The sequence below is a fragment of the Streptomyces sp. NPDC020898 genome (genome assembly GCF_044333925.1).
GTDB lineage: Bacteria > Actinomycetota > Actinomycetes > Streptomycetales > Streptomycetaceae > Streptomyces.
This window is the reverse complement of the sequence record NZ_JBIRRV010000018.1, coordinates 110,521-166,520: the sequence shown is the minus strand read 5'-3', so window position 1 is coordinate 166,520 and position 56,000 is coordinate 110,521. Positions and strand designations below refer to the sequence as shown.

Sequence of the window (56,000 nt, the reverse complement as noted above, 5' to 3'; positions counted from 1 at the left end):
CTGCTGAACTACTCCGGCGGGCTGGCGTCAGACGGTGAAATATTCCCGATGCTGGCCGACCATCAGGCGACAGTCGTTCTCTGCTATGTCGAAGGCGAGAACTCTCGGGACGTGAGCGCCAAGGGCATCGACCAAGACCCCATCCCCAGGATGCTTGACTACTTTGAGAAACGCGTGGATCACGCTCGCTCCGTCGGGGTCGATCGCATTGTCATCGACCCTGGAATCGGCTTCTCTCACGAAAGATCTATAGCCGCCAATATTCGAACTCAATATCAGGGGCGGGCCCTCCTGAATACATTCCGGCTTCGCCGAATAGGGCTTCCCATCTGCCACGCCCTGCCTCACGCCTTCGGTCTGTTCGAAGATGAGTTCCGCACCGCCGAAGGCTTCTTTACGGTTTTGGCACATCTCGGAGGAACAGGGGTCTACCGCACTCACGAAGTGCCACAGATCAGGGCGATATTGGCGGCTCTCCGGGCACTCGGCCCTCAAGCCTTCGGTCTGGACAAGGCCGAGCCGACCGCCCGCTGAACTCCGTCGGACTCCTCACCCCGTCTCGGAGAGTCGGCACTTGCCCTCGTTCTCCACTGAGTTGAGCTGATACTCCTGTCGGGCCGGGCACGGGATGGGCCCTGTGCCGCGTGACAGGGGCAGGCCGGGGGCCCGGGACCGGCGCGGCGGGTGCGGGCGCCCGGGCACGGTCATCGGGTCGACCGGATCGTTGGAGGCGGCCCTGGGACGATGCCACTGGTGTCCGGAGCCTCGGTCAGGACTTCCGCACGTACTCTCCCGGTTCCGCGTCCACGGCCATGCTGAACAGCAGCAGATGGCCGTCGCGGGCGGCAGTCAGGGAGACCGCGTCGGGCTGGCGGCAGTCCTTGCCCGAGGCCGCGGTGTATGCCGCCGGGCTGAGCGCCAGGACCGGGGACACCGCGCCGATGACGTAGGTGCTGTCGCAGTACTGCTCCGTGCCGTCTTCGATGGCCGCGGTGACCGACATCCGCACCAGGCGGCCACCGACCGGGCCCTGGGTGATCCGGATCAGCTCCTTCTCTCGATAGGTCTCGTTGGCCGGCACCCACACGCCGACGTACTGATCCGGCACCGCGTTCCGTCCGCCGGTCGACCGATGGAAATCGGCCGTCAGGCCGCCGGACTTCCACCCCAGTACGTCCTGCGACCGTATCTTGAGGGTCTGCGGGGAGAGCGGCGTGCAGCGTCCCTGCGGCACCTCCGCGGTCACCTGGCCCTTGCCGACGACCAGTGTGTCGGCGTCGGCGGAGACCAGCTTGCTGCGCCCTGTGCACTGCAGATCGCCGCCGGTGTCGATGTACGCGGCGACTTTGTCACCCGGCCTGCCTTGTGAGATTTCCAGCCGCAGTACCCGTTTCGGCAGTTCGGGATCGCCCTCGAGTACGCCTTCCCAGGCGCCGACGAACTCGTCCGGGATGCCCGGCTCGGCGCTCGGCGACGCCGATGGAGAGGCCGACGCGTTCGCCGAGGGTGCGCCGCCCGTGGCGAGGTCCCTTTCACCGTCGTCACGCAGCGCCAGTGCCGTGCCCGTGGCCGCCGCGGCAAGCGCGACCACTCCGGCGAAAACCGGCCGCCACCGCCGCTTGGACCGCGTCGGCACCGGCGAGCCCTGCGGCGGTGTCTCCACGGTGAGCATCCGGGCGGCGAGCCGCCCGAGTTCGGCCAGCAGCTCTGCGGGCAGCCAAGGGCCGTCCGCCTCGGCGGGGGTGTGGACGCAGAGTTGCTCGGCTGTGGGCCGCCGCTGCGGCTCCTTGGCGAGGCAGGCGGTGACCAGACCGGTCAGCGACTGCGGCACCCCCGTGAGGTCCGGCTCCTCCTCGGCGATACGGAACATCAACGCGTGCAGCCCCAGCTCGGCGGAGCCGAACGGCAGCCGCCCCGTCGCCGCGTACACCAGCACGGAACCGAGGCTGAACATGTCCGCGGCAAGCGTCACCCGCTCTCCGCGCACCTGCTCCGGCGACATGAAACCGGGCGAGCCGAGCACGACCCCGGTGGAGGTACGCAGACTGCCCGCCACGGTGTCGAGCGCCCGGGCGATGCCGAAGTCGATGACGCGCGGGCCGTCGACGGTCAGCAGGATGTTCGACGGTTTGATGTCGCGGTGCACCAGGCCCGCGCCGTGGATGGCGCGCAGCGCACGGGCGAGCCGCCCGGCCAGGGAATGCAGCGTGGCCTCGGGCAGCGGCCCATAGCCCGACTCGACGACCTGGTGCAGTGAAGGCCCGGGGACGTACTCGGTGGCCACCCAGGGTGCCGCGACCTCGGTGTCGGCGCCCAGCACCGGCGCCGTCCACTCACCGCCCACCCGGTGCAGCGCGGCGACCTCCTGGCGGAACCTGGCCCGGAACTCGGGGTCTTCGGCCAGCTCCGCCCTGACCACCTTCACCGCCGCCGCCCGCCCGCCCGCGGAACGTCCCAGGAAGACCTGACCCATACCGCCGGCACCCAGCCTGCCGATCAGCGTGAAGTCCCCCATCCGCCGCGGATCCCCCGGCTCCAGGACGTGCATCCGTGCCCCGCTCTCCCCGTGTGCGTCAACTCGCTCTGCGCGGCGGCGACATTACCGGTTCGAACAGAAACCGGCCCGTTGCGATAGGGACTCGGCGCACGGCCTGATTCCCGGCTACTGGGTTTTGTGACGGTGGTCGCGTGGGGTGATTCCGTACAGCGTCTTGAATGCGCGGCTGAAAGACGTCGGCTCCGGGAATCCCCAGCGTGCGGCGATCGAGCTGATGGAGCGGGCGTTGAGGTGGGGGTCGGCCAGGTCGCGGTGGATGCGCTGCAGTCTGCTGCGGCGTATGCCGTTGGCGATCGTGGTCCCCTGGCCCTGGTAGAGCCGGTGGAGGTAGCGGACGGAGATGTGATGGGCGGCGGCGACCGCGGTCGGCGACAACTGCGGATCGCCCAGGTTGCGTTCGATGAAGGAGTGGATGGCGACCATCAAGGCCTGCTGACGGCATTCCGGGGGGACGGTGTCGGCTGCGTCCACGTGCTGTGCCAGGAACGCGATGACCAGGTCAAGGGTGACCGCGCCCAGGCGGACGGCGTCCTGCGGACCCATGGCAGCAAACTCGGCGGCCAGGTTGGTGAGGAACTGGGACAGCAACGCCCCCATGCCCACGTCTCCCGGCAGCGGTGTCGCCAGGAGACGGTCGACCTTCTCCGCGGGAAGAGGCACCGCCGCACGGGGCACGTTCACGATGATCCCCTCGACCACACCCTCGTGCTCGGGGAGCACCTGAGCATCGGTCGGATGGGAACTGTCGTACAGCAGCAGGTCTCCAGCCCCCACCGACGCGTCACGACCGCCTTGAGAGATGCTCTGTCCGCCTCTGAGCGTCAGGAACAGGTGGTACAGCTCCGGGTCGGACCGACGCACCAACGCCGGTGTGCGACGCGAACGCAACGACGGGTAGGACAGCACCGACGCCTGCGTGACCCCGAGATCCAGCAGGCGGAGGCTGGCCCGGAAATCATCGGCGTGTTCGCTGGTGATCACCGTGGGCGTGAGCGTCCGCGAGGTCAGATCCCGCCACCATTCGAACCGATCACCGACCGGTAACTCATCGCTGCGGAACGCTGTTTCGATCACCTGACACCCCTCATATCGTCATGACCCCGTTCCTCCTGGATGCCGACGGTGTGATGATTCGCGCCGGCTCCGGGAGCTCTCGAGTGCCGTGCGCTTTCCGCCCGTTCGTGATTCGTCCCTTCCCCGTGGGGACGAATCAGGGTGGACCGCGCCGTCCGGCTTGCACCACAGAGATTGCTGGTCGATCCGGAGCTGGGCCAGTGAGGCCGACCCCGTTGGGACACCGTGGGACGTCCCACGCGTTGACCTGCCGATATGCCCGGAGTGATGCGGCATCGCTGGGACGCCCGTCCCTCGCGGGGCCATCACTGAGGGCATGGTTGTGGAGCGTCGGCCTGGCCCTGGAGCCCGCGCGAGGTGTACTAACAGGGCAGGGGGCGGGAGCCCTGGGGGGTCTGATGCGTATTGGGGTGGGGCGTGTCGCGTTGGAAGGAACTGCCGGATTCTCTCGACCAGAGAGTCCGTCAACTTGTTGTGCAGTTGCGGAGGTTGAAGGACCGCAGCGGGCTGAGCCTGGACGTGCTCGCGAGCAAGACCGGCTACAGCCGCTCGTCGTGGGATCGCTACCTCAACGGGAAGGCACTGCCGCCGCGGCACGCGGTGGAGGAGCTGGCGCGGGTCGCGGGGGCGGATCCGGTCCGGCTGCTGGTGCTGCACGAGGTGGCCGAGGAGGCGTGGCCGCAGCGGACCGCGTCGTCCTCGCCGGCCGGTGCCGAGGACGGCGACGAGCAGGGAGCAGAGGGCGAGGCGGCTGCCGGGCCTGCCGGTGCGGCCGAGGACTCTGCGGCGTCGGCGGAGGGACCCGGGGCTCCGGAGCAGGAGCCCACGGTGTGGGGGAAGGGGCCCACGGTGTCGGGGGCCGGGCAGCCGCCGGGGGTGCGCAGACCCGTCGTCCTCGCTGCCGTGGTGGCCGCCGCGCTCGTGGGAATGGCCGCCGGAATGCTGATCGCCGCGCCCTGGGGCGATGACGACGGCGGAGGCACCAAGGTGCAGACGGCGCAGGACGGCCCACTGCCGAGCAGCAGTACCACCAGTACCGGTGCCGCTACTGGCACTGGCACTGGCACTGGTAGCGGCATCAACAGCAACAACACCTCTACCGAGGGGCTGGGTTGGTACGTCTTCGAGCCCAGCAAGTCGTACTCCTGCAAGGTCCGCCGGACCGGCGCGGCAGGCGGGGAGCTGTTCGCCGGTTTCAGCGCGACACGCACCGCCGTCCTTGCCGGCCCGGGCTGGGACGTGGTGGAGGCCCAGTGCCTGCTGGGCCATCACCGGATGGAGCCGGGCATCGTCGACGGGGTCTACGGGCAGCAGACCATCGCGGCCGTGATGCGGCTGCAGAAGAAGGCGGGGCTGCCTGCGGACGGCGTCGTGGGCCCGCACACCTGGCAGGTGCTGCGCGGATGACAGGCCCCGCACCGGAGTGCGTGGCACTGGCCGAAGGGCTCCGCGAGATGAGGGCGCGGACGGGCCTGAGCCTGGCGGCGCTGGCCGAGCGCACCCCGTACAGCAAGTCGTCCTGGGAGCGCTATCTCAACGGGAAGAAGCCGGTGCCCCGGCAGGCCGTGGAGACGCTGTGCGCGATGGCCGGGGAGTCCGCCGGGCGGCTGCTCGCGCTGTGGGAACTGGCGGACACCGAGTGGAGCGGGCGCGCCCGGCACACCCGCCCCCCGGCCGCGTCGACCGCCCCACCCCCGCCCGAGCCCGCCTCCCCGCCCGCGTCCGCCCTGGTCCCCGCAGGTGCCGTGGGGACCAGGGCGGACGCGGGCGTCCACAGGAGGGCTCGGCGTCAGGGGCTGTTCGTCGCCGGAGCGGGTGCGGCCGCAGTGGCGATCTTGGCCGCGCTGTCTCTGCGGAGCCCCGGCACCGCCGCCGGAAGCCCGGCGAGCCTGGCCTCCCCGACACTGGATCCCGTCCCCGGATGCCAGGGGAAGGCGTGCGACGGGAAGGATCCCAAACCGATGGCCTGCGGACTGCCCGGCCGGGTGGACTCGCTCGGTCCGCCGCACCGCACCAGCACCGGTACGAGCGTGGAGCTCCGGTACAGCAGAGTGTGCGCCGCCGCGTGGGGCCGGATCTGGCATTCGAAGGTCGGGGACATGATCGAGGTCTCGGCCTCCGGCACCACTCCGCGTCGAGTCGTCGTCAGAAACACCGCGGATACCGCCGTCTACCGCTTCACTCCGATGATCGGCGGCCCGAACCGGACCGACCTACAGCTGTGCTTCACACCGGCGGGCACCACGGGCCGGGAGTGCTTCGACTCCTGACAGCCCGAGGGTACGTGCGTGCCTCCTGGCGGAGCCCTGGCACAAGGTCGCCGGCCCGGACCCCCGCCTCACCCCGAGGCGGCGGTCCGGGCCACGGCCGTACCCGCCCGCACCGCCCTGCCGCCCTGACCGCCTTCACCCAGGCCAGACGATCGCCTGCACCTCGCTGTACGCATGCAGCGCGTACGACCCCACATCGCGCCCCACCCCGCTCCGCTTGAACCCGCCGAACGGCGCCTCCATGTTCCGCCCGACGGTGTTCACGCCCACTCCGCCCGCCCGCAGCCGCCGCGCGACCCTGAACGCACGGGCCACATCCCCCGACCAGACGTAGTCGATGAGCCCGTACTCGCTGTCGTTCGCGAGCGCGACCCCCTCCTCCTCGTCGTCGAAGGGGATGACGGTCACCACCGGTCCGAAGATCTCCTCCCGGGTCACCCGCATGTCGTTCGTGCAGTCGGCCAGGAGAGTCGGGGCGACATAGAACCCCCGGTCGTACGACGGCCGTTCGCCGCCCGCGACGACCACCGCGCCCTCCTTCCGGCCCAGTTCGACGTACGCCTCGACCCGGTCCCGGTGCGCCGCCGAGATCACGGGACCGACCACCGTGCCCTCCGCGCGCGGGTCACCGACCCTCACGTGACCGGCATACGCGGCGAGTTGCTCCACGACCCGCTCGTACACGCCCCGTTGCGCCAGTACCCTCGTCGGCGCCGTGCAGATCTGCCCGCTGTAGAACGAGAACGTCGTACCGATGCCCGAGACGGCGGACCGGACATCCGCGTCGTCGAAGACGAGCGCGGCGCCCTTCCCGCCCAGTTCCATCAACTGGCGTTTCATGCCACGCCCGCACACCTCGGCGATGCGCTGCCCGACCGCCGTGGACCCGGTGAAGCTGACCATGTCGACGTCCGGCGAGTCGACGACCGCCTCGCCGACCCCGGCGCCCAGCCCGCTCACCACGTTCACGACCCCCGGCGGCGCGCCCGCCGCCTCCAGTGCCTCCGCCATCCGGTAGACCGACAGGGGGTCCTGCGGAGCGGGCTTCACGACCACCGTGTTGCCCATCGCGAGGGCGGGCGCGATCTTGCCGGCCGGGTTGGCCCAGGGGTTGTTGTACGAGGTGATGCAGGCGACCACGCCGACCGGCTGGCGTACCGCCAACGCGCCCATCACCGCGGCCTTTCCGAACGGGCCGGCCTCGTTGATCTGCGGGGGGATCGCCCACTCGGCCGTTTCGACCTTCGCGTACCGGCGGAAGCGGGCCGCGCCCACGCCCACCTGCATCCCGCGTGCCGTCCCCGTCGTGGCGCCGGTCTCCGCCTGGGCGAGCGTGGCGTACGGAACCAGGTGGCTCTGGATGATGTCCGCCGCCCTTCCCAGTACCGCCGCCCGTTCCGCCGCCGGCAGCCGTGACCACGGTCCGAAGGCCTCGCGGGCCGCCGCGGCGGCGGCGTGCGCCTGATCCCGCGAGGCCTCCGGCGCCCACCCGACGACGTCCTCCGTCGCCGGGTCGATCACCTCGTAGTGCCCGCCGGCCGGTTCCACCCACGAACCGCCGACGAACAGCCGCTGCCCGTCCGTCACTTGGTACTCACCGTGGCCGTGTCCCGGCCCGAGCGGAGCACCTTGCCCGGCACCGCACCCGTCACCGTGTCCTCCCTGATGGCCTCAACTCCGTTGACCCACACCGCGGTCACCCCGATCGCCTTCGAGTCGAGACGCGGACTGTCGCCCGGCAGGTCGTGCACCAGGGTGGCCTTGTCGGCGGCGATCCGCTCCGGGTCGAAGAGGACCAGGTCCGCATGGAAGCCCTCCTGGACACGTCCCCTCTCCCGCAGGCCGAACAGCTGCGCCGGGTCGTCCGTCAGCATCTGCACCGCCCGCTCCAGCGACACCAGTTGGCGCCCCCGCAGACAGTCGCCGAGGAAGCGGGTCGTGTACGGGGCTCCGCACATGCGGTCCAGGTGCGCGCCGGCGTCGGAGCCGCCGAGGAGCACGTCCTCGTGCCGCCAGGTCTCGGCGCGCAATGCCCAGGACGCGGGGTCGTTGTCCGTCGGCATGGGCCACAGGACCGTACGCAGTTCGTCGGCCGTGCAGATGTCGACGAGGCAGCTGAAGGGGTCCTGGCCGCGCTCGTCGGCGATGTCCTGCACCACCCGCCCGGTCAGGCCCTCGTTCGCCGCGCTGTAGGTGTCCCCGATGACGTACCGCCCGAAGTCCGTCAGCCGCCGGAAGACCCCCGCCTCCTCGCTCCGCCCGGCGCGGACCATCTCCGCCCGTACCTCGGGGTCGGCGAGCCGGGTGATCCGCTCCGGGACCGGGAGGCCCAGGATCGGCCCCCAGCCGGGTATCAGGTTCAGCGCGCAGAAGGTCCCGAGGGACATGTTCATCGGCGTGAGGATGGGCATCGTCAGCGCCACGACCCGGCCACCCGCCTTGCGGGCGCGCTCACTTGCCTCCAACTGCCGGGGGACACGGGCGGGTACGGAGGCGTCGATCGTCAGCACGTTCCAGTTCAGGGGGCGCCCGGCCGCGGCGCTCATCTCGACGAACAGATCGATCTCGTCGTCACTGAACTGGTCGAGGCACCCTGCGACGATCGCCTCGATCTGCGTACCCTCGTGCTCGCCGACCGCCCGGGAGAGGGCGATGAGTTCGGCGGGCAGCGCGTGCCGGGACGCGACCGGTTTGCCGTCCCCGTCGGAGTGCGAGGACGACTGCGTGGTGGAGAATCCCCAGGCGCCGGCGTCCATCGCCTCGTGGAACAGCCGCAGCATGTCGGCGAGTTGAGCCTCCGTCGGCTGTCCGCCCACCGCGTCCGGGCCCATGACGTACCGCCGAAGCGCGCAATGCCCCACCATGAAACCGGCGTTGACCGCGATCCGCCCCTCCAGCGCGTCCAGATACTCCCCGAACGAGCTCCAGCTCCAGGGCGCCCCCTCCTCCAGCGCGACCAGCGACATCCCCTCGACCTTGGACATCATCCGGCGCGTGTAGTCGGCGTCGTCGGGCCGGTCAGGGTTCAACGGGGCCAGCGTGAAACCGCAGTTACCGGCGGCGACCGTCGTGACCCCGTGATTGAGAGAGGGGGTCGCATACGGATCCCAGAAGAGCTGGGCGTCGTAATGCGTATGCGGATCGACGAACCCGGGCGCGAGGACCAGCCCGGACGCGTCCTCGGTAGTCCGGGCCTCCTCGGTCACAGCGGCACCAATGACGGCGATACGCCCGTCCCGGAGGCCCACGTCGGCGACGTACGCGGGCGCGCCGGTCCCGTCAACGACGGAAGCACCCTTGATCAGATGGTCAAGCAAGACGGCACCTCATTCCCAACGTCCGCGCAGACGAGCCCCGACAGGGGCGCGGGGAACTGCGCGAGAAACCACAACGAACCCGCACCCGCCGACGCACCCCTCAAGCCACCCCCCGGAACCGCGAAGTCCGATGCACCGGATCCGTATCGATCTTCGGAATCACGTGCTCCCCGACCAACCTGATCGTCTGCAGCGTGTCCTCCTTCGAGATCCCGATAGGCATCCCAAAACTCAACTGGTCGGCGCCGGCCTGCTCCCACCGCTTGCACTGCGTCAGCACCTCGTCCGGATCCCCGCAGATCAACAGCTCCTCAGCGATGAGCAGTTCGATGATCTCCTCGTTGAACTCCGGCAGCGTCTCCGGCCACACAGGGAACCCCTCAGGACGCGGAAACGTGTCGTGGTACCGGAAGAGCAGCGACTGCAAGTAGTGCAGGCCACCCCCCGCCGCGATCCGCACCGCCTCCGCGTGCGTAGGCGCGCACACCGCCGTCGACGTCACCATCACGTTGTCGTTGACGAAATCCCCGACGGGCTCCGCGTCCACGATCGCCGTCTTGTACTGCTCAAGCACCCACTCCATGTCGGAGACCTTCTGCACGCTGAAGCCGAGAACGCCCAGCCCCTTGCGGGCGGCCATGCCGTACGAGGGCGGCGACCCGGCGGCGTACCACATCGCGGGGTGCGAGGGCCCGTACGGCTTGGGGAGGATCTTGCGCGGCGGCAGGGCCCAGTGCTTGCCCTGGAAGCCGACGTACTCGTCCTGCATCCACATCTTGGGGAACTCGGCGATCGTCTCCTCCCACAGCTCCTTCGTGTGGTTCATGTCCGTGATGCCGGGCATGAAGCCGAGGATCTCGTGGGAGCCGGCGCCCCTGCCGGTGCCGAACTCGAAGCGGTTGCCGGTGAGATGGTCGAGCATGGCGACCTTCTCGGCCACCTTCACCGGGTGGTTGACCGGGGCGAGCGGGTTGAAGATGCCGGAGCCGAGGTGGATGCGCTCGGTGGCGTGGGCGAGGTAGCCGAGGTAGACGTCGCTGGCGGAGAGGTGCGAGTACTCCTCCAGGAAGTGGTGCTCGGTCACCCAGGCGTACTTGAAGTTCGACTTGTCCGCCTCGATGACGTACTCGGTCTCCTCCATCAGCGCCTTGTGCTCCGCGAGCGGATCGGTCTCGGCCCGCTTGCCCACGTATCCCTGTACAAAGAGCCCGAATTCCAAGGAGGTTCACCGTCCCCAGTCCCAGTCAGGGTTTCTGACGATCCGTCAGATCCATAGTCGACTGTTCCACCGGCCCCATGGAGCGTCAATAGCTGACGCCCAGTCAGAAGCCACGACACGTCAGACGACACTCACGCCTGCGAGCCAGCCCCCGTCGATCACGAACGGCTGCCCGGTGATGTACGAGGAGTCCTCCGAGGTGAGGAACAGCGCGAGCCGCGCCACCTCCTCCGGCCGCCCGATCCGGCCCAGCGGCACGAGCTTGCGGTACATCCTGTCCAGGCCCCGCGCGGCACCATCGACGTCCGAACCCGGGTCCAGTACGGCCGGGTTGGACATCGCCGTGTCGATGGCGCCGGGGCACACCGCGTTGACCCGTATCCTCCGGCGCGCCAGTTCCAGCGCGGCGACCCGGGTGAGCCCGACGATGGCGTGCTTGCTGGCCGCGTACGCCCCGACCGCCGCCATTCCGGTCACCCCGGTGTACGAGGCGGTGTTGACGATCGTCCCGCCGCCCGCGTCGGCGATGTGCGGCGCGACCGTCTTGATGCCGAGGAAGCAGCCGACCTGGTTGACCTGTACGACCTGCATGAACTCGTCGAGGGGCGTGTCGAGGAGGGCGTTGAAGCGCAGGATGCCGGCGTTGTTGACCAGCCCGTCGATCCGCCCGTACGCCTTCCCGGCGGCGGCGACGGCCGCCTGCCAGCCCTCCTCCTCGCGCACGTCGAGATGGACGTACAGCGCCCCCAACTCCTTGGCGAGCGCCTCCCCCTGGTCGTCGAGCACATCCGCTACGACCACCCGCGCGCCCTCCGCCACGAAGAGCCGCGCCTCCTGCTCCCCCTGACCGCGTGCCGCGCCGGTGACGATGACGACCCGTCCGTCGAGCTTGCCCATGCGGAACCCCTTCGCAGCGTTCACATCGCTCGGATCGATGGAGGCCAGCATCGTACCGCCGTGCCTGACGATGCGTCAGATACCGCGTGGTGTGTGCGCGAGCACACACCAAGTAACCGGTGAGTAGGGATATTTGACCCTGTCGCCGACCTCCCGCCGACACCAATAATTCTTCACGAACAGGTAAAGCCAACACCAAGGAATCCCAGGGACGGAGCGGCATGGCCAAGAGGCGTCTGAAGAACAAGAAGGTCCGACTCGTGGCGGTCGGGTCGGCGCTGGCGACCGGCGGCGCGATCATCGCCCTCCTTCCGTCGGCGAACGCGGCCGAGGAGGAGAAGACTCCCGAACAGATCATCAGGATGTGCGAACGGTCGTCGGTGCTCAACGGAAAACAGCAGTCCGTTCGGGATTTCGGGGGCGCCTTCGCGGATGGTTTCGAAGCCTCCAACTGTGACTACGTCGAGACGAATTTCCAGTCGTTCGACGGCCCCACGGAGAAGGCCTCCATCGACTTCCCGAACTGCGAACCGAACGCCACCGAACCGGCGAAGGTGTCGATCACCTGGAAGGCCACGGTGGGCCAGGGATCGGGCAAGTACACCGCGACCCAACAGGGCGCCGGCGGCGGACTCTTCGGCTTTCTGAGCGGGGCCTGGCTCAAGCACAAGGGAACCACCGACATGACCGTCAAGTCGGTGACCGCCGGCGACACGGAGAACCGGGAGGTTCCGGTCGGCAAGGTCCTGCACATGGAGTTCACGCCGAAGATGCAGCGTATGACCGGCGAATGGCGGGTGAGGCAGGACGCATTCCCCGGAAGCTTCGCCGTGAACCCCTCCCCGGAGAAGAACTTCGTCGCGTCGGAACTCGTCGAGGGACCCGTCATCCTGCCGGGCGCCGCCGGAGCCGCAGGCATCGCGGACGGGGCGGTCAAGCCGATCCTGACCGACTGCTGACGACGCCCTCCCATGTCCCGCGCTTTTCCCCCACACACGCCACACACACCACACACACCTCGTCCCACCTGGCCGAATGCCCTCAACTCCCCCCTTTCCCCGCAAGGAGACGCACCATGACCCGCACCAGCCGCAAGGGACATCACCGGAGCAAGAAGAAGCGCGTCGTCATCGCCATGGCGCCGGTGGTGGCCATCGCGGTGGCCGTTCCGCTGATGAACCAGGCGGGTGCCGCCACCCCGTCCGAGGTGACGAAGGACTGCGCGCAGAACAACCCGAAGCTGGAGAACTGCGAATTCGTCGACGTCCAGTTCAAGAGGGACAACCTCGGGCCCAACAAGCGCGTATCCACCATTACTGACAACTGCGGTTCCACCAGCGCCCTCTCGAAGGCCTTCAGCGTGTCGGCATCGGTGACGAGGTCCATCACCCTGGAGGACGGGTTCACCGCTTCCGCCGACTCCAAGCTGGGAAACTCGTTCTTCGAGATCGGCGCCAAGTTCAACACCACGGAGATCGACCTCAAGCGTGACGACACGGGAACCGGATTCGACTTCTCCCGGACCGACACCGTGAAACCCAACCACATCGGGTTCTTCATGTGGTCGGAGAAGCGCACCGACGTGAGTGGATTCCTCAAGGCTACGTACAAGGACGCGCAGGACGGCCAGAAGGTGTTCTTCTCGCCGAGCGAGGGCGCCACGAGCGTGCACGTCTTCTATCCACAGCTCCTGAAGAACGGCACGCCTGACGGCCGTCTCTGGCTGCGCAACGTCGAGTGCGGAACTCCCCAGGCCAACGGACTCCAGAACTCGGAGAACAGCGTCAGGGCGGAGCCCGGTTTCGGCGAGGGCGGCGCAAACGTCTCGGACGTGGAAATCCCGGTGACGGAGATTCCGGCGCCGTAACGGGATCCGGAACGGAATTCAGCGAACAGGGCGGCGCCGGCTGTTCTCACATGCGAACAGCCGGGGTCGCCCCCAGCCATCTCAGCACCGCGTCCGTACTCCCCCGGGCGTCGAGCTTGGCGTAGATGTTGCTGAGGTTGTTGCGGACGGTCTTCTCGCTCAGCCTTAACCGCAGCCCGATCTCCTGGGCGCCCAGGCCGGTCGACAGCAGCTCCATGATCTGCCGTTCGCGCGGAGAGAGCAGCCCCCGCAGCCGTTCCATCGCGGCACCGGCGAGCGACCCGCTCCCGCCGCCCGCACCACCCCCCGACACCCGCTGGACCCCCTCCCGGAGGGCGGCGCACGCGGCCGGCGAGAGGTAGGTGTGCCCGACCGTGGCCGCCATGACCGCAGAGGACAGCATGCAGGTGCAGTAGTCGCCCTCGACCAGGTAGCCGCCCCCGCCCCGGAACACCTCCACCACGGTCTCGGTGTCCCGCCGGGGACTGACGACGATCACCGGAGCGCTCACGGCACCCATGGCGCCCAGCAGCACCGGAAACGCGGTCGTCGGTTCCTCGCACCACAGGACGACGACGTCCGCGGCGCGTTCCTCGCGGACTTCACCGAGCTCACGGTAGGGCGGGGTCACGCGCAACACCCGTTCCACATACGGGTCTTCGGGTTCCGGCCACCCCTCGTGCGGCCACCCGCCGTCGGCACAGGCCAGGGCGACGCACAGCCCGGCCGGGGGCGCGGGCGGGGACACAGGTGAGGAGTGGTCGACGAGACGGGGAGCGCGCACCGTGCATGTCCTTCCGCCGGAGCCGTGACGTCCGTACGTTCATCCATACGCGGCTCGGCGTGGACATGTTCAAATCTTCAAAGAGAACTGTCCGGACTCCCCGACACCCGGGCTCCCAGACACCCCAGCCACAACTACAGCAGCGGCGCCACCTCCGCCCCGAACGCGCCCATCTGGTCGGTGAGTTCGGCGAGACTCCGGCTCCGGAACCGCACCTGGATCTGGTCCACCCCCATGGCGCCGTACGCCCGCAGCGACTCGGCGAGTGCGTCCGGCGCCCCGCTGACCGTCCGCCGCCCGACCTCCCACCCGGGCGCGCCGACGTACAGCGGCTCGGTGATGGCCCCGACGACGAACGGCCCCTGGACAGCGGCCTGTTCGCGCATCCGCCGGATACGGGTGATCTGGTCCGGGAGCCGGTCGCGCGGGTCGCCCTGCGGCAGCCAGCCGTCGCCCTTGAGCGCGGCCCGGCGTACGGCGGCGGGGGACGACCCGCCGACCCACAGCGGTACGCGTTCCTGGGCCGGCCGTGGACGCTGGCCGAGCCCCTCGAAGTCGTACAACTTGCCGTGGAACTCCGGGAATTCGTCCGCCCCGAGGGCAGCGCGCAACGCGTCGATCGTCTCGTCGAGCACGGCCCCCCGCCGCTCGAAGTCGACCCCCAGCGCCTCGAACTCCTCCTGTACGTGGCCTGCTCCGACCCCGAGGATCAGGCGCCCGCCCGAGAGGTGGTCGAGGGTGGCGTACTGCTTGGCGGTGAGGAGGGGGTGGCGCAGGCCCACGACGGCGACATGGCTGAGGAGTTGGACGCGCTCGGTGACGGCGGCGAGGTGGGCGAGGGTGGCGACGGGGTCGTACCAGACGGTGCTCATCGCGGGGGCCAGGCGGCGCGGGATGGCGACGTGGTCACAACTCGCGAGGTAGGCGAAGCCGGCGCGGTCCGCGGCGCGGGCGATGTCGAGGAGGTCGGCGGGGGTGGCCGAGGCCTCCCAGGGTTCGGTGTAGAGGGTGGACTGGGACTGGATGGGGAGTTGCATGCCGTAGCGGAGACGGGTGGTGGGGGCCATAGGGAGGGCACCTTCCCTTATCTGACGGTCCGTCACATACGAACGCCAGCATCATGGTCGATGCTGACGCACCGTCAGGCAAGTGCGGGGGTGGCATTCCTCTCCGGCCGGGGATACCGAGCGAGACGAATCAACAAAAAAGAAGATCGACCGCGCAGATCGCCCTCAACCATATCCCCCTTTCATTCAACTTCGCATGAATTCAGGATGGTTATCCTGCTACATGGCGAGGAACCGCTATTGTCCCGCATACGTTTCCACCTCAGCAGTCCCACAGAGTGCGGCCCTCGCGGAGAAGACCATGATCAGACGGCGTCGAGGTTCATCCCGGCACGCCCCCACCCCCGGGCCGTCTGCGCCCGGGCCGGGCGCAGACGGCCCGGCCTCGCCGCCCTTGTGGCTGCTCGTGCCGGCCTTCGCCGCAGCGACCCTGTTCGCCGCCTCGTCCTATCTCTGGGCCGACTGGGGCACGCCAGAAGAACGCGCGCAGTACGGCACCGTCAGCCTCACGGTCGCCGGGGTACTGCTGGGCATGTTGGTGAACGTCTTTCTGCACCTGCCGCTGAGGTCCCTCACCGCCCTCGTCCTCGCCCTCGCCCTCATGTGCACAGCCGCTGGACTCGGCATCGCCCACTGGAAGGAACACCTGCCGATCGACGTGACCAACAAGGTCCTCCTCAGCGGGAAGGAACACACCGTCACCGTCGGCCCCAAGGAGGCCTTCGAGCTCTCCGTGCCGCTGCCGGAGGAGCGTGACCACTTGGAGCTGACCCTCAGCGGAGAGGATCTCGACCCGGGGTCAGGCACGGACTGCCTGCCCGGCAGCAGCCTGGTCCTCACCGGTGACGGCCTTCCCAAGGAGGAGAAGGACGTCCGGTTCGGAGAGGTCGTGACGGTACGGATCAGCCAGGTCCACGGCACCGTAAGGCTCGAAGCCAGACTGACGGCCGATCCCGAGTGCCGTATCCGTATCACCCCGAGTCGCGCGGTCATCGACTCCTGACAAGGCTCACGCACGCCACCCGTCCGCCCGTTCCGCCCCGCCCCGTACGTGCTCAGTCCGGCTCTCTCCCCGTAAGGATCCGCTACATGCGCCTCGCCACGCGCCTGCGCCTCGCCGCCGCGTCCCTCGTCGTGCTCACGACCACGTCCTGTCTCGGTGGGGACGACAGCCTCAACAACACGACAGATTCGTCGTCGCCGGTTCCCGCACCGTCGAGCGCACCGGCAAGTGCCGTGGCGGGCCCGGGCGGTCCGGCCTTCCCCAAGGTTGTCGACATCGGCGCCAAGATCGATCAGCCCGGCTTCAACGAGTTCGACGCATCGTCGCACGAGTACTCCGGTTTCGAGGAGGAGCTGGCCAGCTACCTCGGTAAACACCTCGGATTCAAGCCGGACTTCGACGATGTGCTGTCGAGGGAACGTGAGCAGGCACTCGTCGACGGCTCCGTCCAACTGGTGATCGCGACCTACACCATCACGAAGCCTCGGCTGAAGGAGATCGACTTCGTGGGGCCCTACCTGGAGACCCGGCAGGGCCTGCTGGTGCGTGACGACAACACGGAGATCAAGAGCCGGAAGGACACGGCGGGAAAGCAGATCTGCACAGTGAACGGATCGACATCGGATCCCGAGGCGGACGGCTCAACCCCGGATCCCAAGAAGGTCAATCCACTGCACAAGGACGCCGATCTTGTCTTCGAAGACGACTACAGGGCCTGCGTCCTGCAGCTTCGGGACGACAACGTCGACGCCGTCTGGACGGACCGGGTCATCCTTTACGGATTCGCCCAGGAATACGAAGACGTTCGCGTCGTGGACAAGATCAAGGTGGGCAAGATCCAGCGGTACGGGATCGGCCTGCCCAAGCACCACAAGCAGCAGTGCGATCAACTGACCGAGCAGCTAAGGAAGTTCCTGAGGGACGAGTGGCTTTCCAACTTCAGGGAGCGCTTCCCCAACATTGTCGAAGCCGAGAAGGAGGACTACGAACCGACGTACAAGCCCACCGAAGAGGATGTCACCACCTACACGCGGTGCACCCCCTAGTCGTAGCGCACGGCGGCTCCGTCGAACCGGCGCTGATGAGCTGCTCGGCGCGTGATCGACGCACCGCCGGGCGCGGCCGCCGCCCGGCGGACCGTCCGTCTCACCTTCCGGTCAGCAGGAACCGCACATACCTGCCGGCGCCGAGCGCACTCCGCGTCTCCCCCCGCACGCTCACGAGCTCCGCCTCCACCCTCGCCCGCTCCACCCCCGCCCCCGCCAACTGCTTCTGCCGCTGGAGGAGTTCCGCGCGCTTGCGCTGGGTGTCCACGGCGCGCCGCTGGCGCTGGGTGGTGAGGCGGCCCCGTTCGTCGGTGATCCGCTGCTGCAACGCGGACCTCCGCTGCTGGGCCTCGGCCTCGGCCTGCTTGACCTCCGCCTTCAGGGACCGCCGGAGCGCGGCGATGTCGGCCTTGATCTGGGCCTTCGCCGCCGCCGGCACCGCGGTGGGTGCGGAGGCCCGGGCCCGGCGTTCCAGGCCCTGGCGCCAGACGTCGAGGGTGGTGGCCCGCGCCTCGCCGATCCCGGGCACCCGGACCCGCTGGCCACCGGGACGCACCAGGTACACGGCGGCCTGGTTCTGCGCGAAGTCCACGCCGATGAAGTCCGCGGCGGTACGGATGCCCGCGTCCTGGAGCGCCTGGACCATCTTGTTGCCCATGTTGGTGAGCGACCGCGCCTCCTGGATCGGCGTCCTGCGCAGCCTGTCCTGGATGTGCGCGCGGACCACAGGCTCCAGCGCCTTGTCGATGCGGCGCTTCTCCTTCGCCGCCAGCCCCGCCAGCTGTTGCTGGGCCTGGTCCGTACGCCGGTTCAGGTCCACGGTGATACGGGACTGGCCGTCCCGGAGTTCGATCTGAAGGGCCTGGATGCGCCGGTCGGAGGCCGTGTTGTCCTTGGCAAGGACGTCGTCGAGGCCGCGGATCTCCTTGTCCAGGCGCTGATGCGCGCTCGCCGGGTCGGCCAGCTCGCGGGAGCGCCGTTTCAGGTCGCGCATCCTGGCGCGGGCCGCCCGGTACTCGGGGCGCCCGCGCCGGCCGAGACCGACGGCCGCGGCGGAGGTGAGCAGGGCGACGCCCTGGGCGGCGGGCAGGAGGTCGACGGGCTGGGCGGCGGCGAGGACCAGCACGCCGGGGGCGGACGTGCTGAGCAGCGCGCCGAGGGCCGCGACCAGGTCACCGGCGCGCCGCCCACCGAACCCGGCGGCCGGGGGCTGCACCTGGGCCGCCGTGGAGGCGGCAGCGGGGGCGGGAGCCGGGGCCGCCACCCGTCCCTCCATCCAGGCCGGGAACACGGAAGCAGCCGCCCCGGAAGCGGTCGCGGTCGGCGTCCAGGAGGTGACCGTAGGACGGCTGCCGCCCGGACCGCCCCCGGAACCACCTGCCCCCGATCCCGTCCCCGTCCGTTGCGCCGGGAGTGTCACGGCGTCCGGGGTCAGGGCGGGCAGGGCGGCGGCGGGTTTGCCGAGGAAGCTCCTGACCAGGCCGGCCAGGTCGCGCACCCGCTGGTCCGGGTGGCCGAGCAGGACGGGCCAGGCGAGGGAGGTCGCCGGTTCCTTGTAGTCGGCCTCGGAGAGGATCAGGAACTCGCCGTGCCTGTCGTGCAGTTGGGTCCACAGACCGGGGTCCGTGGCGACGGAGACAAGGGCGAGTTCGATGGCCCAGGCGGAGAAGCGGTCCATGGCGGGGCCGAAGTCGGCGGCCGTACGGGAGGGCGACTGGTAGTTGCGGTGGCCGTTCTCGGTCGCCTGCTCGCCGCGCAGGGCGGGGACGTACATGCCGTCGTAGTCGACGAGCCGGAAGGTGCCGTCGGCGGCCACGAGGAGGTTGCCGTGCTGGAGGTCGCCGTGGGCGATGCCGTGCCTCTCCAGGTCGACGGCCATCGCCAGGAACCGGTCGGCCACCGTGTGCAGGACGGCCGGGTCGTGGAGGTTGCGTTCGATCCAGCTGATGAGGCCGGTGCCCTGGACCCAGCTCATCTTGACGGCCGGGTACCACTCCCGCTCGACCAGAACGCCCTGCTCCAGAAAGTCGAACCCCACCGGCCACGCCTGGGAGAGCCCACCCGCGCCGAGACCGCCGAGCGCCGAACTGATGGCGGAGTAGCGCTTGCCCAGCGTCGTGCTGTCCCGGGTGAAGCACTTCAGCGCGTACCGCTGCCCGTTCCTCGCCGTGACGGAGAAGACGCTGGCGAAGTTCCCGGAGATCGCCTTCGGCCCCAGTACCGGGCTCTGCTGGACCCTGCCGGTCTTCAAGTCGGGGTCGCTGAAGCACAGTTCAGGGTGCTGCAACGCCTCCGCGTAGTTCGCTCCGGTCGGAAACCTCCTGGCCGATCCCGTTCCGGGACGAGGACCATGGGACACCGCCATGTACACCCCCTCTCACTGCCGTCCGGAAGAACGCCAAGCCCTCATAGCGGCAAGCCCTCATACGGAAACCGGAGATACAACTGGAGATAGATACGTACGAACGTCACACTCTTGCTCGTACGAGGGTCACGTCGTCGTTGCGCATCCGGGCGCGCGCCCGCTGGACGTCCACCCACTCGGCGAAGTCCTGCTGGTCGAACGCGGAGAAAGCTGGGAGCGCCGGGGGCTCGCTCGCCAGCAGCCACGCCGCCAACGCGTCGGTGGTGAGCAGGAGTTCGTCGCCGGGGAGCAGCTCGCCGTACGCCAGCCGCATCCGTTCCGCGACCAGCCCCACGTCGTGATTGCGACTGCTCAGCAACTGGGGACTGATCCCGAACTCGTCGACCGTACGCAGCGGGAAGGAGTCGAGGAGGCGTCCGTCGCGCAGGTGGAAGAGGCAGCTGTCGCCGAGGGCGAAGGCGTACCAGAACCGGCGGGTCGTGCCGTCCTCCAGGACCGTGGCCCGGATCTCCGCGCCCAGCACGGTCGCGAACGCGCCCTTTTCCAGGCCGGGTTGCTCGTACCAGGCGATGGGCCGGCCCTGGGCGGCGCGCTCGGCCCGGTAGCGGGTGAGGAAGGTGTCCCAGTGCAGTGCGGAGCGCTCCATCAAGTCCCGTACGAAGGTGGGGAGTTCCTCCCACCAGTCACCGGCGAGCCGCATCGACTCGACGGTGTCGCGGACCAGCAGCCGGGCCCAGTCGCGGGCGAGCAGGCTCTCCGAGGCGCCGTCGGACACCGAGACGTACAGCGACGCGACCGCCCGTCCGGCGCTGTCGACGCCCGCCTCGTCGGACTGCCAGGAGTAGGCGTCGTCCTCGCACTCCTCCGGGCTGCTGCCGGCCTTCTGGGTCCACAACCACTGTGCCACCGGCAGCGCCGGCATGTCCCCCATGGTCAGCGCAGCTCCGTCGCACGGGTGCCGATGTCGAGGAACTCCACGATCGAGACGATGTCGGCGTTGTAGACGAAGCCCCGGGTGCTCTCGCTGACGCGGTGGCCCTGTGTGGCGGCGTACGAACGCATGTGGCTGGGCAGGACGCTGGACATCTGGAAGAGCAACTTCGCGTAGGTGTCCGGCAGTTGCTCCTCACTGTCCGGGAAGGTGATGGGGGCGCCGCCGCTGCCGGAGACGTGCAGGTTGAAGAGGAGGACCGGGCCGTCGGCGGTCGCGTGCGAGGCGAGGCCGATGGCCGCGCTGGTCGGGTCGCCGTCGGTGGACTCGCCGTCGGTGAGGTTGAGGACGATGGGCGGGAAGCCGCTGGGGTGCGTGTCGACCCAGTGCGCGACGAGGGTGTCCGCGTAGCCGAGGGCCCGGGTCATGGGCGTACCCCCGTTGGTCACCGGGTCCATCCACACCGGGAACTGCACGGACGTCTCGACCAGCCCGCCGGCCCCGTCCGGCACCTTCTTGGTACGGCTCTCCACCCGCGCCGGGTTGTTGGCGACCTCGCTCAGCGGCACGAGGTCGCGGCCGGCGAGGGTGCCCTGGTAGGCGGAGCCGACCTGGTTGTGCCCGTAGCCGATCACGGCGACGTGGAAGTAGTCACGTACGCCCTCTTCCTTGGCACACTTCACCGACAGTTCCGTCAGCAGCCGGTTGATGGCGTTGGACACCACCTCGGCCCGCTGCTGCGTCGCCTCACCGCTCTCCATGGGATCGCTCATCGAGGCGGACTGGTCCACGAGGAAGATGAAGCACCCCGGGTTGGTCCGGCTGATCTCTGCGGTGTACGGCAACGGACGCCCCCGTTTTTCCCTGCGCGGTCACTCTGCGGTCACTCTGCGGACGAACAACACAACAGGGGGACAGCAGCGATCGGCGACGCGTCTTCACACAACGAACACTCGGCCCCCCAAGGTGGTTCACGGTACCGGATGACCAGCGGCGCTACGGGTTCTACGCCAGTTTCGCCCTCGCTTCGCCTGCTACGCCGGACCGCCCGGACGCCACAGCCCGTCCGCCGTGAGCCCCAGCAGTTCGATCGCGTTCCCCCGGACGATCCGCTCCACGACCTCCGGGTCCAGATGCCCCATCTGCCGCTCGCCGACCTCCCGCGAACCGGGCCAAGTGGAGTCGGAGTGGGGGTAGTCGGTCTCGTAGAGGACGTTGCCGACACCGATCGAGTCGAGGTTCTTCAGCCCGAAGGCGTCGTCGAAGAAGCAGCCGTAGACGTGCTCGGCGAACAGCTCGGACGGCGGCCGGTGGACCTTGTCGGCGACTCCGCCCCAGCCCCGGTTCTCCTCCCAGACCACGTCCGCGCGCTCCAGGATGTACGGGATCCAGCCGATCTGCCCCTCCGCGTACATGATCTTCAGCTGCGGGAAGCGTTCGAACTTGCCGCTCATCAGCCAGTCGACCATCGAGAAGCAGCAGTTGGCGAAGGTGATGGTGGAGCCGACGGCGGGCGGGGCGTCGGCGGAGGTGGACGGCATGCGGCTCGACGACCCGATGTGCATCGCGATGACGGTGCCCGTCTCGGCGCAGGCGGCGAGGAACGGGTCCCAGTCGTCGCCGTGGACGGAGGGCAGGCCGAGGTGCGGGGGGATCTCGGAGAAGGCGACCGCGCGGACACCCCGGGCCGCGTTGCGGCGGACCTCGGCCGCCGCCAACTCCGCGTCCCACAGCGGGATGAGGGTGAGCGGGATGAGACGCCCCTGTGCCGCCGGGCCGCACCACTCCTCCACCATCCAGTCGTTGTACGCGCGCACGCCGAGCAGTGCGAGTTCGCGGTCCTTGGCCTCGGTGAAGGTCTGGCCGCAGAAGCGCGGGAAGGTCGGGAAGCAGACGGCGGACTGGACGTGGTTGATGTCCATGTCGGCGAGCCGCTGCGGGACGTCGTAGGAACCGGGGCGCATCTGCTCGTAGGTGATGACTTCGAGCTTGATCTCGTCCCGGTCGTAACCGACGGCGGTGTCGAGGCGGGTGAGAGGGCGGCGCAGGTTCTCGTAGATCCACCAGTCGCCGATCGGGCCGTCGTCGCCGGGTTCGCCCATGACGGGCTTGAACCGGCCGCCGAGGAAGGACATCTCCTTCAGCGGCGCGCGGACTATGCGCGGACCCTCGTCCAGGTATTTCTTCGGGAGCCGGTCCTGCCAGACGTTGGGGGGCTCCACCGTGTGGTCGTCCACCGAGATGATCTTCGGAAAGATGTCCGTCGTCTCCATACTGGGCACGGTAGCGCTGATCTGACGAACCGTCAGCTATGCGGTGGACACCTCTCTTCCGCCGGGCCGTGTGCGAAGACGGTGTGAGAACCCTGTGGTAGTTCGTGAGTACCTCGTGCGCCGATCTGTGATCACTGTCTCTGGAGCTGACGCATACGCCATGGACAAGGCAAACTGCTGTCCTGGTCATGATGTTCGGCAGGGAGCGGCAATGGGTGATGGACCGGCTGTACCGCGAGTGCCGGCACAGCGGGATCCCAGGGATTCCCCGGCGGACCCCCCGGAGGGTCTCCCGGCGGCGCTGCGCTTCAGCGTGCTCGGTCCGGTACGGGCCTGGCGCGACGAGACGCAGTTGCCCACCGGATCCCCGCAGCAACGGGCGCTGCTGGCCGCCCTGTTGCTGCGCGAGGGCCGCACGGCCACGGCGGCCGAGCTGATCGACGCCCTGTGGGGCGAGGAGTCACCGTCGCAGGCGCTGGCGGCAGTACGGACGTACGCGTCTCGGCTGCGGAAGATCCTGGGCGCCGGAGTCCTGGTGAGCGAGTCCACCGGGTACGCCATCAGCTCGCTGAGCGAGGGCGCGCTCGACCTGGCGGTGGCGCAGGACCTGGCCACGGGAGCCGAGAAGGCGAGGAACGCCGGCGACCTGTGCCATGCCCGGGAAGTCCTGAACAGGGTCCTCGACCTGTGGGACGGGGAGCCGCTGGCGGGCGTACCGGGCCCGTACGCGGACGCGCAGCGCGTTCGTCTGACGGAGTGGCGCCTCCAACTCCTGGAATCCCGCCTGGACATGGACCTGGAGCAGGGCTGCCACGCGGAGGCGGTCAGCGAGTTGACCGCTTTGACGGCCGAACAGCCGCTGCGCGAGCGCCTGCGCGAGCTGCTGATGCTGGCGCTGTACCGCAGCGGCCGCCAGGCCGAGGCGCTGGCGGTGTACGCGGACACGCACCGTCTGCTGGCCGAGGAACTGGGCGTCGACCCCCGCCCCGGCCTGCGGGATCTTCAGCAGCGCATCCTCCGGGCGGACCCGGGCCTCGCCGAACCCTCGGCCCCACTGGCCCCCGAACCGGCCGCGGCGCCGGTACGCCCCGCCCAACTCCCTGCCTCGGTACCGGACTTCACGGGCCGCGCGGCCTTCGTGTCCGAGCTGAGCGAGGTGCTGGCCCTGGCCGAGGGCCGTGTGATGGCGGTGTCGGCGCTGGCGGGCATCGGCGGCGTCGGCAAGACGACCCTCGCCGTGCACGTGGCCCACCAGGCCCGACCGGCGTTCCCCGACGGCCAGTTGTACGTCGATCTGCAGGGCGCCGGCGCCCGCGCGGCGGAGCCGGAGACGGTCCTGGGTGCGTTCCTGCGCGCCCTCGGCACGGCCGACTCGGCGATCCCGGACTCCCTGGAGGAGCGCGCGGCCCTGTACCGCTCGCTGCTGGACGGCCGCCGGGTCCTCGTCCTGCTGGACAACGCCCATGACGCCGCGCAGGTACGCCCGTTGCTGCCCGGCACACCGGGTTGCGCGGCCCTGATCACCTCCCGGGTACGGATGGTGGACCTGGCCGGCGCGCACCTCGTCGACCTGGACGTCATGTCCCCCGAGGAGGCCCTCCAGCTGTTCACGAAGATCGTGGGCGCGGAGCGGGTGGCGGCGGAGCGGAAAGCCGCCCTGGACACCGTCGCGGCCTGCGGGTTCCTGCCGCTGGCGATCCGGATCGCGGCCTCCCGGCTGTCGGCGCGCAGAACCTGGACGGTGTCGGTCCTGGCGGCGAAGCTGGCGGACGAGCGGCGCCGGCTGGACGAACTCCAGGCGGGCGACCTGGCGGTGAAGGCGACCTTCGAGCTCGGGTACGGGGCGCTGGACGCGGCCCAGGCCCGCGCGTTCCGCCTGCTGGGCCTGCCGGACGGCCCGGACATGTCGCTGGCGGCGGCAGCGGCCGTACTGGACCTCCCGGTGGACGACACCGAGGATCTGCTGGAGTCCCTGGTCGACACCTCGCTGCTGGAATCGGCGGCCCCGGGCCGCTACCGGTACCACGATCTCGTTCGTCTCTACGCGCGTTCCTGCGCGGAACGCGACGAACAGGCGCCGGGTGAGCGGGACTTGGCGATGTCCCGGCTGCTGGACTTCTATCTGGCGACGGTCGCCGAGGTCTATCTGATCGAGCGGCCCGGGGACCGGCTGGTGGACCATCTGGAGCGGACCGAGTATCCGGGGCTGACGTTCGGGGACGGCAACGCGGCCCAGGACTGGCTGTACTCCGAGGCGAACTGCCTGTTGGCGTGCGCCCGGCAGTCCTTCGTCGACAGCAGGCTGCGCAGGGGCGTCGACCTGCTGTGGGCCGCCAAGGATCTGGGCGAGTCGGGCGCCAACTCGAAGGTGTACGAGTCCGCCGCCCTGGCCGCACGCGACTTCGCCAAGGCGGTGGGCGACACCTACGCGGAGGGGCGCGCACGGACGACACTCACCAACGTCCATCTCGTCGCGGGCCGTTATGCCGAGGCGGACGAGGAGGCCCGCCAGGCGGTGCTGCTCGCGACCTCCGTCGGCGACGACGTGACCGTCTACTGGGCGAGCAACGACCGCGGGATCATCGCGTTCAACCAGGGCCGGCACACGGACGCCGAGGAGTACCTCCTCAAGGCGATCGAGGGCTCCCGCGCGGTCGGCAGCAAGCCGGGCGAGGCGAGCGCGCTCTGCAACCTCTCCCGCCTGCACCTGGCCATGGGACACACCTCCCGTGCCATCACCCTGGCCCGTGAGGGGCTGGAGATCTACGACCGCGCCGGCCTCACCCTGCGCCTGGCCAACGCGCGGTACGCCCTCGGCGTGGCCCTCACCCAGGCGGGACGCCATACGGAGGCGCTGGCGGAGTTCGACGAGGCGCTGCTGAGCTTCAAGCAGAACCGGCAGCGGCTGTGGGAGGGCACCACGCACTTCCGTGTGGCACAGGCCCACCTCGCGGCCCGGCAGGCGGCGCCGGCCGCACGGCACGCGGAACAGGCCCTCGCCATCGGGTTCATCGGCGGGGACCGGATGCGGGCCCACATCCGGACCACCCTCGGCCGTTCGCTGGCCGCACTCGGCCAGGCCGACCGCGCCCGCGCCTGCTGGCTCGAAGCGCTCTCCCTCTACGAGGCGTCCGGAGCGGCGGAGGCCGACGAGGTACGGGCGCTGCTGTTGCCCCTTCGGGCACCGTAAGGGGCGGCGAGGGGGCGTTCATCGATTGTTTATGCCCAGCTGACAAGCTCGGCTCAGTGATCCGTCGCGTCGGGGGGCAGGCGGGTCCGAAGGGCCCCTGCCCGGCAGTACTCGGGGGAGTTGCCGGGCGGGGTGCCCTAAAGGTTTCCCACGCAATCAGGGGAGTTCAGGACAATGACACAGCCCAAGAAGAACACCGAAGAGTTCACCACGATGGACAACCACACACCGTCGGCACCGTTGGACGAGACGATCACCACGCTCGACAACCACACGCCCTCGGAACCCGTCGGGGCGGACGAGACGGCCATCACCACGATGGACAACCACACACCCGCACCGCCGACCGGTCCTTGACCTGAACCTGGACCGCTGACACCTCAGTCCAACGGGGATCGGCCGCGACGGCACGGAGGGGGAGCCGTCGCGGCCGACGCGTGTCCGGGGCCACTCAGACCGCCCTGACCGACACGCGCCTCCCGCACAGCTTCTCCATGTCGTCCACGTCGGACGTGTAGAGCGCCACGTTCCCGGGCTGGCGCTGCGCGATGACAGCCAGCGCGGCGTCGATCGCGTACTTGTGGCCGTGGAGGCCCGTCTCCTCCAGCAGCTTCACCGCCACATCGGCGACCTCACGCGTCACCGGCTCCACAACGACGCGGGACATCGCCCAAGCCCAGGCCGGGCGCCGGACCTGCCCGTGAAACGCCTCGATCAAGGTCATCGAGCTGGTCACCACGTGGATTCCCTTGCGTTGGGCGGCCGTCAACAGAGCCGTCATCGTGCGCTCACGCAGCGCCGCTCGCGAAAGTCCTTCGCTGTCCAGCACCAGCGAGTCGATCGCCATTTCAGCCCGCCAGGGGAAGATCGTCGCCAGCAGCAGCCCGGGGCTCGGCGAAATGCTGTCCCGCCTCTCGCAGCTCGGCCTCCGCCGCCGCCAGTTCCTCCTCCGTCAGCGGCCCGCCCTCCTCCTGCATCCACGCCACCAGCTCACCCAGCCGGTCCTGCTCCCGCTGACGCTCTATGGCCCGCGTGACATAGGCACTGAACCCTCCGGGCCCGACCTCGCTCCGGATCTCCTCAGCGAGCTCCTCCGGCAGTGTCACGGTGTACTTCTTCGTTGCCATACCAATCACCATACCGCCCTTCCCCCCGCCCGGCCCGGCGCCCGCGACCTCGCACCACACCGTCTTGCCCACGGCCTCGACCTCCACGCCCCACCGCACAGCGAGGGCGCCCAGCAGCGTCAACCCGCGCCCCGACTCGTCTGCCGCCGTGGCGCCGAGCAGCACCGGAAGAGCACGCGGGTCGGGATCACTGACTGCGACCCGGATACGAGCACCGTCGACGCGGCCCACCCGCACGGAGACGGGCGCCCCCTCCCCCACGTGCCGGATGACGTTGCCGACCAGCTCGGTGACGCACAGCTGGACGTCCCCTGCTCCCTCGGCATCCCCGAGCCACTGGCGTACCGCCCGCCGCAGCTCCGGTACCGCCTTGGACACGGCGAGCAGTTCGGCACCGAAGTCCGTCGCGTTCACCGCTCCGCCGCGTTCCTCAGCACGGCGGCCAGCTTCCGCGCGGTGGCCGTGTTGCAGCCGCCCAGCTCGACCAGCCCCATCGGGGGTCGATAACTCCCCGCGAAACTCGGCAGATCGATCCGCAGGGACGGCAGAGTGATGCCGTGCTCGCGGAGGGCGTCGCGGAGTTCCTCTACGCAAAGGGTTACGTCGTCGACGGTGGGGTTCTGCTTGGTGAGCTCCATCGGGTGGACCTCCCTGTTCAAGGCACACTCCTGTGCGCTCTGTGACGATTCCCTCACAGAGTGACGTGTCTTTGCGTACGGTGGAAGGGATTCAGGTTGCACAGCGCAACTGGAAAGAGACGGTGGCGAGTTGTGCCCGCACGTAAGGAACCCGACGCGTCGGCGAACGTCCCTTCCTTCTACGGCGCCGAGTTGCGCTACCTGAGGGAACTGGCGGGCCTGACGCTGGAGCAGTTGGCGGAGGGAAGCTGGCGCGGCATCTCTCTCCTGAGCCAGATCGAGCGCGGCGAACGCCTGATGCCGGAGGATCTGGCCCGGCACGTCGATGCGAAGCTCGGCACGGACGGCTTTTTCATGCGGCGTTGTGAAGACGTGAGCAAGGCGAAGCGGTCCGGGCATGCGGAGTACTTCGCGGATGTGCTGGAGATGGAGCAGCACGCGGAGTCGATCGAGGACTGGGCGCCGATGCTGGTGCCCGGCCTGCTCCAGACGCCCGCTTACGCCCGCGCAATCACGCGCGCGGCCATGCCCCGAGCCTCTGACACGGACGTCGAGGAGAAAGTGCAGGCCAGGATGGGGCGTGCGGTGCTCTTCGACTCCGAGAAGCCTCCCGCGTTCTGGGCCATCCTCGACGAGTCGCTGCTGCACCGCCGAGTCCTCCCCGACGAGGGGATGGCCGAACTCCTGGAGCACATCGCGACGCTGGTGAAGAGGACGTACTCCATTACACAGATCGTTCCGGAAAGCGCCGCCGCTCACCCGTTCATGATGGGCATGACCAGGATGATGGCCTTCCCGGACGCCCCGCCCGTCGTCTACACCGAGAGCCTGCACAGCGGGCAACTCATCGACTACCCGGCGCTCGTGAAGCAGTACCGGGAGTCGTACGATCTGCTCAGGGCCGCCGCACAGCCGCCTGAGGCGTCCCTGGCCATGATCGAGACCGCGGCAGAGGACTATCGAAATGGCAAACACCGAGCCTGACTTGAGCTCTGCGCTCTGGCGCAGGAGCAGCTACAGCAACGGCACCGGCGGCGAGTGCGTCGAGGTAGCCCTCACCCACCCCGAAGCCACGGAGGTGGTCCCCGTACGCGACTCCAAGACCGCACCCCACAACGGCCCCGTACTCCTCATTCGGACCGGGGCCTGGGCGGCGTTCCTCACCGAGCTGAAGGCCTGACCCGCCCGGAGCCGGTGTTCACCCCAGCCGACCACTCCGAACACCCTGCGTAGTCACCCTCCCCTGCCGTATCGCGCGCATGGCACGGTCCACGGAAGGATCAAAATGACCGCGCAGCACATCGAGCCCGGCGGGCCTCTTATCCCGCGGCCCGAGCGAACGCCCGCCGCCCTGCGCGTCGCGCTGGCACAGGTGGCTCCCCACCGGCTGGCCGACATGGAGCGGCAGAAGGACGAGGCCATCACCTTGGCGGCACGCACGGGCAGCCTCGGCCCCATCATCCAGCTCCTCGAAACGTGGACAGTGGCGATCGAGGTCGCAAGGATTCCGGCTGCCGCCGCACGGCTCCGTACCGCTGAGTACACGGCACAGACCGCCGACCGTGACGAACCCGCCTGGCGTGACGCCATGGACGAGATCCGGCACCTGCACTCCACCGCCCGGGAGTCGGTCGCCGGTGAGTGATTGGTGCTGGGAGTACGACTCGGACGAAACCCACGTCATTGGTGGCCCCACGCCCGCACCTCCCGCGTTCGTCGCAGAGGTCGAAAGCGAGTTGCCGAGATCGTACGAGCAGCCGAGGCACTTCGCCTGGACGGCACCCGGTATCAAGGCGCGGGCGAGGGTGTGCAGACCGCCTATGTCTCAGGCGGAATGTTCCTCTACCTGACCATCGTTCGCCACGAGTGCGTGTACGTCCTCCAAGTCACCCCGTGGCCGGGCCAAAGCCACCCCTAGCTTCCTGGAAGCCTCACATCAGCAAGGTTCACGAGCCGGGCTGCCCGTCGATCTCGTCGAGCGCTTCCTGCGCGGCGGCCACGAATCGGGCGCGCACCAGTTCGTTGTCGCTCCGAATGAGCTGCTCGACGTACTGGCTGACCGGTACCCGCCGCGTCGCCGCAGCCTGGCGGGCCATCTCTGCGGTGTCGTGGTCCATCCGGATGCCGATCTGCGTCTTGGCCATACCGGCAAGGTATTACCGGACAGCAGGCGCACGTGCCCTGTGACACGAACGGGGTACCACCCTCACCGCCCGCTCCACGCAGCCGCCCTCAACTCCCCGCCCGCAACTCCCCCTTCACCACCTTCCCACTCGCATTCCGAGGCAGCCCGCCCACGAACTCCACCGCCCTCGGCACCTTGTAGTTGGCCATCTCGCGCCGGGCCCAGGCGATCAGGTCGTCGCCCGTCAGTGACGCCCCCGCCCGCCGCACCACATACGCCTTCCCGACCTCCCCCAACCGCCCGTCCGGTACGCCGATCACCGCGACGTCCGCCACATCCGGGTGGAGTCCGAGGAGTTGCTCGATCTCCGCCGGGTAGGCGTTGAAGCCGCCGACGATGAACATGTCCTTGAGGCGGTCGGTGATCCGCAGGTTGCCGTCGGCGTCCAGTACTCCGACGTCCCCGGTTCGCAACCAGCCTTCCCCCGTGAGGACTTCGGCTGTTGCGGCCGCGTCCTCGAAGTACCCGCGCATGACGTTGAAGCCCCGCACCAGCACCTCCCCGGGCTCGCCCACGGGCGCCTCCACGCGCACCTCGACCCCCGGAACCGCGCGTCCGGACGTCGAGGCGATGACCTCCGCCTCGTCGCCCCGCCGGCACATGGTGACGATCCCGCTGGCCTCGGACAGCCCGTACGCCGTCAGGACCGTCCCCACCCCCAGCTCCGTACGCAACCGTTCCACCAGCCGCAACGGCACCACCGCGGCCCCGGTCACCGCCAGGCGCAGGGTCGACAGGTCGTACGCGTCCCGGGACGGATGGTCGAGCAGGGACTGGAGCAGCGTGGGCGGGCCGGGCAGGACCGTCACCCGCTCCGCCGCCACGTTCGCCAGCACCGTGTCCACGTTGAACACCGGCTGCGGAATCACCGTCGCGCCCCGCATCAGGCAGGCCAGCACGCCCGCCTTGTAGCCGAACGTGTGGAAGAACGGGTTCACGACCAGATAGCAGTCCCCCTGCCGCAGCCCCGCCAGTTCGCTCCAGATCTCGTACGCCCGCAGGGACTGCGCATGCGTGATCACCGCCCCCTTCGGCCGCCCCGTCGTGCCGGACGTGAAGACGATGTCCGAGGGATCGGAACCCCGGACCGCCGCCGCCCGCGCCCGGACGGTCTCCGTCGCCACCCCGTCCCCGCCCGCCAGGAAGTCCTTCCACGTGCGGAACTCGGCCGCCGCGTCCTCCCCCAGCACCACCACGTCCGTCAGCTCCGGAAGCCCCGCCAACGGGCCCTCCCCGTCGCCCTCCCCCGCCGCCCTGCGCAAGGAGGCGACATACGACGTGCCCAGGAACGTCCCCGTCACGAACAGCAGCCTCGCCCGGCTGCGCGCCAGGACGTACGCCGCCTCCGTCCCCTTGAAGCGCGTGTTCAGCGGTACGAGCACCGCGCCCGCCGAGACCGCGCCCAGCGCGGACACCATCCAGTCGAGGGAGTTGGGCGCCCACACCGCCACCCGGTCACCGGCCCGCACCCCGCTCGCGACACACGCCGCCGCCGCCCGCTCCACGCGCGCGCCCAACTCCCTGTACGAGACCCGCGTACGTCCGTCCACGACCGCCTCGGCGTCGCCGTACCGCTCCACCGCCGCCCGGACCAGCCCCGGAATGCTGCCCCACTCCACGTCACCGCGCATCGCGAGCCTCCTCCTACATGCCCTACCTGCCTTGCACACACCCCACGCACAGGAGCTGACTGACCGTCAGATTAGCTGTAACCTGACGCCCTGTCAGCAGCCGGACAGTCGCACGGAGGTGTGTGCAGTCATGGCAGGTAGGGCACGTACAGCAGTCAGCGCCGGCATCAAGGACGCCACCGCCATAGCCGGGATCGGACAGACCCCCTTCGCCCGCCAACTCCCCGACAACGAACGCACCTTGGCCTGCCGGGCGATCCTCGCCGCCCTCGACGACGCGGGTATCGCCCCCGCCGAGGTCGACGCCCTCGCCTCCTACACGATGGAGGAGACCGACGAGGTCGAGGTCGCCAAGGCACTCGGCCTCGGCGACCTCACCTTCTTTTCCAAGGTCGGCTACGGCGGCGGCGGTTCCTGCGCCACCGTCGCCCATCTCGCCGCCGCCATAGCCGGCGGCCAGGCCACGGTCGGCGTCGCCTGGAGATCGAGGAAGAGGGGCTCCGGGCCCCGCCCCTGGAAGAACACCGGTGCCCAACTCCCCACCCCCGCCCAGTGGACGCGCCCCTTCGGGCTCCTGAGGCCCTCCGACGAGATCGCGATGCTCACGCGCCGCCACATGCACGAGTACGGCACGACCCGCGACCACCTCTTCAACGTGGCCCTCGCCTGCCGCAACCGAGCGAACCAGAACCCGGCCGCGATCATGTACGACCGCCCGCTCACCCGCGAGATGTACATGACCTCCCGCTGGATCAGCGAACCCCTCTGCCTCTTCGACAACTGCCTGGAGACGGACGGGGCGTTGGCCTGCGTGATCGTGTCCGCCGAGCGCGCCCGTGACTGCCGCCGCGCCCCCGTCTACATCCACTCCGCCGCCCAGGGCCTGCCCACCCAGCACCACGGCATGGTCAACTACTGGAACGACGACCCCCTGACCGGCCCGGCGTGGACAGCCGCCCGGCACCTGTGGAAACACGCCGACTTCACCCCCGACGACGTCCAGGTCGCCCAGATCTACGACGCGTTCACCCCGCTCATCCCGCTCTCCCTGGAGGGCTACGGCTTCTGCGGACGCGGCGAGGGCGGCGCCTTCACCGAGGGGGGCGCCCTGGAGATCGGCGGCCGGCTGCCGCTCAACACCGGCGGGGGCGGCCTCAGCGAGGCGTACGTCCACGGCTTCAACCTGATCACCGAGGGCGTACGGCAACTGCGCGGTACCAGCACCGCCCAGGTCCCGGGGGCGTCCACCTGCCTGGTCACGGCCGGCGAGGGCGTCCCCACTTCGGCCCTGTTGTTGCGGACTTGAGGAGCTGAGAGATGCTGACACCAGTCGTGGACGACGACGGCGCCCCCTTCTGGGAGTACGCCGCCCAGGGCGAACTCCGCGTCCAGACCTGCGCCGACTGCGCCGAACCCCGCTTCCCGCCCCGCCCCTGCTGCCCGCACTGCCAGTCCTTCGAGAGCGAGTGGCGCGCGGTCAGCGGACGCGGACGCATCTGGTCGTACGTCGTCCCGCACCCGCCGCTCCTCCCGGACTACGCCGAGCTGGCCCCGTACAACGTGATCGTCGTCGAACTGGCGGAGGCACCGCGCATCCGGCTCGTCGGGAACCTGGTCACGGGCCCCGACGCGCCCCTCAACTCCCTTTCCCCGGACCGGATTCGCATCGGCGCACGCGTACAGGTCGTCTTCAGCTCCACCGGGTTGCCGCAGTGGATCCTGGAGCGCCCGTGAGTCTGAACCTGTCGACCGACAAGGACACCGGGGTCGCCGTCGTCACCCTCGACCGCCCCGCCAAGCTCAACGCGATCGACCTCGCCACGGCATCCGAACTGGCGGCGACCTGGCGGGAGTTGCGTTTCGACGACACCGTACGGGCGGTGGTCCTCACCGGAGCCGGAGAGCGCGCCTTCTGTACGGGCCTCGACCGCACCGCGACCGTCCCCCAGCCCAACTCCCCCTACATGGTGGACGATCCGCTCGACCACATCGGCCCGAAGGCGAACGACCTCTGGAAGCCGGTGATCGCCGCAGTGAACGGTATGGCCTGCGGCGGCGCCTTCTACCTCCTCGCGGAGTCGGAGTTCCTCGTCGCCGACCCGACCGCGACCTTCTTCGACCCGCACACCACGTACGGCATGGTCAGCGCGTACGAGACGATGGGCATGGCGCAGCGGATGCCCTACGGCGAGATCGCGCGGATGGCGCTGATGGGGACCGCCGAACGGGTCTCTGCGGCGCGGGCCCTCGAAATCGGCCTGGTCAGTGAAGTGACGGAGCCGGGTGGGTCGTTGGCGGCCGCCGTGGAGTGCGCCCGGGTCATCGCGTCGTATCCGCCGGAGGGGGTGCAGGGCACGGTCCGGGCGGTGTGGGCGGCGAAGGAGGCGGCCCGCGCGCACGCCCTCGCCTACGCCCCGCACCTGGTCCGCCTCGGCAACCTCCCGGGGGACCGGCAGGCGGAACTGTTCGCCGCCAGGACCCCGGACTTCCGGTTGCGATAGCAACGCATACCCTTTGCATCATGGTTGAGAACCGCTTGGAGAACCGCGCAGTGGTCGAGCACCGCATGGTGGACGTGAACGGCATCCGCCTGCACATCGCGGAGGCGGGCGAGGGCCCGCTGGTCGTGCTGCTGCACGGCTTCCCCGAGTCCTGGCACTCCTGGCGCCACCAGTTCGGCCCGCTGGCCGCCGCCGGTTTCCGGGTCGTCGCCCCCGACCAGCGTGGATACGGCGGCAGCGACCGCCCCGAGGACGTGTCCTCGTACAGCATCCTGCACCTGGTCGGAGACGTGGTCGGGCTGATCCACGCACTCGGCGAGGAGAGCGCGTACGTCGTCGGCCATGACTGGGGCGCGCCGGTGGCCTGGCACACGGCGCTGCTGCGGCCGGATGTCGTACGGGGCGTGGCGGGCCTGAGCGTGCCGCCGCCGTTCCGGGGCGACCGCCGCCCGCTGAGCGTGATGGAGGCGATGTTCGGCGGCCGTTTCTACTGGAACTACTTCAACCTCCCCGGGGTCGCCGACGCCGAACTGGCCCGCGACCCGCGCACCACCCTCCGCAAGGCGCTGTACGCCGCCTCCGGCGACGGCCCCGAGGCGGGCACCGGCAGGCAGCCGCTGGTCGAGCCCGGCCAGGGCTGGCTGGAGACGATGCCCGACCCCGGGCAACTCCCGGCCTGGCTCACGGAGGCGGACCTCGACTCGCTCACCGAGAGCTTCGCGGGCAGCTTCACCGGCGCCCTCAACTGGTACCGCAACATCGACCGCAACTGGGAACTGACGGCGGCCTGGCACGGAGCGGTGGTCAGCCCGCCCGCGCTGTACGTGTACGGCGACAAGGACCTGGTGGCGGCGTTTCCGGGCACGTCCCAACTCATCGAGCAGCTCCCGGAGTTGATGCCCAGCCTGCGGCGGGCACCGGTGGTGCTGGAGGGCTGCGGCCACTGGACACAGCAGGAACGGCCGGCCGAGGTCAACGCGGCGCTGATCCCGTTCCTCATGAACCTGAGGGACCTGAGGGACCTGAGGGACCGGAAGGAACGGGCCGAGGCCGAGTAGGCCCCTCCAACGACTTTGCCATCTCTTTACAACCCACTCGGCCTCCGGCTCGTCTCTCCGCTCGATCCGCCACTCAGCCCGACCGGCCCGACCAAGGGCCCGACCACGGGCTCCACTTCCGGGCGGACCGACGAAAGAGAGCGATTCCATGCGCCGTACCGTGCGCCGTACCGTCCTCAGCGCCGTGGCACTCGCGGCCACCGCCGTACTCGCGGGCACCGCGCCCGCGTTCGCCGACGGCACCACCCCGACCCCGGTCCCCAGCACCGCGCCCACCGAGGCCACCCCGGAGCCGAGCGAGGCGCCCCAGGAGCCGACCCTGGCCCCGAGCCCGGGCCAGGCCGAGGAAGCCACCCCGGTTCCCGAGGACGCCGCCTCCACCGTTCCCGACCAGTCCCCGTCCCAGGTCGCCGAGGTTCCTGAGGGCGCCCCCAACACCGGCGTGACGCAGACCTCGACGGACTCCGGAACTCCGGGGACGCTGATCGGCGGGGGCGCCGCCGCCGCGTTCGCCGTGGCCGGCGCCACGGTGCTCGTCGTACGCCGCCGGCGGACGACCGGCGCGTGACCGTGCTCTCCAGGCGCGCGTTCGGTACGGGAGCCACGGCTGCCGCGGCCTCACTGCTCGTGGGCTGTTCCTCCGGCGGCGAGGGCGTACGGGTTACAGGGACCGCGAGTCCCGGCGGCACCGCGCCCCGCTCGACCTCCGGTGACCAGACGTCCGCGAACTCCGCCCGGGCGGTGGGCCGTTCGGCCCCCGTCCGGCTCCGGATCCCGGTCATCGGGGTCGACACCCCGGTCATGCGGCTCGGGCTGGAGCCCGACCGCACCCTGCAGGTGCCGCCGATCACCGATCACGACCAGGCCGGCTGGTACGAGCAGTCGCCGACGCCGGGTCAGACCGGCCCGTCGGTGATCCTCGGCCATGTCTCGGTCGGCGCGTTCGGGGACGGCGTCTTCCACGAACTCCCGCGGCTGCGCCGGGGCGAGAAGATCCTGGCGCGCCTGGAGAACGGCACGGAGACGGAGTTCGCGGTCACCTCCGTACGGACGGTGGCCAAGGCCGAGTTCCCGGCGGACGACGTCTACGGGAACGTGAGCCGCCCGGAGCTTCGGCTCATCACGTGCGGCGGCCCGAAGGACGCGAGCGGCTACCTCGACAACGTGATCGTCTTCGCCGCGCTGACCTCGTCGACGAGCCCATGAACGTCCGTACGTGAACGTGCTCGAACAAAAAGGATGGCGGGCCGCCGGAACGTACGCCGCCGGCCCGTCGTCCTCCCCCACGAGTGCCACATCCGTGGCAACGGCACCATGGAGAGCGTTGAAACGGTCCCGCGACAAGGCAGCGTCCGAGCTGTTCGCCGCCCTCTACCCGCGCCTGGCCGGCTGGTGCCGCCGTCTTGTCGACGACGACGAGACGGCCCACGAGATCGCCTCGGAGGCGTTCACCCGCCTGTGGGCCCGCTGGACGTCGGTCGAGGAGCCGCGCGGTTTCCTCTACGTGACGGCGGCCAACATAGTCCGCGACCACTGGCGCAAGATGGAACGCGAGCGCAAGGCCATGCGCCACGTGACGACGGAGGCAGCCCTACGCCCCCACGCCGAGCCGTCGGACCCGTCCATCCGCATGCTGGTCCAGTCGCTGCCGGAACGACTGCGCGTCCCGATCCTCCTCCACTACTACGCCGACATGCCCATCCGGGACGTGTCGGCGCTGACCGGTCGCAAGGAAGGAACCGTCAAGGCCGACCTCCACACGGCCCGTGAACTGCTCCGCGCCCACTTGAGGAAAAGCCTTGACCACACGGTTTGACGACGCCGAAGACCCGGCATTCGACCCGACAGCCCCCGACCACGACCCCGACGACCCCCTCCTCGTCCTGCTCGCGCCCTCCCCCGCCTACCTGGGCGCACCCCCGGGCCGCTTCGACGAGCTCCGCCGCACCGCGACCCGCCGCCGCCGAGTCCGTACGGCGGCCGGAGTGGGCATGGTCTGCGCCGTCGCCGCGCTCATCGCCCTCCCCCTCAACCTGACGTCGGCCCAGAGCCCCCGCTCCCCGACGGTCCCGATGGCCCCGCCCGTCCCGACGAGCCCGGCGACGACACCCCCCGGCACCCCCTCACAGGCGCCCTTCACCCCGCGCCCGTCCGACCCCGCCACCAGCGACCCCAGCGAAGCGTCCGCCCCCGCCGCGGAACCCACCGAGGGGTCCGACACCGAGGGCGCGAGCCAGGCGCCCGACGCCACGTCCGGCGCCCAGAGCGCCCAGACGCCGGCACCCTCGACTGCGGCTTCGGCAGCGCCGACTCCGGCGGCGATCGTGCCGACGGCAAGCCCGACCGGGACCACGCCGACGGTGGGCGGCACGACGGCGCCGTAGACCGAGCCCACATCGCGACCGAGAGTGACCATGGCACCCGACAATCAGCTGGCCCACGACCTCAAGGGCTCAGGCCCGCTACTCGTGGCAGTCCACGGCATCACCGAGAACCGAAGCTTCTGGGACCCTGTCTGCCTGCACGAGCACTTCCGCGTGCTGCGCGTCGACCTGCGCGGCCACGGGAATTGCTGCCGCCCTGGCCGGAACGTTCACCGGGGCCGAAGCCGGTGCCGGACCGGCTGTGCCTGCAGGGCATCCTGTACGTCCTGTACCAGGACGTCGCGTGGCAACTCCTGCCCCTGGAGCTGGGGTTCGGCTCCGGACAGACCTGCTGGCGACGCCTGGGCCGCTGGCAGAAGGCTGGAGTCTTCGAGCTCCCGGGCAGTGTGACGGGAACTGCGACGCCGCCGGATCCTGCCGGTGATATCCCGCAAGGGCGTCCCCGGCATCAAGGGCCTGGGCAAACTCCGCTATGTCGTCGAGCAGACCTTCGCCCTGCTCCACCAGTTCAAGCGCCTGGCCGTGCGCTGGGAGCGTCGCCTCGAACTCCACAACGCCTTCTCCTCGTTGGCCTGCAGCCTCATCTGCTGGCGACGCCTGAAGAAAGCCGATTCGTCACCGCGTTCCGGCCTCATAGCAAGGCCGGCTGGGCACAAAACTGCCGACGCCATTTTGGGGTGCGCCCGGGATGCCCGGGAGCGTGGCTCATGTCCGGTGGACCGCGTGCCCCAGATACGTCACCACCGGGCTGCCTTCCGGTTCGAGCACCATGTCGACCAGTTCCGGCAGCTGCTCGTCGGTCAGCGTGCCACGCCGGCGCCCGCGCGTCGCGCGCACCAGGCTGCGTACGTCGCGCGGCCTGAACGCCGAGACGTCCCTTGCGGACAGCCCCGCCCGGTCGAGGGCCTCGGCGAGCTCCGCCGGGCGGCGCAGCCGGTGTGCGGCGTAGCGGCCGCGGGGCATGATCCGTGTGCCCGGGAAGGCCTGGAAGGCGCCGAGGTAGATGAGGCGGGACACCGGGGTGCGGTTCACCGTGTCGTAGACGAAGGCCCCGCCGGGGCGCAGCACGCGCGCCGCCTGTGCGAGGACCGCGTCCGGCTGTTCGGTGATCTCGAGGGTGTCGGCGCAGTACACGAGGTCGAAGGAGCCGTCCGGCAGGTCGAGTTCCTCCGCGGGTGTCGTCAGGTAGGTGATGCCCAGCCCGTCGTCCGCGTCCAGCGCGAGGGCCGTCGCGGCGGGGGACGGATCGGCGGCGACGACCTCGAACCCGAGTCGGGCGAGGCCGCGGGCCAGAAGGCCGCGCCCACTTCCGACGACGAGCGCCCGGCCACCGACCGCCGCCGGGCTCAGCTCCGACAGCACGTGCCGCAGGTACTCCAGCCGTACGGACTGGAAGGTCAGGGCCCGGATGTGGCGGCCGTCGACGGCCCCGGGCCCGGCCGAGTCGAGTTCAATGTGCGGGGCGGTGGGCATGCCAGGCTCCCTCGACGCTCCAGGTCAGGTTCCCTGAGGAAACCTAACATCGACGAGTTCCCTTAGGGAACCCATCGGTCATACGATGGGAGCGTGACCCGTACCCCTCTCTCCGGCGTCGCGTGCTCGATCGCCCGCGCGACCGACCTGTTCGGCGACGCCTGGACGGCCCTGATCATGCGCGACGTCCTCCTCGGCCTCCGCCGCTTCGACGAGCTGGCGCAGGACCTCGGCCTGTCCCGCAAGGTCCTCGCCGCGCGGCTGGCCCGGCTGGTCGAGGAGGGCGTACTGACGCGCGAGCGGTACCAGGGCAGCCCGCCGCGCGAGGAGTACGTGGCCACAGAGAAGGGACGGGAGCTCTACCCCGTCCTGCTGGCGCTGATGGCCTGGGGCGACAAGTGGTACGCGGGGCCCGCGGGGCCGCCCGCCCAGATCCGCCACGACGCCTGCGGGCATCTGGCCACGCCGGTCGTGGCCTGCGACGCCTGCCGGAAACCGCTCACGGTAGCCGACACGACGCAACTGCCCGGTCCCGGCGGGCAAGTGGGGCCGGGCACGCAGCTGCTGGGACCGCTGATCGCTGCGCGGGGAGAGAGGGTCCCAGAGCGGGTTACGGTCCCGGATGCCGTCCGATCAGCTCTTTCATGATTTCGTTGTCGGGGGCCCAAGTCTTGTTCACCCGGACGTCCTGCCCGATGCACATCACGCGGCGCTCAGCCGCAGTAGCGGCTTGACCGCACCCAAAGGCCGTCGTCCACGATCCACGGCCGTCCGCTCACGCAACACGAATGGCCGGATCGTCACACCAGCCACGCCCGACCAGCCCCGACACGCAGCTTCGTACGCTCGGAGTTGCCGGTTCCCGCATGCACCAAGGTCGTAGTTCGTACCCGCCCTGGGTGATGCCGGACAGCTGGCTGTGGTCCGTCCACGTCTCGTCGTCCGCGCGGTCGCAACCGTGCGTCCGCCGGCGGTCTCGTTGCCGGCCTTGTCGCCAGGTCAGAGGGGGCCAGCCGACCACTGACGAAGCAGACTCGGCGACCAACACCGATCCCAGCGTCCGGAACTCGCGCCGTGGAGGACAGCGGATCAACGCCATGTCCCGACAGTGGAGTTGCCCGTGGATCCGCTCGATCACGAACCGGGCATCGGGTGCCTTCCGGAACGAGAAGTGTCATGGACAAGTAAAGATCCTTTTCGAAAACCGTCCAAACCGTGACATCTCCCGAGTTAATCCCGGGTTCACCTTTCGTTGCTCCTGTTACGTTCATCCGCGGCCCTGGAAGCACAACGACCAACCAGGGTGAGACAAAAAACGGGAGAAATAATGCGCAAGTTGGCAGTTGGCGTGCTCGCCGGCGGGATCTTCGCCCTGAGCGCCGGGAGCGCGATGGCGGTCTCGTGGCACACCATTCCGAAGCTCGACACGGGGGGCGCATCCTTCACGGGTGGTCAGTACGCGTTCTGGCCCTCGGGTCAGAACCACGGCGCCTTCGAGTGGAAGGGCAACCTCAACGACACCAGCGACGGTGACGGGCACAACGTCTACATGCAGGTGCGGGTCGAGGGCTACGACTGGAGCCGCTACAACGGCAAGCAGAAGACCTCCGTCTTCTTCGACAAGCTGAACTGGGACGGTGCCGCCCAGTACACCGACGACGCGTACATACGCGTCTGCCGTGACAAGGGCTCACTGAACCCTGACAACTGCTCGGCGACCAAGCACTACCAGAAGTAGTCGCCCACTCCGGCAAGACCGCGGGCCCAGGATGTCCTCCTGGGCCCGCACGCTTCTTTGGGGGAAGCCAACAGCATGTCAGAAACCCTTGTTGCCACGGGAGTTGACCTCTCCTACGGCAATCAGAAGGCCGTCCGTGACGCCCACCTCTCCGTTTCCCCCGGGGAGGTCGTGGCGATCACCGGACAAAGCGGCTCCGGCAAGTCCTCACTGCTCTACTGTCTCGCGGGCGTCCTGCCCGCCACGCGCGGTCAGGTGCGGTTCGAAGGACGGGTGCTCGGCAACCTCACCGACGACGAGATCAGCACGCTCCGCCGGGAACGCTTCGGATTCGTCTTCCAGTACGGCGAGTTGCTGCCGGAACTCACGGTCGAGGAGAACACCGCCCTGCCCCTGCGGCTGGCCGGACAGCGCAAAGGTCCCGCACTCGCGGCAGCCGGCGAGGTGCTCGAACGCCTCGGACTCGGTGAACTGCGTGAGCGCCGCCCCGGACAGGTCTCCGGCGGGCAGAGCCAGCGCGTCGCGGTCGCGCGTTCCCTGGTGCACCGGCCCGCGATCGTCTTCGCGGACGAGCCGACCGGGTCGCTCGACAGCGCCAACGCCTCCGCCGTGCTCAAGGAGTTCCTCGACCTGGCCCGGTCGCAGAGTACGGCCGTCATCCTGGTGACGCACGACCTCGCCGTCGCCGCACAGGCCGACACCCACTACACGATGACTGACGGAGTCCTGAGCTCACGGGGTGCGGTGTGAGGGAATTCCAGCTCGGTCTGCGCCTGCTGTTCGGCGCGGGGCGCGGCAACCGCATCCGCTTCTACTTGATGGCCGTCGGCGGTTCCATCGGGGTCTGCTGCCTCGCCCTCGTCCTCACCGTCCCGGCGATCCTCGACGCGCACGACGGCCGTGCCGCCGCCCGGCAGCCCATCACCTCCGCCCAGGGGCCCGCGGACGGCACCCTGGTCCTGCAGCGCAACGACGCCTACGGTGCCAAGTCGTTCACCCGGGTGTTCGTCGCCCGGGGAGCCCAGGGACCGCAGTCCGCTCCGCCCGGACTGAGTGAACTCCCCGCCCCCGGTGAGGTGTTCGTGTCGCCCCGCGTGCACGACCTGCTGCGTGAGGCACCTGCCGTCAAGGCCCTGCTGCCGGGTCGCGAGGCGGGCGTGATCCGCCCCGCCGGACTCGCTCATCCCGACGAGCTCTACGCCTACGTCGGAACCGATCGATCCCGGATCGCCGACGAGGGGCGGACCCTGAAGGGGTTCGGTTACAGCTACGCCCCTTTCCCGGCCGTCGACCCGTCCACACTCACCGACGTACGGTTCGCCCTGGCCACACTGGTCCTGCTGCCCCTGGGAATCTTCCTGTCGGTCTGCGCCCGTCTCTCCGCCGCCAGCCGTATGCGCCGCCTCGCGGCACTGCGGCTGCTGGGCCTGAGCATCAAGGGCACCCAGCGCGTGAACGCCGCCGAGACCGTCGTCGCGGCTCTGCTCGGCGCGGTGCTGGGACTCGGCGAGTACTGGCTCCTGAACCAGGTGATGTCACGAGCCGGCCTGCCCGGCCTGAGGTGGTACCCGGGCGACGGCGCCCTGTCCGCGACCACCGTCGCCGTCTGCCTGATTGGCTGCCCCGCCCTCGCCTGGTTCGTCGGCCGCAGGAGCGTGCGAGACGCGGCCGCCAACCCACTGGCGGTACGGCGTACGGCGGTACCGCGACCGCCTTCCAAGTGGGGCGGTCTTCTGCTGGTGGCCGGCCTGGGCATCGTGTGCGGCTACTGCGCAACGGGCCTGATGGGGCGCCCCGCCTCGAGTGACGGCCCGAACGCGCTGCTCGTGGTCGCCGGAGTCGTACTGACCGGCGTCGGACTCGTACTGACCCTGCCACTGCTCTCGTACCTTCTGGCCGGCCGACTGGCGAGGTCCACCCAGTCCCTGACACTCAACCTGGCGATGCGGCGCAACGAGGCGGAGCCGGGCAGCACGATGCGGGTGGTCACCGGCCTTGTGCTCCTCGTCTACGCCGCCTCGCTCGCCCAGGGCGTCCTTATCCAGCTGGAGCAGGTCACCCGTCCGTCCGGTCCCGTGCAGGACTACTCCCTCCCGCTGTCGGGACTCGGCACGCAGCAACAGCGGGAGCTCGCCGACGTGTCAGGGGTACGCGCGCACGCCGTCATGATGGACTCGTGGGTCGACCTCAACGCGGACCAGCCCGAGGCGGCCCTCGCTTCCTCGGCCACGGCCCTGGTCGCCACCTGCGCCCAGTTGCAGCGTATGACCCGCCACTCCGAGGGCTGTGTGGACGGCAGGGTGATGCGACTGGACGACTCCGACTCAAGCCTCGGATCCAACCTGGAACCCGGCACATCGTTCAGCTTCCGTCTCCGCTTCGACGGAGGCAGGGACAAGAACCTGAACATCACCTTTCCCTCCGATCGGATCGTCTACAGCGGGTACTCGGGCTCCGCAATCGTCAGCAGCGCCGTGCTGCTGGTCCCACCATCCGCAATGCCCGCCGAGGCGAGCCCTCGCGACGCGCAGCTCCTCCTCACCAGCAGCTCGGACCCCGGCCAGGTACGCAGTGTCCTCGACGGCATCGCCGCCGTCGTCCCGATCGCCGAGATCGAACTCGTCGGGCTGAACGTCCAGGGCCTCGAACAGATCTCCGTGGTCGAGACCCTCATGGCCCTGGGCATGATCATGGGCCTGGTCATCGGGGTGGCCGCCTTCCTCGTGTCCGTCACCGACCGGGCCGTCGAGCGCCGTGCGCAGGTCACCGCCGTCACCCTGATCGGCGCACGGGCGAGAACCCTGAGGGCCGTACAGTGCGCCCAGGTCGTGCTGCCGCTGAGCCTCGGCCTGATCCTGGCCCTGGTGACGGGCAAACTCGCGGAGTCCAGCTACCTGATCACCGGCGGCGGCGCCATCCGCTGGGACCTGGCAGGCATTCCCCTGCTGGCACTCGCCACAGCGGGAGTGGTGGCGACGGCCGCGGTGGGCTCACTGCCCCTGGTGGGCCGCCGTATCGACCCGGAACTGATCCGCCGGGACTGATGGGGAGGCTGCTCCATTTTCTCGCCGCCCGCTGGGGCTACCCGCACGCCCGTCCGACTTCACGGCGGGCGTTGCGGGGCGCGTATGGGCCGTTGCTCAAGGAACACCATCTCGGGGCACTGGCCGAGCGCAAGTAGACGCTCCGTCATCCCCGAAGTTGTATAGGTGCAGTTATTATATCTGGACTTATTGCGAAACTGAGGGTCGCCAGCGACGGGCGCACTTCTCCGACCGCCCGTCGATCGTGGAGGGTGAGACTCCGTACACGGCCGACTCGGTGATCAGCGCACCCAGGGGTTCCGTCGAGATCCCGCACGGTCATTCAGGCCCGGGCCGCTGCGCCCATTCCTCGTCGAGGATGCTGAAGACCTCGGAGTCGCGCCAGCCGTCCCGGATCAGCGCGGTGTGCCGGTGCCGGCCCTCGTGGGCCATGCCGAGCTTGCCCAACACCCGGGCCGACGCGACGTTGCGAGGATCGCAGGTCGCATAGATCCGGTGGAGTCCTATCCGCTCGAACCCGATGCCGAGAAGTTCCCTGCCGATGGCCGTGCCCACGCCTCGACCCCACACCCGAGGATGCACGAGATAGGAGATCTCACCCTGACGGTGGGCCACACTACGAACCTTCAGCTCGCCGACACCGACGAGTTCACCGTCGAGGCAGACCGCATACACGAATCTCGCCTGCGGGGACCGCAACCGGGCATCCACCGCGCCTTGGACGAAGTCTCGCGTCTGCTCCTCGGTGTTCGGCCCCCACGCCTGGTAGCGGCAAGCCTCCGGCAGACCGGCGAAGGCATGTACAGCGTGGCAGTCACCGATCACGAGCTCGCGCATAGTCACCGAGGCTTTGATCACGAGGCGATCCTGTCAGGCCCGCGTCGCCACGTACCAACACTCACGTCGCGGGACTTCCACACGATCACGATCGAGTCACTGTCCTGCGGCCACTCGTCAACTGTCCTTCAGACGCGGCCCTTGCCGAGATCAGCCGAACCAGCCCACCTGCACGACCACGATCCGCTCACCGCGGATGTCCGTCAGATACGTGAGCATGAGCAGCCCCCGGCTCTCGGTCCGCGTCCCGGGCCCCGGCCCGGTATAGGCGGCTCCCTCCAGAAAAACCATGGACTCGCGTACGGCGATCTCGTTGGCCAGCCGATCGGTCTCGGCGCGTGCCACCTCCGGGAGTCCGTCCAGCAGGTCGTCCTGGAACAGCTCCCAGTGCCAGTCAGCCACCGGCGACCTCACGATGGGCCGCCTGTACGATCTCGCCGGCTTCCTGGATCGCCCGCTCTCGTACGGCGGGGTCGGCGCTGCTGATCGCCTGCTCGGCGACGTGCAGCCGGCGCGCGGTCTCCGGGTGTCTCTCGATCTCCACGACGACGCCCCACTGCCGGTAGAACATCCGGATGGGTACGACGCTGTCCTCGTCCCCGGCGCGCACGAAGGCCTTCTGCAGGTCCTCGAAGAACTCGGGCAGTCGGGACGGCACAACCGTGGCCACGGCCTGCCGCAGGTCGGGCAGCGTCAGCTCGGGCCGGGGAATGAGCGGACCGTCCCCGTCCGCGTACGGCATGGTCATCGGCCGCCCCTTCCACTCGTCGAGCCGCGTTCCGGCACAGGCCCACGCTAACGCCATTCCCGTCACTTCTTGGCTCCGATGAGTGGAACGGCCTCGCACGGGGTGGCAGCGAGCCCCCACTCCGCCCAGACCGTTTTCCCCACCCCGTCCCGTGGCCCCACGCCCCACTGCTCGGCCAGCGCCCCGACCAGCAGCAGCCCCCGCCCGAACTGGTCCTCGTCGGTCACCTCACGCGGACACGGCACCCGCTCGGCACGCGGGTCGCTGACCTCGACGCGCAGGGCGGCGACCGTGGCGGTGAGACGTACGCGGATGAGTCGCCCCTGGATGCTCCCGTGCAGCAGGGCGTTGGTCATCAACTCGCTGACGACGAGAGCGGCGTCCCCAGCCAGCGCCGGGTGCCCCCACTCAGCGACGAGGCGGGCGACGCGCGTGCGGGCGAGGGGGACGCTGCGGGCGACGGGGGTGTAGTCGAGGCGGTCTTCTTGGAGGAGGGGGTCGGACATGGGGATGCACCTCCGAGTGCGCGGGGTCGCCGATGAGTGATCGGTCGAGCACCGAACGTAGCGAGCCATTAGGCTTGAGCACAAGCAACTTGAAGCCAATTGGCTCCATCGTGTGACGGCATGCCCTCCGAGGCGCGAAACTGATCCCGTGAACCGATCCGCACCATCAGGTAACCGAGCGTCAACTGTCCTGGGCCGCCGCCTCGGTGGGGAGTTGCTGCGCCTCCGTGACGCCACCGGCAAGACCCAGCAGCAAGCCGCCAGCGTTCTTGACGCGACCAACTCGAAGATCGTGAAGATGGAGCAGGGCTTGGTGCCGATGCGTGACATCGACATCCGGGCGCTGTCCGAGTACTACGGCGTGGAGGACCCGAAAACGCTCAGCCGACTTCTTGCCCTCGCCAAGCTCGACCGCGAGCGCCGCAAGACAAAAGGCTGGTGGCAACACGTCCCGCAGGCCAAGGGGATCTCCGAGTACATCGCCATGGAAAACGCCGCCTCCGAGATCCGCGCGTGGCAGCAGTCCCTGATCCCCGGCCTGTTGCAAACCCCCGAGTACACCAGGGGGGTTGTCGTAAGCGAGGGGCTGTGGCAGGACCCCGACGAGATCGAGGGTGTTGTCGATGTTCGGCAAAAACGCCAAGCTCGCCTGTCGGAAAGCAACCCGCTCCAGTTCTACGCGGTCATCGGAGAAGGCGTGCTGCATCAACAGATCGGCGGCCCCGACGTCATGCGCGCCCAGTTGCAGCACCTCATCGAGGTGGCCGAACTCCCCAACGTACGCGTCCAGGTACTGCCCTTCCGTGCCGGTGGCCACGCGTGCATCGGCGGCTCCTTCAGCATCGTCTCGTTCACGGAAGCCGAGGCGGTGGACGTGGTCCACGTCGACAGCATCGCGGCTACCGTGTGGGTCGAGAACGAGGCCGACGGTACGACGTACAGCTCGTTCTTCGACCGCACGGCAAGACTGAGTCTGGCTCCCAAAGACTCACTCAGGCTGATCGAGAGCATCTGCGAGGACATGCGTTGATAGACCACTTCAGATTCGTGAAGTCCAGCTACAGCACCGGCAGCGGCGAGTGCGTCGAAGTCGCCCGCAACGCCCCCGGAGTCGTCGCCGTCCGCGACTCCAAGTCGCCTTCCGGCTCCCCCGAAACCCCCGTACTCCGCCTCTCCCCCACCGCCTGGCGGGAGTTCACCGCCGCCCAGTGAATCGGGGCAGCACTGAGGCGCGGATCGGGACTCGAAACCTCGCGGGGCGAGCACAACGAGCGCTTGGCGCGCGCGTGCACCGCCCTGGCTGGTACGCGCCGATCAGATCCGCCCCTCACGGCTGACGGTAAGGCTCGCGGTACAGATCGGCATGGACCTCCGCATGCACCTCGGTGCGGACCTTCCGGAGATCAGTGCCTCCGATGTACCTCTGGGTGCGGGCGTGGCCGACGGACTCGATGAGGTCCAGGCGGCGCAGGGTACGGAGGTCCGCCAGGGCCTGATCGCGGGTGAGGGCTTCCTCGGCCTGGTAAGTGGTCCGCCGCAGGTGCCCTTCGGTGGCGGCGTACAGGGCGGAGACGGTGCGTTCGCCGAGCCGGTGCTGCTCGGCGAGGCGCTCCAGGCGGAACCAGATCCGGGACGCCGCTTCGAAACGGCGCTGCACCTCCTGAGCCTGGAGGTGGTGGGCGGTGAGGCAGAACCTGATCCAGGAGGCGGCATCACGCTCCGGCTGCCAGGAGCCGCGTTGGACGGTGCGCAGGGCGCCGTAGTACTCAAGGGTGTTGAAGTCGTCCGCGCCGAGCCACTCCTCGATGCTGGAGAACTCGGGGGCGAGGATGCCCTCGCGCGCCAGGACGAGGGTGTGCACGGCACGGGACATCCGGCCGTTGCCGTCGCGCCAGGGGTGGATGGAGACGAGGTTGAAGTGGGCCATGGAGGCGCGTACGAGAGCCGGGGCATCGAGGTCACCTTCGGCAAGCCAGTGGACCAGCTCGTCCATGAGAGCGGGTACCTGCTCGGGGTCCGGGGCGGTGTAGACCGGCGGACGACCCCGGCCGCCGGAGACCCAGACGCCACTGGTGCGGTACTCGCCGGGGCGCACCTCACGGTCGACGCCCCTGGCCATCATGAAGTGCAGCGCCGAGAGCAGGGTGTGGTCCCAGGAGAAGATCCGGAAGTCCGCGGCGTGCTGGATGTAGGTGAGGGCGTCGCGGTAGCCGATGACGGCGTTACGAGTGGCCTCGTCGGTCTCGGGGGAGACGTCCCCGCCGGCGATCAGGGTCTCGGCGTCCTCGGAGCTGATCGTGTAGCCCTCGATATGGGTCGAGCCTCGAACGGCGGCCGCGGTGAGCGACCGGCGGAGCTGCCCCTCCCAGCGGCGGGGCTGAGCGAGCCGGTGACGGAACTCGGAGCGGAGCGCCTCGATCTCGTCGACGACACGATGGTCGTCCGGGGTGAGGGAAGGCGTGGCGAACAGCATTCTGCGACACTACAACACACGTAGGGTCTCAGGATTGAGAAATCACGTTTGGGTGATCTTGCAGCGGTATCCACACGTACGGCCGTTGCCCGCGGGAACATCCGCCGCCTCACCTTCGACCGCCCCCGAAACCCCCAGCACCCCACACTCCGCCCCCACCCCCACCGCCTGGCGGGAGTTCACGGCCGCGCAGCGATCCCGGTGATCCCGGCGGTCCCCGTGATCCCGGCGAGGATCAGGTCGATCCCCGCCAAGAACTCCTCCCGGTCATCGTGATCCCGTAGCTGCTCCGCGACGCCCCGGGTGAACGCGTACTCGTCGGGGTCCAGGTTCGCCCAGGACGCCGAGACCTCGCCCAGGAACTCCGTGCGGGTCGTGCCCGGTTGGTGGTCGCGGGCGTTGGCCGCGTTCTGGCCGCCGACGCCGAGGATGTAGTTCAGCAGGGCGGACGCGGCGGTGAACTGGGCGGCGTGGGGCACCCCGAGTGCCTGGACCTGGCGCCCGAGGTGCTCGAAGACCCGTAGCAGCGGCGACTGGGCCGGCGCGCGGGCGAGTTGCGTGCCGATCCACGGGTGGGCGTCGATCGCGTCGAACACGCCGACCGCGAGGGCACGGACCGCTTCCTGCGGAGTTGTGCCCTCAGCGGCGGCGGTCATCGTGCCGGTGACGACGGCGTCCGTGGCGGCGCCGAGGAGTTCGTCCTTACCTGTGACGTGCCAGTAGATCGCGCCGGGGCCCGTGGCAAGGCGCCGGGCCAGTGCGCGGAACGTGAGCCCGCCCTCGCCCTCCGCGTCGAGAAGTTCGATCGCCGCCTCGACGATGCGCTCTCGGGAGAGCGGTTCCTCTCGTCGCTCCGGACGACGACGCGCCCTGCTCTCAGCCATGCGGCCATCCTGACACACGCCTGGAACGCCGTTCCATCTTGACATCCATGGAACGCCGTTCCAGGCTGGCAACCGATCGCACTGGAACGGCGTTCCAGAGGTGCCCGACACCAACTTACGGAGCCCCCATGCCCACCGACATCACGATCATCGGCGCCGGACTCGGCGGCCTCACCCTCGCCCGCGTCCTCCACGTCCACGGGATCCCTGCGACGGTCTACGAGGCCGATGCCTCCCCGACCGCCCGTCCGCAGGGCGGGATGCTCGACATCCACGAGCCCGACGGCCAGCTCGCCCTCAAAGCGGCCGGCCTGTTCGACGAGTTCCGCGGCCTCGTCCTGGAAGGCCGCGAGGCGACGCGGATCCTCGACCGGGACGGGACCGTCCTGTTCGAAGAGGCCGACGACGGTACGGGAGGCCGCCCCGAGGTGCAGCGCGGCGACCTGCGGCAACTGCTGCTCGACTCGCTCCCGGCCGGCACCGTCAGGTGGGGGCGCAAGGTCAGCGGTACCCGTACCCTCGGCGACGGCCGCCACGAGGTGACCTTCGCCGACGGCACCGCGCTCACCACGGGCCTGCTGGTCGGCGCGGACGGCGCCTGGTCCCGCGTCCGGCCGCTGCTCTCCGACGCGGTACCGGCGTACACCGGCATGTCGTACGTCGAGACCTACCTGTTCGACAGCGACACCCGGCACCCTGCCCACGCGAAGACGGTCGGCGGCGGGGCGCTGTTCGCGCTCGCGCCGGGGAAGGCGCTCGGGGCCCATCGGGAGAGCGGCGGCACCCTGCACACGTACGTGATGCTCACCGAGCCGCAGGAGTGGTTCGCGGGCGTCGACTTCACCGACCCGGTGGCTGCCACGGCACGGATCGCCGAGGAGTTCGACGGCTGGGCGCCGGAACTCACCGCACTGATCACCGACGGCGAGACCGCGCCGGTCGTACGCCCCCTCCACACCCTGCCCGTCGGGCACCGGTGGGACCGGGTCCCGGGGGTGACCCTGATCGGCGACGCCGCCCACCTCGCGACCCCGAACGGCGAGGGCGCCAACCTCGCGATGTACGACGGCGCCGAACTCGCCCGGCTCATCGCCGCCCACCCGGACGACATCGAGACCGCCCTCACCGCGTACGAACGGGACATGTTCCCGCGCAGTGCCGAAGCCGCCGTCGACGGCGACCGGCTCCACGACGTGCTCTACGGGGACAACGCGCCCCACAGCCTGGTCGACCTGTTCACCGGACGCGGGTAGCCGGAGGCGGGGAGCCCCTACAGCCGTCTCCGCAGCGGGAGTTCACCGCCGCGCGCAGCGAACCGCCCCCTTGGCTAATCTGCACGCATGCCCACCGACCTGACCCTCCTCCCGCGCGTCGCCTACCGCGGACAGGAAGTCACCGCACCCCGCCTCCGTGGCCTCCTCGCGCTGCTCGCCGGCGACCTGCGCACGGGGTGCAGTACCGAGCGGCTGGTGGCCGGGCTGTGGCCGGAGGAGTTGCCGGAGCGGCCGGGGAAGGCGCTGCAGGTCCTGGTGTCCAGGGCGCGGACGCAACTCGGTGCCGACGTCATCGCCAGCACGCCGACCGGATACCGGCTCGCCCTCTCCGAGGACGACGTCGACACCTCCGCCCTGCTGCTGCACGCCGCCACGAGCGCGGACCGGGCCAGGGCCGGGGACCCCGCCGGGTCGCTGGCCGCCGCCGAGGCCGGGCTCGCCCTGTGGGAGGGCACCCCCGACCCGGACGGCGACAGCGACGACCCCGTGGCCGCGTTGCGCGCCGAGCGTGCCCCCGCCCGCTCCACCCTCGTCCGCGCGCGGGCGCTCGCACTCGCCCGGCTGGGGCGGCACGCGGAGGCCGCCGGGCCGCTGGGCGAGGCCGCGTCGGAGCATCCGCGCGACGAGGAGGTGCTCGCCGAGCTGCTGCGCGGCGAGGCGGCGACAGCGGGACCGTCCGCCGCGCTGACGCGGTACGAGGCGTATCGACGAGGACTGCGCGAGACGCTCGGCACCGACCCGGGGGCCCAACTCAAGGCCGTACACCGGGAGTTGCTGAGCGGCGAGGCGCCGGCGGTCCGGCACGGCGTGCCGCACGAGCCGAACCCGCTGCTCGGGCGGGACGGGGACATCGCGGCGGTGGAGCGGCTGCTGGGCGCCTCCCGCGCCGTCACCGTCGTCGGTCCCGGTGGGCTCGGCAAGACCCGGCTCGCGCATGCCGTGAGCCGCCGGGCCGAGCAGCGCGTCGTGTATTTCGTGCCGCTGGCCGGCGTCACCGCGGACACGGACGTGGCCACGGAGGTGGCCTCCGCGCTCGGCGCGGGCGAGAAGCGGCCCGGCGCCATGAGCAGCCACGACCCGGTGCCCGGCATCCTCGGCGTGCTCGGCTCCGGGCCCGCCCTGCTGGTCCTCGACAACTGCGAGCAGGTCGTCGCCGGCGCCGCCGACCTCGTACAGGCTCTGGTGTCGTCGTCGAAGGACCTGCGGGTGCTCGCCACCAGCAGGGCCCCGCTGGGTCTCACGTCGGAGGCCGTGTACGCGCTGCCGGAGCTGCAACTCGCCACCTCCGTCGAGCTGTTCACGCAGCGCGCGCGGGCGGCCCGGCCCGGTGTGGAGCTGCCGTCGGACGCGGTGGACGGGCTGTGCCGGCACCTCGACGGGCTGCCGCTCGCCGTGGAACTGGCGGCGGCGCGGGTACGGGTGCTGTCGGTGCCGGAGATCGCCCGCCGCCTCGGCGACCGGTTCGCGCTGCTGCGCGGCGGGGCGCGGGACGCCCCGGAGCGCCACCGCACCCTGCACGCGGTCGTGGACTGGAGCTGGAACCTGCTCGCCGAGGAGGCCAGGGCCGCGCTGCGTCTGCTGTCCGTCTTTCCCGGTGGCTTCTCGGGCGAGGCGGCGGAGAAGGTGCTGGGCGCCGACGCGCTGTTCCTGCTGGAGCAGTTGGCCGACCAGTCGCTGCTCACCGTTGCCGAGACCCCGGCCGGTGTGCGGTTCCGGATGCTGGAGACCGTACGGGAGTTCAGTGCTGCCCGGCGGGCGGAGGCGGGCGAGGACGAGGAGGCCGTCGGGCGGTTCCTCGGCTGGGCGCGGGACTTCGGGGTCACGCACCACGACTGGCTCTTCCGCTCGGAACCGCTGACCGACCTGGAGCAGATCAGGGCCGAGCAGGACAACCTCGTACTGGCCCTGCGGCACGCCCTGGCCCGTACGGACAACCCCACCACCGCCGCACTCACCGCCGTCCTCGCCGCCCTGTGGTCCATCGCCTCCAACTACCCCCGACTCACCACCCTCGCCGCGGACACCGGCCCGCCGCTGTCGCACTACTACCCCGCACCCGAACACGTCGAAGTCGCCCGCGCCGCCGCGGTGTTGTGCACCGCGAACGTGTTCATGGGGTACGGCCCGGCCGCCGTACGCCAGCTCGTCACCCTCAAGCGGCTGCCCCCGGCCCCGCCGGACACGCTGTTGCGCGCCATCGCGCTGGTGCTGAGCGCGGTCCCCGAGATGCTGCCGCCCGACTACGAGGTACTGCGGAAGCTCTGCGACAGCGAGCAGCCACTGCTCGCCGGCACCGCCGAGTGCGTCGCCACCTACGTCTGGGAGTCGGAGCACGACATCGACCGCGCGCTCGCCTCGGCCCGGCGGATCATCGCCGCGCTGGGGCCGGTCGACAACCCGTTCCTCCAGGTCATGGGCCACTCCCGGCTGAGCGAGCTGTGCCTGCAGACGGAGCGGGGCGAGGAGGCGTACGGACATCTCAAGGCGGCGCTCCAGGCGCTGCTGCGGCTCCGCGACGATCACGACCTCATCGGCATCCGCTGGGGCCTCGTCCTCGCCTGCCTCCAGCGCGGCGACCCCGACGAGGCCGAGTACTGGCTGCGGCAGGCGGAGGGCTCCGACGCCACGCAGCAGGAGGACTACAGCATGGACGTCCTCGGGCGCGCCGAGATCGCGCTCGCCCGCGGACTGACGGAGGTGGGGCTCGGCCTGTGGCGCAGCGCCGTGCAGCCGCTGCCCGCGGTCGGCTCGATCTCCGGCGGCGACCCTTTCTTCGACCGGTGGGTGCTGGAGATGCTGTCGGTGGCGGTGACTGCGCACGCGCACGCCGGCCGTCTCGAGCTCGTCGCGGAGCCGGTCGACCGGCTGCGGCAGGGGTTGGAGACCCTGCTCTCCGGTCCGTCCGGCACGCCCATGGAGCTCCCGGTGTTCGGGACGGTGCTGCACGCGCTCGGCCTGGCGGGGCTCGCGTCCGGCGACGACGCCCCGGCCGCCGTACGGATGATCGCGCTGGCCGAACGGCTGCGGGTGCTGCGCTCGTTCCAGCCGACGATGTCGGCGGACCGCGCCCGGCAGGCGGTCGGGGCCGCCGGGGACACGGCCAGGGCGGCGTATTCCGACGCGGTGTCGGAGTACGCCGCCCTGGGACGGGACGAGCTGCGGGACGCGGCCCGCGCTGTCATGGCGGTTACCTCGGGTCGCGGTTGAACAGCGACGTCGACCAGCGGTAGCCGAGGGCGATCAGCACCAGGCACCAACCGATGGCGATCCAGCCGTTGTTGCCGATCTCGGTGCCGAGGAGGAGTCCGCGCAGGGTCTCGATGGCGGGGGTGAAGGGCTGGTACTCGGCGATCGGCTGGAACCAGCCCGGGATCGCGTCGATGGGGACGAAGGCGGACGAGATGAGCGGGAGCAGGATCAGCGGTGTCGCCATGTTGCTGGCCGCCTCGGGGTTCGGGCTGGCCATGCCCATTCCGACCGCGATCCAGGTGAGCGCCAGGGTGAACAGCGCGATCAGTCCGAACGCGGCCAGCCACTCCAGGGGCGTGGCGTCCGTGGACCGGAAGCCGATGGCCACGGCGATGACGCTGACGAGGACCAGACTGGCGAGCACCTGCAGCACGCTGCCGACGACGTGTCCGACGAGTACGGACCCTCGGTAGACCGCCATCGTGCGGAAGCGGGCGATGAGGCCCTCGGTCATGTCCATGGAGACCGACACCGCGGCCCCGATCACGGTGGAGCCGATGGTCATCATCAGGAGACCCGGGACGAGATAGGCGATGTAGGCGGAGCGGTCCGCGCCGCCGCCACCGATGCCCGCACTCATCACGCCTCCGAAGACGTAGACGAAGAGCAGCAGGAGCATGATCGGCGTGAGCAGCAGGTTCAGGGTCATGGACGGGTAGCGCCGGGCGTGGAGCAGGTTGCGACGCAGCATGGTGTTCGAGTCGCGGACGGCGAGAGAGAAAGTGCTCATCGGACGGTCTCCTTGGTCTGGGCTGCCTGGTTGAGGATGGTGGCCGGGCCGGCGGTGGGGCCGGTCAGGGCGAAGAAGACGTCGTCGAGGTCGGGGGTGTGGACGGTCAGTTCGTCCGCCTCGACGCCGGCCGAGTCCAGCCAGTCGAGGATCGAGCGCAGTTCGCGCTGGCTGCCGTCGCTGGGGATGGTCAGGGACAGCGACTCGTCGTCGCGGGTGGCCTCGCGCAGGGCGACGGAGGCCGACTGGTAGGCGACCGGGTCGGTGAAGCGGAGCCGGACGTGACCGCCCGGGATGAGCCGCTTGAGTTCCTCGGCGGTGCCCTCGGCGGCGATCTTCCCGTCGTTCAACACCGCGATGCGGTCGGCGAGTTCGTCGGCCTCCTCCAGGTACTGGGTGGTGAGGAAGACCGTCACCCCGTCGGAGACGAGCCCGCGGATGATGCCCCACATGTTGTGGCGGCTGCGCGGGTCGAGGCCGGTGGTCGGCTCGTCGAGGAAGATGATCCGCGGATTGCCGACCAGCGTCATGGCGATGTCCAGGCGCCGCTTCATGCCGCCGGAGTAGGTGGTGGCGGGCTTCTTCGCGGCCTCGGTGAGGTCGAAGCGTTCGAGGAGTTCGGCGGTGGTACGGCGGCCCTCGGAGCGGGACAGGTGGTGCAGGTCCGCCATGAGGAGCATGTTCTCCTCGCCGGTGATCAGCCCGTCCACGGCCGAGAACTGCCCGGTGACGCCGATCGCGGCCCGCACGGCCTGCGGTTCGGCGGCCAGGTCGTGGCCGCCGACGTGCAGGTCGCCGGCGTCGGCGGTGATGAGCGTGGAGAGGATCTTGACGGCGGTGGTCTTGCCGGCGCCGTTCGGGCCGAGGAGGGCGAAGACGGTGCCGGCCGGGACCGTCAGGTCGATGCCGTCGAGGACCGTCTTGTCCCCGTAGGCCTTGCGCAGCCCCTTGGCCACGATGGCGGGTGAGTGCGATGTCGTCGTTGTCATGCCGAGGAGATTGCGGCAGGCCGCATTCAGCGCGGTTTCACGACGGTTTCAGTGCCCTGGAACCGGGCGGCGGGCCAAGGGGAGTGGCCCACCCCCGTCGCCCCTACCCTCCCATCCCGTTTTTGTGGGCTACGCGCGAGGTTGCGCCTGGTAGTCATCGCCCGGGGCGCGTTGCCGGTTCGCAGCTGTGAGGCATCTCCGGTGAAGCCCTGGAGCGACCCGGTCGACGGGTCTGGGCCGTCTGAGCCCAAGGTGATCGACAGCCCTGCCTCGCCCGCCCGTGATGAAGAATTCGAGTCCAGCCTCGCCTTGGCGAGTTAGTGATGAGCTGCAATTCTTAGGGCGAGTGCGCTTATTCCGACAATTAGTCGGGATAAGCGCATGCGGGGCAGGAGTAGCATAACTTGACTGTCCATCACCTGTCGGGAGTTGATCTCCGTGGCTACTTACTTGGTCGGCTCGCGGGCAAGTAACCTCGCTAAAGTCCAGGTTAAGGAATATCTTGCTCCGCTCCGTGAGCGGTTTCCTGAAACCACGTTTACGCACCGGGTAATTCTGGAAGGCGGCGACAAGGATCGGAAGTCGCTGCTCTCCAATGTCTCGGCGGTGAGTGGGGGCAGTGCCTTCAGTACCGAGCAGGAAGCGGCGCTGAGCAGGGGAGACGTGGACGT

At 69.8% G+C, this 56,000-nt stretch carries 56 protein-coding genes and 2 pseudogenes (2 of these 58 only partly in view); 31 read left to right on the top strand and 27 right to left on the bottom strand.

The features are described from left to right. Nucleotides 1-534, top strand: the 3' portion of a protein-coding gene (locus ACH4TV_RS39365) for a dihydropteroate synthase (RefSeq protein WP_398406137.1). Its footprint begins 402 nt before the window's first position; 534 of the gene's 936 nt are visible here — the last part of the coding sequence; its start codon lies off the left edge, out of view; its stop codon occupies nt 532-534. Nucleotides 535-769: 235 nt separating this feature from the next. On the opposite strand, the gene ACH4TV_RS39360 is transcribed toward ACH4TV_RS39365, so the two are convergent. Then, a complete protein-coding gene (locus ACH4TV_RS39360) occupies nt 770-2,548 on the bottom strand; it encodes a serine/threonine-protein kinase (protein WP_398406136.1) in 1,779 nt (592 codons plus the stop codon). 114 nt (nt 2,549-2,662) lie between these two features. Further along, nucleotides 2,663-3,631, bottom strand: coding sequence for a helix-turn-helix domain-containing protein (locus ACH4TV_RS39355; RefSeq protein WP_398406135.1), 969 nt, complete (start codon nt 3,629-3,631; stop codon nt 2,663-2,665). Between the two features lie 417 nt (nt 3,632-4,048). Between ACH4TV_RS39355 and ACH4TV_RS39350 the strand changes: the two genes are divergently transcribed. After that, nucleotides 4,049-5,038 (top strand): helix-turn-helix domain-containing protein, encoded by a 990-nt coding sequence (locus ACH4TV_RS39350; protein WP_398406134.1) that lies wholly within the window; start codon nt 4,049-4,051, stop codon nt 5,036-5,038. After that, nucleotides 5,035-5,901, top strand: a complete 867-nt coding sequence (locus tag ACH4TV_RS39345; protein ID WP_398406133.1) for a helix-turn-helix domain-containing protein — start codon at nt 5,035-5,037, stop codon at nt 5,899-5,901. The genes ACH4TV_RS39350 and ACH4TV_RS39345 overlap by 4 nt, the downstream gene beginning before the upstream one ends. 135 nt (nt 5,902-6,036) lie before the next feature. Here the strand turns inward: ACH4TV_RS39345 and ACH4TV_RS39340 are convergent, their stop codons facing one another. The 4 genes from ACH4TV_RS39340 to ACH4TV_RS39325 all read right to left on the bottom strand — a co-directional run bounded on the left by ACH4TV_RS39340 (nt 6,037) and on the right by ACH4TV_RS39325 (nt 11,334). Beyond that, entirely contained in the window at nt 6,037-7,488 is a 1,452-nt protein-coding gene (locus tag ACH4TV_RS39340; protein WP_398406132.1) for an aldehyde dehydrogenase family protein, read from the bottom strand. Continuing rightward, nucleotides 7,485-9,218, bottom strand: a complete 1,734-nt coding sequence (locus ACH4TV_RS39335) for an amidohydrolase family protein (RefSeq protein ID WP_398406131.1) — start codon at nt 9,216-9,218, stop codon at nt 7,485-7,487. Before ACH4TV_RS39335 ends, ACH4TV_RS39340 begins: the two co-directional genes overlap by 4 nt. 100 nt (nt 9,219-9,318) lie before the next feature. Beyond that, nucleotides 9,319-10,437, bottom strand: a complete 1,119-nt coding sequence (locus ACH4TV_RS39330; protein WP_398406130.1) for an LLM class flavin-dependent oxidoreductase — start codon at nt 10,435-10,437, stop codon at nt 9,319-9,321. Between the two features lie 120 nt (nt 10,438-10,557). Next, nucleotides 10,558-11,334, bottom strand: coding sequence for an SDR family NAD(P)-dependent oxidoreductase (locus ACH4TV_RS39325; protein ID WP_398406129.1), 777 nt, complete (start codon nt 11,332-11,334; stop codon nt 10,558-10,560). A gap of 221 nt (nt 11,335-11,555) precedes the next feature. Between ACH4TV_RS39325 and ACH4TV_RS39320 the strand changes: the two genes are divergently transcribed. Together ACH4TV_RS39320 and ACH4TV_RS39315 are read left to right on the top strand one after the other, a co-directional pair. Further along, nucleotides 11,556-12,293 carry a hypothetical protein gene (locus ACH4TV_RS39320; RefSeq protein ID WP_398406128.1) on the top strand — a complete coding sequence of 246 codons (738 nt, stop codon included), beginning with the start codon at nt 11,556-11,558 and terminating at the stop codon, nt 12,291-12,293. A 116-nt stretch (nt 12,294-12,409) separates the two neighbouring features. Beyond that, on the top strand, nt 12,410-13,201 hold the full coding sequence (locus ACH4TV_RS39315; RefSeq protein ID WP_398406127.1) for a hypothetical protein: 792 nt from the start codon (nt 12,410-12,412) through the stop codon (nt 13,199-13,201). A 46-nt stretch (nt 13,202-13,247) separates the two neighbouring features. Here the strand turns inward: ACH4TV_RS39315 and ACH4TV_RS39310 are convergent, their stop codons facing one another. Together ACH4TV_RS39310 and ACH4TV_RS39305 are read right to left on the bottom strand one after the other, a co-directional pair. Then, entirely contained in the window at nt 13,248-13,910 is a 663-nt protein-coding gene (locus ACH4TV_RS39310; protein WP_398406161.1) for a response regulator transcription factor, read from the bottom strand. Between the two features lie 209 nt (nt 13,911-14,119). Then, nucleotides 14,120-15,052, bottom strand: a complete 933-nt coding sequence (locus ACH4TV_RS39305) for an LLM class F420-dependent oxidoreductase (protein ID WP_398406126.1) — start codon at nt 15,050-15,052, stop codon at nt 14,120-14,122. A gap of 301 nt (nt 15,053-15,353) precedes the next feature. Here ACH4TV_RS39305 and ACH4TV_RS39300 point away from each other — a divergent pair, with 301 nt between their 5' ends. Continuing rightward, nucleotides 15,354-16,055 carry a hypothetical protein gene (locus tag ACH4TV_RS39300; protein ID WP_398406125.1) on the top strand — a complete coding sequence of 234 codons (702 nt, stop codon included), beginning with the start codon at nt 15,354-15,356 and terminating at the stop codon, nt 16,053-16,055. A gap of 86 nt (nt 16,056-16,141) precedes the next feature. Beyond that, a complete protein-coding gene (locus ACH4TV_RS39295) occupies nt 16,142-17,101 on the top strand; it encodes a transporter substrate-binding domain-containing protein (protein WP_398406124.1) in 960 nt (319 codons plus the stop codon). Between the two features lie 100 nt (nt 17,102-17,201). On the opposite strand, the gene ACH4TV_RS39290 is transcribed toward ACH4TV_RS39295, so the two are convergent. From ACH4TV_RS39290 to ACH4TV_RS39275, 4 genes are all read right to left on the bottom strand, one after another. Beyond that, nucleotides 17,202-19,388: a hypothetical protein gene (locus ACH4TV_RS39290; protein WP_398406123.1), complete on the bottom strand. Its 2,187-nt coding sequence runs from the start codon at nt 19,386-19,388 to the stop codon at nt 17,202-17,204. 181 nt (nt 19,389-19,569) lie between these two features. Further along, on the bottom strand, nt 19,570-20,397 hold the full coding sequence (locus ACH4TV_RS39285; RefSeq protein WP_398406122.1) for a hypothetical protein: 828 nt from the start codon (nt 20,395-20,397) through the stop codon (nt 19,570-19,572). 2 nt (nt 20,398-20,399) lie between these two features. Further along, nucleotides 20,400-21,242, bottom strand: coding sequence for a vWA domain-containing protein (locus ACH4TV_RS39280; RefSeq protein ID WP_398406121.1), 843 nt, complete (start codon nt 21,240-21,242; stop codon nt 20,400-20,402). Between the two features lie 189 nt (nt 21,243-21,431). Beyond that, nucleotides 21,432-22,670, bottom strand: a complete 1,239-nt coding sequence (locus tag ACH4TV_RS39275) for an amidohydrolase family protein (RefSeq protein WP_398406120.1) — start codon at nt 22,668-22,670, stop codon at nt 21,432-21,434. A 211-nt stretch (nt 22,671-22,881) separates the two neighbouring features. Here ACH4TV_RS39275 and ACH4TV_RS39270 point away from each other — a divergent pair, with 211 nt between their 5' ends. Then, on the top strand, nt 22,882-25,860 hold the full coding sequence (locus tag ACH4TV_RS39270) for a BTAD domain-containing putative transcriptional regulator (RefSeq protein WP_398406119.1): 2,979 nt from the start codon (nt 22,882-22,884) through the stop codon (nt 25,858-25,860). 174 nt (nt 25,861-26,034) lie between these two features. Then, nucleotides 26,035-26,217, top strand: coding sequence for a sigma-like protein (locus ACH4TV_RS39265; RefSeq protein WP_398406118.1), 183 nt, complete (start codon nt 26,035-26,037; stop codon nt 26,215-26,217). 94 nt (nt 26,218-26,311) lie between these two features. Here the strand turns inward: ACH4TV_RS39265 and ACH4TV_RS39260 are convergent, their stop codons facing one another. The 4 genes and pseudogenes from ACH4TV_RS39260 to ACH4TV_RS39245 form a co-directional block, all read right to left on the bottom strand. Next, the gene (locus tag ACH4TV_RS39260; RefSeq protein WP_398406117.1) at nt 26,312-26,707 is read right to left on the bottom strand and encodes a hypothetical protein; all 396 of its coding nucleotides are present in this window, start codon (nt 26,705-26,707) and stop codon (nt 26,312-26,314) included. Between the two features lies 1 nt (nt 26,708). Continuing rightward, nucleotides 26,709-26,987 carry a hypothetical protein gene (locus ACH4TV_RS39255; protein ID WP_398406160.1) on the bottom strand — a complete coding sequence of 93 codons (279 nt, stop codon included), beginning with the start codon at nt 26,985-26,987 and terminating at the stop codon, nt 26,709-26,711. A gap of 114 nt (nt 26,988-27,101) precedes the next feature. After that, nucleotides 27,102-27,365, bottom strand: a pseudogene (locus ACH4TV_RS39250) (ATP-binding protein); the annotation flags it as partial. Nucleotides 27,366-27,397: 32 nt separating this feature from the next. Continuing rightward, the gene (locus ACH4TV_RS39245) at nt 27,398-27,625 is read right to left on the bottom strand and encodes a hypothetical protein (protein WP_398406159.1); all 228 of its coding nucleotides are present in this window, start codon (nt 27,623-27,625) and stop codon (nt 27,398-27,400) included. Nucleotides 27,626-27,757: 132 nt separating this feature from the next. Between ACH4TV_RS39245 and ACH4TV_RS39240 the strand changes: the two genes are divergently transcribed. The 3 genes from ACH4TV_RS39240 (at nt 27,758) to ACH4TV_RS39230 (ending at nt 29,270) form a co-directional block, all read left to right on the top strand. Further along, nucleotides 27,758-28,609: a helix-turn-helix domain-containing protein gene (locus tag ACH4TV_RS39240; protein ID WP_398406116.1), complete on the top strand. Its 852-nt coding sequence runs from the start codon at nt 27,758-27,760 to the stop codon at nt 28,607-28,609. A 1-nt stretch (nt 28,610) separates the two neighbouring features. After that, a complete protein-coding gene (locus ACH4TV_RS39235; protein ID WP_398406115.1) occupies nt 28,611-28,805 on the top strand; it encodes a DUF397 domain-containing protein in 195 nt (64 codons plus the stop codon). Between the two features lie 105 nt (nt 28,806-28,910). After that, complete coding sequence (locus ACH4TV_RS39230; protein WP_398406114.1) at nt 28,911-29,270, top strand: DUF6247 family protein; 360 nt, start codon at nt 28,911-28,913, stop codon at nt 29,268-29,270. 301 nt (nt 29,271-29,571) lie between these two features. Here the strand turns inward: ACH4TV_RS39230 and ACH4TV_RS39225 are convergent, their stop codons facing one another. Then, nucleotides 29,572-29,769: a hypothetical protein gene (locus ACH4TV_RS39225; RefSeq protein ID WP_398406113.1), complete on the bottom strand. Its 198-nt coding sequence runs from the start codon at nt 29,767-29,769 to the stop codon at nt 29,572-29,574. 88 nt (nt 29,770-29,857) lie between these two features. After that, nucleotides 29,858-31,441, bottom strand: a complete 1,584-nt coding sequence (locus ACH4TV_RS39220) for a FadD3 family acyl-CoA ligase (RefSeq protein ID WP_398406112.1) — start codon at nt 31,439-31,441, stop codon at nt 29,858-29,860. 130 nt (nt 31,442-31,571) lie between these two features. Here ACH4TV_RS39220 and ACH4TV_RS39215 point away from each other — a divergent pair, with 130 nt between their 5' ends. The 9 genes and pseudogenes from ACH4TV_RS39215 to ACH4TV_RS39175 all read left to right on the top strand — a co-directional run. Further along, complete coding sequence (locus tag ACH4TV_RS39215) at nt 31,572-32,747, top strand: lipid-transfer protein (protein WP_398406111.1); 1,176 nt, start codon at nt 31,572-31,574, stop codon at nt 32,745-32,747. Between the two features lie 11 nt (nt 32,748-32,758). Continuing rightward, entirely contained in the window at nt 32,759-33,175 is a 417-nt protein-coding gene (locus ACH4TV_RS39210) for a Zn-ribbon domain-containing OB-fold protein (RefSeq protein ID WP_398406110.1), read from the top strand. After that, complete coding sequence (locus ACH4TV_RS39205; protein WP_398406109.1) at nt 33,172-33,942, top strand: enoyl-CoA hydratase/isomerase family protein; 771 nt, start codon at nt 33,172-33,174, stop codon at nt 33,940-33,942. The genes ACH4TV_RS39210 and ACH4TV_RS39205 overlap by 4 nt, the downstream gene beginning before the upstream one ends. A 65-nt stretch (nt 33,943-34,007) precedes the next feature. Further along, nucleotides 34,008-35,000, top strand: coding sequence for an alpha/beta fold hydrolase (locus tag ACH4TV_RS39200; protein WP_398406158.1), 993 nt, complete (start codon nt 34,008-34,010; stop codon nt 34,998-35,000). A gap of 160 nt (nt 35,001-35,160) precedes the next feature. Continuing rightward, a complete protein-coding gene (locus ACH4TV_RS39195; protein WP_398406157.1) occupies nt 35,161-35,568 on the top strand; it encodes a sortase-dependent protein in 408 nt (135 codons plus the stop codon). Next, on the top strand, nt 35,565-36,206 hold the full coding sequence (locus ACH4TV_RS39190) for a class F sortase (RefSeq protein ID WP_398406108.1): 642 nt from the start codon (nt 35,565-35,567) through the stop codon (nt 36,204-36,206). Before ACH4TV_RS39195 ends, ACH4TV_RS39190 begins: the two co-directional genes overlap by 4 nt. A 118-nt stretch (nt 36,207-36,324) precedes the next feature. Beyond that, a complete protein-coding gene (locus ACH4TV_RS39185) occupies nt 36,325-36,816 on the top strand; it encodes an RNA polymerase sigma factor (RefSeq protein ID WP_398406107.1) in 492 nt (163 codons plus the stop codon). Then, entirely contained in the window at nt 36,800-37,384 is a 585-nt protein-coding gene (locus ACH4TV_RS39180; protein ID WP_398406106.1) for a hypothetical protein, read from the top strand. Before ACH4TV_RS39185 ends, ACH4TV_RS39180 begins: the two co-directional genes overlap by 17 nt. A 185-nt stretch (nt 37,385-37,569) precedes the next feature. Then, nucleotides 37,570-38,002 (top strand): annotated as a pseudogene (locus ACH4TV_RS39175) (transposase); the annotation flags it as partial. Nucleotides 38,003-38,089: 87 nt separating this feature from the next. On the opposite strand, the gene ACH4TV_RS39170 reads toward ACH4TV_RS39175, so the two are convergent. Continuing rightward, nucleotides 38,090-38,857, bottom strand: coding sequence for a class I SAM-dependent methyltransferase (locus ACH4TV_RS39170; RefSeq protein ID WP_398406105.1), 768 nt, complete (start codon nt 38,855-38,857; stop codon nt 38,090-38,092). A gap of 93 nt (nt 38,858-38,950) precedes the next feature. Here ACH4TV_RS39170 and ACH4TV_RS39165 point away from each other — a divergent pair, with 93 nt between their 5' ends. From ACH4TV_RS39165 to ACH4TV_RS39145, 5 genes are all read left to right on the top strand, one after another. Next, nucleotides 38,951-39,505, top strand: a complete 555-nt coding sequence (locus ACH4TV_RS39165) for a winged helix-turn-helix transcriptional regulator (protein ID WP_398406104.1) — start codon at nt 38,951-38,953, stop codon at nt 39,503-39,505. Nucleotides 39,506-40,184: 679 nt separating this feature from the next. Further along, the gene (locus ACH4TV_RS39160; RefSeq protein ID WP_398406103.1) at nt 40,185-40,595 is read left to right on the top strand and encodes a hypothetical protein; all 411 of its coding nucleotides are present in this window, start codon (nt 40,185-40,187) and stop codon (nt 40,593-40,595) included. Nucleotides 40,596-40,670: 75 nt separating this feature from the next. Continuing rightward, nucleotides 40,671-41,345, top strand: coding sequence for an ABC transporter ATP-binding protein (locus tag ACH4TV_RS39155; protein ID WP_398406102.1), 675 nt, complete (start codon nt 40,671-40,673; stop codon nt 41,343-41,345). After that, a complete protein-coding gene (locus tag ACH4TV_RS39150) occupies nt 41,342-43,639 on the top strand; it encodes an ABC transporter permease (protein ID WP_398406101.1) in 2,298 nt (765 codons plus the stop codon). The genes ACH4TV_RS39155 and ACH4TV_RS39150 overlap by 4 nt, the downstream gene beginning before the upstream one ends. Continuing rightward, entirely contained in the window at nt 43,639-43,776 is a 138-nt protein-coding gene (locus tag ACH4TV_RS39145) for a hypothetical protein (protein ID WP_398406100.1), read from the top strand. The genes ACH4TV_RS39150 and ACH4TV_RS39145 overlap by 1 nt, the downstream gene beginning before the upstream one ends. A gap of 181 nt (nt 43,777-43,957) precedes the next feature. Here the strand turns inward: ACH4TV_RS39145 and ACH4TV_RS39140 are convergent, their stop codons facing one another. The 4 genes from ACH4TV_RS39140 to ACH4TV_RS39125 all read right to left on the bottom strand — a co-directional run bounded on the left by ACH4TV_RS39140 (nt 43,958) and on the right by ACH4TV_RS39125 (nt 45,730). After that, entirely contained in the window at nt 43,958-44,497 is a 540-nt protein-coding gene (locus ACH4TV_RS39140; RefSeq protein WP_398406099.1) for a GNAT family N-acetyltransferase, read from the bottom strand. 129 nt (nt 44,498-44,626) lie between these two features. Then, on the bottom strand, nt 44,627-44,878 hold the full coding sequence (locus ACH4TV_RS39135) for a hypothetical protein (RefSeq protein ID WP_398406098.1): 252 nt from the start codon (nt 44,876-44,878) through the stop codon (nt 44,627-44,629). Next, the gene (locus ACH4TV_RS39130; RefSeq protein ID WP_398406097.1) at nt 44,871-45,224 is read right to left on the bottom strand and encodes a hypothetical protein; all 354 of its coding nucleotides are present in this window, start codon (nt 45,222-45,224) and stop codon (nt 44,871-44,873) included. The genes ACH4TV_RS39135 and ACH4TV_RS39130 overlap by 8 nt, the downstream gene beginning before the upstream one ends. Nucleotides 45,225-45,286: 62 nt before the next feature. Further along, nucleotides 45,287-45,730: an ATP-binding protein gene (locus tag ACH4TV_RS39125; RefSeq protein WP_398406096.1), complete on the bottom strand. Its 444-nt coding sequence runs from the start codon at nt 45,728-45,730 to the stop codon at nt 45,287-45,289. A 148-nt stretch (nt 45,731-45,878) separates the two neighbouring features. Here ACH4TV_RS39125 and ACH4TV_RS39120 point away from each other — a divergent pair, with 148 nt between their 5' ends. Beyond that, the gene (locus tag ACH4TV_RS39120; RefSeq protein ID WP_398406095.1) at nt 45,879-46,760 is read left to right on the top strand and encodes a helix-turn-helix domain-containing protein; all 882 of its coding nucleotides are present in this window, start codon (nt 45,879-45,881) and stop codon (nt 46,758-46,760) included. A gap of 17 nt (nt 46,761-46,777) precedes the next feature. Next, nucleotides 46,778-46,942 (top strand): DUF397 domain-containing protein, encoded by a 165-nt coding sequence (locus tag ACH4TV_RS39115; protein WP_398406094.1) that lies wholly within the window; start codon nt 46,778-46,780, stop codon nt 46,940-46,942. A 115-nt stretch (nt 46,943-47,057) separates the two neighbouring features. On the opposite strand, the gene ACH4TV_RS39110 is transcribed toward ACH4TV_RS39115, so the two are convergent. Together ACH4TV_RS39110 and ACH4TV_RS39105 are read right to left on the bottom strand one after the other, a co-directional pair. Next, the gene (locus tag ACH4TV_RS39110; RefSeq protein ID WP_398406093.1) at nt 47,058-48,203 is read right to left on the bottom strand and encodes a Fic family protein; all 1,146 of its coding nucleotides are present in this window, start codon (nt 48,201-48,203) and stop codon (nt 47,058-47,060) included. Between the two features lie 179 nt (nt 48,204-48,382). Beyond that, nucleotides 48,383-49,087 carry a TetR/AcrR family transcriptional regulator gene (locus ACH4TV_RS39105; RefSeq protein WP_398406092.1) on the bottom strand — a complete coding sequence of 235 codons (705 nt, stop codon included), beginning with the start codon at nt 49,085-49,087 and terminating at the stop codon, nt 48,383-48,385. A 128-nt stretch (nt 49,088-49,215) separates the two neighbouring features. On the opposite strand from ACH4TV_RS39105, the gene ACH4TV_RS39100 reads away from it, so the two are divergent. Together ACH4TV_RS39100 and ACH4TV_RS39095 are read left to right on the top strand one after the other, a co-directional pair. Continuing rightward, nucleotides 49,216-50,340, top strand: coding sequence for an FAD-dependent oxidoreductase (locus tag ACH4TV_RS39100; protein ID WP_398406091.1), 1,125 nt, complete (start codon nt 49,216-49,218; stop codon nt 50,338-50,340). Between the two features lie 87 nt (nt 50,341-50,427). Further along, the gene (locus ACH4TV_RS39095) at nt 50,428-53,568 is read left to right on the top strand and encodes an ATP-binding protein (protein ID WP_398406090.1); all 3,141 of its coding nucleotides are present in this window, start codon (nt 50,428-50,430) and stop codon (nt 53,566-53,568) included. Here ACH4TV_RS39095 and ACH4TV_RS39090 read toward each other — a convergent pair. Both ACH4TV_RS39090 and ACH4TV_RS39085 read right to left on the bottom strand, forming a co-directional pair. Continuing rightward, nucleotides 53,549-54,340, bottom strand: coding sequence for an ABC transporter permease (locus tag ACH4TV_RS39090; protein ID WP_398406089.1), 792 nt, complete (start codon nt 54,338-54,340; stop codon nt 53,549-53,551). The genes ACH4TV_RS39095 and ACH4TV_RS39090 overlap by 20 nt on opposite strands. Continuing rightward, nucleotides 54,337-55,329 carry an ATP-binding cassette domain-containing protein gene (locus ACH4TV_RS39085; protein WP_398406088.1) on the bottom strand — a complete coding sequence of 331 codons (993 nt, stop codon included), beginning with the start codon at nt 55,327-55,329 and terminating at the stop codon, nt 54,337-54,339. The genes ACH4TV_RS39090 and ACH4TV_RS39085 overlap by 4 nt, the downstream gene beginning before the upstream one ends. Nucleotides 55,330-55,767: 438 nt before the next feature. Between ACH4TV_RS39085 and hemC the strand changes: the two genes are divergently transcribed. Next, nucleotides 55,768-56,000, top strand: the beginning of a protein-coding gene (gene hemC, locus ACH4TV_RS39080) for a hydroxymethylbilane synthase (protein ID WP_398406087.1). 709 nt of this gene lie beyond the right edge of the window; 233 of the gene's 942 nt are visible here — the first part of the coding sequence; it begins with the start codon at nt 55,768-55,770; the stop codon falls past the right edge of the window.

Excerpts from the sequence above, each read along its gene's own strand:
- ACH4TV_RS39345 (WP_398406133.1), top strand. The coding sequence starts at position 5,035 with ATGACAGGCCCCGCACCGGAGTGCGTGGCACTGGCCGAAGGGCTCCGC.
- ACH4TV_RS39300 (WP_398406125.1), top strand. The coding sequence starts at position 15,354 with ATGATCAGACGGCGTCGAGGTTCATCCCGGCACGCCCCCACCCCCGGG.
- ACH4TV_RS39130 (WP_398406097.1), bottom strand. The coding sequence starts at position 45,224 with ATGACCATGCCGTACGCGGACGGGGACGGTCCGCTCATTCCCCGGCCC.
- ACH4TV_RS39220 (WP_398406112.1), bottom strand. The coding sequence starts at position 31,441 with ATGCGCGGTGACGTGGAGTGGGGCAGCATTCCGGGGCTGGTCCGGGCG.
- ACH4TV_RS39170 (WP_398406105.1), bottom strand. The coding sequence starts at position 38,857 with ATGCCCACCGCCCCGCACATTGAACTCGACTCGGCCGGGCCCGGGGCC.
- ACH4TV_RS39155 (WP_398406102.1), top strand. The coding sequence starts at position 40,671 with ATGTCAGAAACCCTTGTTGCCACGGGAGTTGACCTCTCCTACGGCAAT.
- ACH4TV_RS39315 (WP_398406127.1), top strand. The coding sequence starts at position 12,410 with ATGACCCGCACCAGCCGCAAGGGACATCACCGGAGCAAGAAGAAGCGC.
- ACH4TV_RS39200 (WP_398406158.1), top strand. The coding sequence starts at position 34,008 with ATGGTGGACGTGAACGGCATCCGCCTGCACATCGCGGAGGCGGGCGAG.
- ACH4TV_RS39325 (WP_398406129.1), bottom strand. The coding sequence starts at position 11,334 with ATGGGCAAGCTCGACGGACGGGTCGTCATCGTCACCGGCGCGGCACGC.
- ACH4TV_RS39320 (WP_398406128.1), top strand. The coding sequence starts at position 11,556 with ATGGCCAAGAGGCGTCTGAAGAACAAGAAGGTCCGACTCGTGGCGGTC.
- ACH4TV_RS39090 (WP_398406089.1), bottom strand. The coding sequence starts at position 54,340 with ATGAGCACTTTCTCTCTCGCCGTCCGCGACTCGAACACCATGCTGCGT.
- ACH4TV_RS39285 (WP_398406122.1), bottom strand. The coding sequence starts at position 20,397 with ATGGGGGACATGCCGGCGCTGCCGGTGGCACAGTGGTTGTGGACCCAG.
- ACH4TV_RS39100 (WP_398406091.1), top strand. The coding sequence starts at position 49,216 with ATGCCCACCGACATCACGATCATCGGCGCCGGACTCGGCGGCCTCACC.
- ACH4TV_RS39230 (WP_398406114.1), top strand. The coding sequence starts at position 28,911 with ATGACCGCGCAGCACATCGAGCCCGGCGGGCCTCTTATCCCGCGGCCC.
- ACH4TV_RS39095 (WP_398406090.1), top strand. The coding sequence starts at position 50,428 with ATGCCCACCGACCTGACCCTCCTCCCGCGCGTCGCCTACCGCGGACAG.
- ACH4TV_RS39265 (WP_398406118.1), top strand. The coding sequence starts at position 26,035 with ATGACACAGCCCAAGAAGAACACCGAAGAGTTCACCACGATGGACAAC.
- ACH4TV_RS39210 (WP_398406110.1), top strand. The coding sequence starts at position 32,759 with ATGCTGACACCAGTCGTGGACGACGACGGCGCCCCCTTCTGGGAGTAC.
- ACH4TV_RS39255 (WP_398406160.1), bottom strand. The coding sequence starts at position 26,987 with ATGGCAACGAAGAAGTACACCGTGACACTGCCGGAGGAGCTCGCTGAG.
- ACH4TV_RS39260 (WP_398406117.1), bottom strand. The coding sequence starts at position 26,707 with ATGGCGATCGACTCGCTGGTGCTGGACAGCGAAGGACTTTCGCGAGCG.
- ACH4TV_RS39085 (WP_398406088.1), bottom strand. The coding sequence starts at position 55,329 with ATGACAACGACGACATCGCACTCACCCGCCATCGTGGCCAAGGGGCTG.
- ACH4TV_RS39225 (WP_398406113.1), bottom strand. The coding sequence starts at position 29,769 with ATGGCCAAGACGCAGATCGGCATCCGGATGGACCACGACACCGCAGAG.
- ACH4TV_RS39270 (WP_398406119.1), top strand. The coding sequence starts at position 22,882 with ATGGGTGATGGACCGGCTGTACCGCGAGTGCCGGCACAGCGGGATCCC.
- ACH4TV_RS39105 (WP_398406092.1), bottom strand. The coding sequence starts at position 49,087 with ATGGCTGAGAGCAGGGCGCGTCGTCGTCCGGAGCGACGAGAGGAACCG.
- ACH4TV_RS39245 (WP_398406159.1), bottom strand. The coding sequence starts at position 27,625 with ATGGAGCTCACCAAGCAGAACCCCACCGTCGACGACGTAACCCTTTGC.
- ACH4TV_RS39305 (WP_398406126.1), bottom strand. The coding sequence starts at position 15,052 with ATGGCCCCCACCACCCGTCTCCGCTACGGCATGCAACTCCCCATCCAG.
- ACH4TV_RS39110 (WP_398406093.1), bottom strand. The coding sequence starts at position 48,203 with ATGCTGTTCGCCACGCCTTCCCTCACCCCGGACGACCATCGTGTCGTC.
- ACH4TV_RS39125 (WP_398406096.1), bottom strand. The coding sequence starts at position 45,730 with ATGTCCGACCCCCTCCTCCAAGAAGACCGCCTCGACTACACCCCCGTC.
- ACH4TV_RS39145 (WP_398406100.1), top strand. The coding sequence starts at position 43,639 with ATGGGGAGGCTGCTCCATTTTCTCGCCGCCCGCTGGGGCTACCCGCAC.
- ACH4TV_RS39275 (WP_398406120.1), bottom strand. The coding sequence starts at position 22,670 with ATGGAGACGACGGACATCTTTCCGAAGATCATCTCGGTGGACGACCAC.
- ACH4TV_RS39360 (WP_398406136.1), bottom strand. The coding sequence starts at position 2,548 with ATGCACGTCCTGGAGCCGGGGGATCCGCGGCGGATGGGGGACTTCACG.
- ACH4TV_RS39160 (WP_398406103.1), top strand. The coding sequence starts at position 40,185 with ATGCGCAAGTTGGCAGTTGGCGTGCTCGCCGGCGGGATCTTCGCCCTG.
- ACH4TV_RS39215 (WP_398406111.1), top strand. The coding sequence starts at position 31,572 with ATGGCAGGTAGGGCACGTACAGCAGTCAGCGCCGGCATCAAGGACGCC.
- ACH4TV_RS39295 (WP_398406124.1), top strand. The coding sequence starts at position 16,142 with ATGCGCCTCGCCACGCGCCTGCGCCTCGCCGCCGCGTCCCTCGTCGTG.